At 45.9% G+C, this 57476-nt stretch carries 58 protein-coding genes, 2 pseudogenes and 2 riboswitches (1 of these 62 only partly in view); of the genes and pseudogenes, 45 read left to right on the top strand and 15 right to left on the bottom strand.

Going from position 1 to position 57476, the window contains the following annotated elements; genetic code table 11:
• On the top strand, positions 1 to 492 hold the 3' end of the coding sequence (locus tag KXD37_RS21775; protein WP_188323529.1) for a mannitol-1-phosphate 5-dehydrogenase. The gene continues 630 nt to the left of window position 1, outside the view; the window shows 492 of its 1122 coding nt (coding positions 631-1122); the start codon falls outside the window, past its left edge; it ends in the stop codon at positions 490 to 492.
• 88 nt (positions 493 to 580) lie between these two features.
• Positions 581 to 1645 (top strand): tartrate dehydrogenase, encoded by a 1065-nt coding sequence (locus KXD37_RS21770; protein ID WP_188323530.1) that lies wholly within the window; start codon positions 581 to 583, stop codon positions 1643 to 1645.
• Here the strand turns inward: KXD37_RS21770 and KXD37_RS21765 are convergent.
• A complete protein-coding gene (locus KXD37_RS21765) occupies positions 1631 to 2239 on the bottom strand; it encodes a dienelactone hydrolase family protein (protein ID WP_188323531.1) in 609 nt (202 codons plus the stop codon). The two genes, KXD37_RS21770 and KXD37_RS21765, sit on opposite strands and share 15 nt — an antisense overlap.
• Positions 2240 to 2324: 85 nt before the next feature.
• On the opposite strand from KXD37_RS21765, the gene KXD37_RS21760 reads away from it, so the two are divergent.
• Positions 2325 to 2717 (top strand): 3-hydroxyacyl-ACP dehydratase FabZ family protein, encoded by a 393-nt coding sequence (locus KXD37_RS21760; RefSeq protein WP_106020996.1) that lies wholly within the window; start codon positions 2325 to 2327, stop codon positions 2715 to 2717.
• 35 nt (positions 2718 to 2752) lie between these two features.
• Here the strand turns inward: KXD37_RS21760 and KXD37_RS21755 are convergent, their stop codons facing one another.
• Positions 2753 to 2917, bottom strand: coding sequence for a hypothetical protein (locus tag KXD37_RS21755; RefSeq protein WP_024120240.1), 165 nt, complete (start codon positions 2915 to 2917; stop codon positions 2753 to 2755).
• A gap of 131 nt (positions 2918 to 3048) precedes the next feature.
• On the opposite strand from KXD37_RS21755, the gene KXD37_RS21750 reads away from it, so the two are divergent.
• The 9 genes from KXD37_RS21750 (at position 3049) to KXD37_RS21710 (ending at position 10471) form a co-directional block, all read left to right on the top strand.
• On the top strand, positions 3049 to 3798 hold the full coding sequence (locus KXD37_RS21750) for a Cof-type HAD-IIB family hydrolase (RefSeq protein ID WP_024120241.1): 750 nt from the start codon (positions 3049 to 3051) through the stop codon (positions 3796 to 3798).
• Positions 3799 to 4005: 207 nt separating this feature from the next.
• The gene (gene pxpA, locus KXD37_RS21745) at positions 4006 to 4773 is read left to right on the top strand and encodes a 5-oxoprolinase subunit PpxA (RefSeq protein WP_127695960.1); all 768 of its coding nucleotides are present in this window, start codon (positions 4006 to 4008) and stop codon (positions 4771 to 4773) included.
• 18 nt (positions 4774 to 4791) lie between these two features.
• Complete coding sequence (locus KXD37_RS21740; protein WP_105991490.1) at positions 4792 to 6006, top strand: NRAMP family divalent metal transporter; 1215 nt, start codon at positions 4792 to 4794, stop codon at positions 6004 to 6006.
• A 5-nt stretch (positions 6007 to 6011) separates the two neighbouring features.
• Positions 6012 to 6803 (top strand): putative hydro-lyase, encoded by a 792-nt coding sequence (locus tag KXD37_RS21735; protein WP_255004771.1) that lies wholly within the window; start codon positions 6012 to 6014, stop codon positions 6801 to 6803.
• 44 nt (positions 6804 to 6847) lie between these two features.
• Positions 6848 to 7570, top strand: a complete 723-nt coding sequence (gene pxpB / locus KXD37_RS21730) for a 5-oxoprolinase subunit PxpB (RefSeq protein ID WP_024120245.1) — start codon at positions 6848 to 6850, stop codon at positions 7568 to 7570.
• A gap of 2 nt (positions 7571 to 7572) precedes the next feature.
• Positions 7573 to 8580 carry a biotin-dependent carboxyltransferase family protein gene (locus KXD37_RS21725; protein ID WP_106021118.1) on the top strand — a complete coding sequence of 336 codons (1008 nt, stop codon included), beginning with the start codon at positions 7573 to 7575 and terminating at the stop codon, positions 8578 to 8580.
• 16 nt (positions 8581 to 8596) lie between these two features.
• Entirely contained in the window at positions 8597 to 9349 is a 753-nt protein-coding gene (locus KXD37_RS21720) for an IclR family transcriptional regulator (protein WP_101864002.1), read from the top strand.
• Positions 9350 to 9412: 63 nt separating this feature from the next.
• Complete coding sequence (locus KXD37_RS21715) at positions 9413 to 10054, top strand: GDSL-type esterase/lipase family protein (RefSeq protein ID WP_106020990.1); 642 nt, start codon at positions 9413 to 9415, stop codon at positions 10052 to 10054.
• A 171-nt stretch (positions 10055 to 10225) separates the two neighbouring features.
• Positions 10226 to 10471: a YczI family protein gene (locus KXD37_RS21710; protein ID WP_010333057.1), complete on the top strand. Its 246-nt coding sequence runs from the start codon at positions 10226 to 10228 to the stop codon at positions 10469 to 10471.
• Positions 10472 to 10473: 2 nt separating this feature from the next.
• Here KXD37_RS21710 and KXD37_RS21705 read toward each other — a convergent pair whose 3' ends face one another.
• On the bottom strand, positions 10474 to 10764 hold the full coding sequence (locus tag KXD37_RS21705; RefSeq protein ID WP_024120249.1) for an antibiotic biosynthesis monooxygenase family protein: 291 nt from the start codon (positions 10762 to 10764) through the stop codon (positions 10474 to 10476).
• 150 nt (positions 10765 to 10914) lie between these two features.
• On the opposite strand from KXD37_RS21705, the gene KXD37_RS21700 reads away from it, so the two are divergent.
• The 4 genes from KXD37_RS21700 to KXD37_RS21685 all read left to right on the top strand — a co-directional run bounded on the left by KXD37_RS21700 (position 10915) and on the right by KXD37_RS21685 (position 17918).
• Positions 10915 to 12921 carry a penicillin-binding transpeptidase domain-containing protein gene (locus KXD37_RS21700; RefSeq protein WP_254518047.1) on the top strand — a complete coding sequence of 669 codons (2007 nt, stop codon included), beginning with the start codon at positions 10915 to 10917 and terminating at the stop codon, positions 12919 to 12921.
• A 97-nt stretch (positions 12922 to 13018) separates the two neighbouring features.
• On the top strand, positions 13019 to 13921 hold the full coding sequence (locus tag KXD37_RS21695) for an aldo/keto reductase family oxidoreductase (RefSeq protein WP_095714100.1): 903 nt from the start codon (positions 13019 to 13021) through the stop codon (positions 13919 to 13921).
• A gap of 190 nt (positions 13922 to 14111) precedes the next feature.
• A complete protein-coding gene (locus KXD37_RS21690; protein ID WP_106020988.1) occupies positions 14112 to 16196 on the top strand; it encodes a BglG family transcription antiterminator in 2085 nt (694 codons plus the stop codon).
• Between the two features lie 210 nt (positions 16197 to 16406).
• Entirely contained in the window at positions 16407 to 17918 is a 1512-nt protein-coding gene (locus KXD37_RS21685; protein ID WP_106020986.1) for a class I adenylate-forming enzyme family protein, read from the top strand.
• 17 nt (positions 17919 to 17935) lie between these two features.
• Here the strand turns inward: KXD37_RS21685 and KXD37_RS21680 are convergent, their stop codons facing one another.
• Positions 17936 to 18532 carry a class I SAM-dependent methyltransferase gene (locus KXD37_RS21680; protein ID WP_024120254.1) on the bottom strand — a complete coding sequence of 199 codons (597 nt, stop codon included), beginning with the start codon at positions 18530 to 18532 and terminating at the stop codon, positions 17936 to 17938.
• Between the two features lie 152 nt (positions 18533 to 18684).
• On the opposite strand from KXD37_RS21680, the gene KXD37_RS21675 reads away from it, so the two are divergent.
• From KXD37_RS21675 to amj, 5 genes are all read left to right on the top strand, one after another.
• Entirely contained in the window at positions 18685 to 19545 is an 861-nt protein-coding gene (locus KXD37_RS21675; protein ID WP_106022297.1) for an SDR family oxidoreductase, read from the top strand.
• Between the two features lie 14 nt (positions 19546 to 19559).
• A complete protein-coding gene (gene lyxE / locus KXD37_RS21670; RefSeq protein WP_024120256.1) occupies positions 19560 to 20063 on the top strand; it encodes a D-lyxose ketol-isomerase in 504 nt (167 codons plus the stop codon).
• Positions 20064 to 20153: 90 nt separating this feature from the next.
• The gene (locus tag KXD37_RS21665; RefSeq protein ID WP_263463734.1) at positions 20154 to 20705 is read left to right on the top strand and encodes a GNAT family N-acetyltransferase; all 552 of its coding nucleotides are present in this window, start codon (positions 20154 to 20156) and stop codon (positions 20703 to 20705) included.
• 77 nt (positions 20706 to 20782) lie between these two features.
• The gene (locus KXD37_RS21660) at positions 20783 to 21205 is read left to right on the top strand and encodes a pyridoxamine 5'-phosphate oxidase family protein (RefSeq protein ID WP_024120258.1); all 423 of its coding nucleotides are present in this window, start codon (positions 20783 to 20785) and stop codon (positions 21203 to 21205) included.
• A 511-nt stretch (positions 21206 to 21716) separates the two neighbouring features.
• On the top strand, positions 21717 to 22526 hold the full coding sequence (amj, locus tag KXD37_RS21655) for a lipid II flippase Amj (protein ID WP_127695956.1): 810 nt from the start codon (positions 21717 to 21719) through the stop codon (positions 22524 to 22526).
• 38 nt (positions 22527 to 22564) lie between these two features.
• On the opposite strand, the gene KXD37_RS21650 is transcribed toward amj, so the two are convergent.
• Complete coding sequence (locus KXD37_RS21650) at positions 22565 to 23002, bottom strand: carboxymuconolactone decarboxylase family protein (RefSeq protein WP_127695954.1); 438 nt, start codon at positions 23000 to 23002, stop codon at positions 22565 to 22567.
• Between the two features lie 123 nt (positions 23003 to 23125).
• Positions 23126 to 23416, bottom strand: a complete 291-nt coding sequence (locus KXD37_RS21645) for a DUF3817 domain-containing protein (RefSeq protein ID WP_010333070.1) — start codon at positions 23414 to 23416, stop codon at positions 23126 to 23128.
• Between the two features lie 182 nt (positions 23417 to 23598).
• Here KXD37_RS21645 and lrpC point away from each other — a divergent pair, with 182 nt between their 5' ends.
• The 10 genes from lrpC to KXD37_RS21595 all read left to right on the top strand — a co-directional run bounded on the left by lrpC (position 23599) and on the right by KXD37_RS21595 (position 38085).
• Positions 23599 to 24033, top strand: a complete 435-nt coding sequence (lrpC, locus tag KXD37_RS21640; RefSeq protein WP_010333071.1) for a transcriptional regulator LrpC — start codon at positions 23599 to 23601, stop codon at positions 24031 to 24033.
• Between the two features lie 64 nt (positions 24034 to 24097).
• The gene (locus tag KXD37_RS21635; protein ID WP_263463733.1) at positions 24098 to 26281 is read left to right on the top strand and encodes a DNA topoisomerase III; all 2184 of its coding nucleotides are present in this window, start codon (positions 24098 to 24100) and stop codon (positions 26279 to 26281) included.
• Positions 26282 to 26476: 195 nt separating this feature from the next.
• Entirely contained in the window at positions 26477 to 27571 is a 1095-nt protein-coding gene (locus KXD37_RS21630; protein WP_263463732.1) for a lipoprotein YdaJ, read from the top strand.
• Positions 27552 to 28403 (top strand): diguanylate cyclase domain-containing protein, encoded by an 852-nt coding sequence (locus KXD37_RS21625; RefSeq protein ID WP_103671944.1) that lies wholly within the window; start codon positions 27552 to 27554, stop codon positions 28401 to 28403. Before KXD37_RS21630 ends, KXD37_RS21625 begins: the two co-directional genes overlap by 20 nt.
• Positions 28393 to 30123, top strand: coding sequence for a DUF2334 domain-containing protein (locus KXD37_RS21620; protein WP_188323534.1), 1731 nt, complete (start codon positions 28393 to 28395; stop codon positions 30121 to 30123). Before KXD37_RS21625 ends, KXD37_RS21620 begins: the two co-directional genes overlap by 11 nt.
• The gene (locus tag KXD37_RS21615) at positions 30116 to 31378 is read left to right on the top strand and encodes a glycosyltransferase family 2 protein (RefSeq protein WP_106020972.1); all 1263 of its coding nucleotides are present in this window, start codon (positions 30116 to 30118) and stop codon (positions 31376 to 31378) included. The genes KXD37_RS21620 and KXD37_RS21615 overlap by 8 nt, the downstream gene beginning before the upstream one ends.
• Positions 31379 to 31383: 5 nt before the next feature.
• The gene (locus KXD37_RS21610) at positions 31384 to 33495 is read left to right on the top strand and encodes a cellulose biosynthesis cyclic di-GMP-binding regulatory protein BcsB (protein WP_254518048.1); all 2112 of its coding nucleotides are present in this window, start codon (positions 31384 to 31386) and stop codon (positions 33493 to 33495) included.
• A gap of 136 nt (positions 33496 to 33631) precedes the next feature.
• Positions 33632 to 33776, top strand: a riboswitch (cyclic di-AMP (ydaO/yuaA leader).
• A gap of 189 nt (positions 33777 to 33965) precedes the next feature.
• On the top strand, positions 33966 to 35789 hold the full coding sequence (gene kimA / locus KXD37_RS21605; protein ID WP_188323536.1) for a potassium transporter KimA: 1824 nt from the start codon (positions 33966 to 33968) through the stop codon (positions 35787 to 35789).
• Positions 35790 to 35845: 56 nt separating this feature from the next.
• Positions 35846 to 36298, top strand: a complete 453-nt coding sequence (locus KXD37_RS21600; RefSeq protein ID WP_254518049.1) for an NUDIX hydrolase — start codon at positions 35846 to 35848, stop codon at positions 36296 to 36298.
• 62 nt (positions 36299 to 36360) lie between these two features.
• A complete protein-coding gene (locus tag KXD37_RS21595; protein WP_254518050.1) occupies positions 36361 to 38085 on the top strand; it encodes a pyruvate oxidase in 1725 nt (574 codons plus the stop codon).
• A 266-nt stretch (positions 38086 to 38351) separates the two neighbouring features.
• Here KXD37_RS21595 and KXD37_RS21590 read toward each other — a convergent pair whose 3' ends face one another.
• The 4 genes from KXD37_RS21590 to KXD37_RS21575 form a co-directional block, all read right to left on the bottom strand.
• Entirely contained in the window at positions 38352 to 38621 is a 270-nt protein-coding gene (locus tag KXD37_RS21590; RefSeq protein WP_010333081.1) for a hypothetical protein, read from the bottom strand.
• Positions 38622 to 38728: 107 nt separating this feature from the next.
• A complete protein-coding gene (locus KXD37_RS21585; RefSeq protein ID WP_049809886.1) occupies positions 38729 to 40006 on the bottom strand; it encodes an Nramp family divalent metal transporter in 1278 nt (425 codons plus the stop codon).
• A 231-nt stretch (positions 40007 to 40237) separates the two neighbouring features.
• A complete protein-coding gene (locus KXD37_RS21580; RefSeq protein WP_010333083.1) occupies positions 40238 to 40495 on the bottom strand; it encodes a GlsB/YeaQ/YmgE family stress response membrane protein in 258 nt (85 codons plus the stop codon).
• 77 nt (positions 40496 to 40572) lie between these two features.
• Positions 40573 to 41025: a DUF2188 domain-containing protein gene (locus tag KXD37_RS21575; RefSeq protein ID WP_106020964.1), complete on the bottom strand. Its 453-nt coding sequence runs from the start codon at positions 41023 to 41025 to the stop codon at positions 40573 to 40575.
• A gap of 119 nt (positions 41026 to 41144) precedes the next feature.
• Here KXD37_RS21575 and KXD37_RS21570 point away from each other — a divergent pair, with 119 nt between their 5' ends.
• The 4 genes and pseudogenes from KXD37_RS21570 (at position 41145) to KXD37_RS21555 (ending at position 43304) form a co-directional block, all read left to right on the top strand.
• Positions 41145 to 41963: an EcsC family protein gene (locus tag KXD37_RS21570; RefSeq protein ID WP_106022304.1), complete on the top strand. Its 819-nt coding sequence runs from the start codon at positions 41145 to 41147 to the stop codon at positions 41961 to 41963.
• 128 nt (positions 41964 to 42091) lie between these two features.
• The gene (gsiB, locus tag KXD37_RS21565; protein WP_010333086.1) at positions 42092 to 42463 is read left to right on the top strand and encodes a glucose starvation-inducible protein GsiB; all 372 of its coding nucleotides are present in this window, start codon (positions 42092 to 42094) and stop codon (positions 42461 to 42463) included.
• Positions 42464 to 42609: 146 nt separating this feature from the next.
• Positions 42610 to 42951: a cupin domain-containing protein gene (locus KXD37_RS21560; protein WP_095714113.1), complete on the top strand. Its 342-nt coding sequence runs from the start codon at positions 42610 to 42612 to the stop codon at positions 42949 to 42951.
• Positions 42945 to 43304: pseudogene (locus tag KXD37_RS21555) on the top strand (YdbC family protein). Before KXD37_RS21560 ends, KXD37_RS21555 begins: the two are co-directional and overlap by 7 nt.
• A 448-nt stretch (positions 43305 to 43752) precedes the next feature.
• Here the strand turns inward: KXD37_RS21555 and KXD37_RS21550 are convergent.
• Together KXD37_RS21550 and KXD37_RS21545 are read right to left on the bottom strand one after the other, a co-directional pair.
• Complete coding sequence (locus KXD37_RS21550) at positions 43753 to 44574, bottom strand: manganese catalase family protein (protein ID WP_101864020.1); 822 nt, start codon at positions 44572 to 44574, stop codon at positions 43753 to 43755.
• Positions 44575 to 44659: 85 nt separating this feature from the next.
• Entirely contained in the window at positions 44660 to 45712 is a 1053-nt protein-coding gene (locus tag KXD37_RS21545) for a TRAP transporter substrate-binding protein (RefSeq protein WP_188323538.1), read from the bottom strand.
• Between the two features lie 71 nt (positions 45713 to 45783).
• On the opposite strand from KXD37_RS21545, the gene dctS reads away from it, so the two are divergent.
• The 9 genes from dctS (at position 45784) to KXD37_RS21500 (ending at position 55614) form a co-directional block, all read left to right on the top strand.
• Positions 45784 to 47391 carry a two-component system sensor histidine kinase DctS gene (dctS, locus tag KXD37_RS21540; RefSeq protein WP_044161761.1) on the top strand — a complete coding sequence of 536 codons (1608 nt, stop codon included), beginning with the start codon at positions 45784 to 45786 and terminating at the stop codon, positions 47389 to 47391.
• Positions 47381 to 48061, top strand: coding sequence for a response regulator (locus KXD37_RS21535; RefSeq protein ID WP_101860311.1), 681 nt, complete (start codon positions 47381 to 47383; stop codon positions 48059 to 48061). Before dctS ends, KXD37_RS21535 begins: the two co-directional genes overlap by 11 nt.
• Before the next feature lie 118 nt (positions 48062 to 48179).
• A complete protein-coding gene (dctP, locus tag KXD37_RS21530; protein ID WP_024120280.1) occupies positions 48180 to 49445 on the top strand; it encodes a C4-dicarboxylate transporter DctP in 1266 nt (421 codons plus the stop codon).
• Positions 49446 to 49590: 145 nt separating this feature from the next.
• On the top strand, positions 49591 to 50643 hold the full coding sequence (locus KXD37_RS21525; protein ID WP_024120281.1) for an AI-2E family transporter: 1053 nt from the start codon (positions 49591 to 49593) through the stop codon (positions 50641 to 50643).
• A 49-nt stretch (positions 50644 to 50692) separates the two neighbouring features.
• Positions 50693 to 50824, top strand: a riboswitch (cyclic di-AMP (ydaO/yuaA leader).
• Between the two features lie 72 nt (positions 50825 to 50896).
• Positions 50897 to 52135, top strand: a complete 1239-nt coding sequence (locus tag KXD37_RS21520; protein ID WP_024120282.1) for a dicarboxylate/amino acid:cation symporter — start codon at positions 50897 to 50899, stop codon at positions 52133 to 52135.
• A gap of 90 nt (positions 52136 to 52225) precedes the next feature.
• On the top strand, positions 52226 to 53152 hold the full coding sequence (locus tag KXD37_RS21515) for an ABC transporter ATP-binding protein (RefSeq protein WP_106020960.1): 927 nt from the start codon (positions 52226 to 52228) through the stop codon (positions 53150 to 53152).
• Complete coding sequence (locus KXD37_RS21510) at positions 53145 to 53912, top strand: ABC transporter permease (RefSeq protein ID WP_024120284.1); 768 nt, start codon at positions 53145 to 53147, stop codon at positions 53910 to 53912. The genes KXD37_RS21515 and KXD37_RS21510 overlap by 8 nt, the downstream gene beginning before the upstream one ends.
• Before the next feature lie 95 nt (positions 53913 to 54007).
• The gene (locus KXD37_RS21505; protein WP_003225151.1) at positions 54008 to 54343 is read left to right on the top strand and encodes a hypothetical protein; all 336 of its coding nucleotides are present in this window, start codon (positions 54008 to 54010) and stop codon (positions 54341 to 54343) included.
• A gap of 128 nt (positions 54344 to 54471) precedes the next feature.
• Positions 54472 to 55614, top strand: coding sequence for an acyl-CoA dehydrogenase family protein (locus tag KXD37_RS21500; RefSeq protein ID WP_105991472.1), 1143 nt, complete (start codon positions 54472 to 54474; stop codon positions 55612 to 55614).
• A gap of 28 nt (positions 55615 to 55642) precedes the next feature.
• Here the strand turns inward: KXD37_RS21500 and fbpB are convergent, their stop codons facing one another.
• Both fbpB and KXD37_RS21490 read right to left on the bottom strand, forming a co-directional pair.
• The gene (gene fbpB / locus KXD37_RS21495; RefSeq protein ID WP_010333101.1) at positions 55643 to 55789 is read right to left on the bottom strand and encodes a Fur-regulated basic protein FbpB; all 147 of its coding nucleotides are present in this window, start codon (positions 55787 to 55789) and stop codon (positions 55643 to 55645) included.
• Positions 55776 to 55941: pseudogene (locus tag KXD37_RS21490) on the bottom strand (Fur-regulated basic protein FbpA). Before KXD37_RS21490 ends, fbpB begins: the two are co-directional and overlap by 14 nt.
• Positions 55942 to 56190: 249 nt before the next feature.
• On the opposite strand from KXD37_RS21490, the gene KXD37_RS21485 reads away from it, so the two are divergent.
• Complete coding sequence (locus KXD37_RS21485; RefSeq protein WP_263463731.1) at positions 56191 to 57063, top strand: cation diffusion facilitator family transporter; 873 nt, start codon at positions 56191 to 56193, stop codon at positions 57061 to 57063.
• Between the two features lie 14 nt (positions 57064 to 57077).
• Here KXD37_RS21485 and KXD37_RS21480 read toward each other — a convergent pair whose 3' ends face one another.
• Entirely contained in the window at positions 57078 to 57398 is a 321-nt protein-coding gene (locus tag KXD37_RS21480) for a thioredoxin family protein (RefSeq protein WP_010333104.1), read from the bottom strand.
• Positions 57399 to 57476: the final 78 nt, after the last annotated feature.

The following is a 57476-nucleotide window of genomic DNA, read 5'->3' as shown; positions in this document are numbered from 1 at the left end:
TTTACCGTTAATACCGGCCATGCTGTAACGGCCTATGTCGGCTATCAGCGCGGATTAAAAACGATAAAAGAAGCGATCGATCATCCGGAAATCCGCCGTGTTGTTCACTCAGCGCTGCTTGAAACCGGTGATTATCTCATCAAAACGTATCATTTTAAGCAATCAGAACACGAGCAATATATTAAAAAAATCATCGGCCGCTTTGAAAATGAATTTATCACCGACGATGTAACCCGTGTAGCGAGATCGCCGCTCAGAAAGCTTGGAGAAAATGACAGGCTTGTAGGTCCGGCGAAGAAAATCAAAGAGCCGAATGCGCTGGCAGAAGGCATTGCTGCGGCGCTGCGATTCGACTTTGCCGGTGATCCGGAAGCGGTCGAGCTGCAAGCGCTGATCGCGGAAAAAGGATACAGCGGAGTGCTTCACGAGGTGTGCGGTATTCCGTCTCATGAACCGCTGCATGCCATCGTTTTAAAAAAACTGAATCAATAACCGGACCCGTGACTATACGTCACGGGCTTTTTTTACCATCTCGCAATCTAGTATAATAGAAAACGCTTACGATAACAGGGGGAGGAGAATGACGATGAAACAATTCGAGATTGCGGCAATACCGGGAGACGGAGTAGGAAAAGAGGTTGTGACTGCTGCTGAGAAAGTGCTTCATACAGCAGCTGAGGTTCACGGAGGTTTGTCATTCTCATTTACGTCATTTCCATGGAGCTGTGACTATTATATGGAGCACGGCGAAATGATGCCTGAGAACGGAATACATACGCTCACTCAATTTGAAGCGGTTTTCTTGGGAGCGGTCGGAAATCCGAAACTGGTTCCCGACCATATTTCCTTATGGGGGCTGCTGCTGAAGATCCGGAGAGAGCTTGAGCTTTCCATTAATATGAGACCAGCCAAACAAATGGCCGGCATCACGTCGCCGCTGCGGCATCCGAACGATTTTGATCTAGTGGTGATTCGCGAGAACAGTGAAGGTGAATACAGTGAAATCGGCGGACGCATTCACAGGGGTGACGATGAAATCGCCATCCAGAATGCCGTGTTTACGAGAAAAGCGACAGAACGTGTCATGCGTTTTGCCTTCGAATTGGCGAAAAAACGGCGCGGCCATGTGACAAGCGCAACAAAGTCCAACGGAATTTATCACGCAATGCCGTTTTGGGATGAAGTCTTTCAGCAGACTGCTGCTGATTACAGCGAGATTGAAACGTCATCCCAGCATATTGATGCGTTGGCCGCTTTTTTTGTGACGCGTCCGGAAACGTTTGATGTCATTGTGGCGAGCAACCTGTTCGGTGATATTTTAACCGACATCAGCTCGAGCCTGATGGGAAGCATTGGCATTGCGCCGTCTGCGAACATTAACCCGTCCGGCAAGTACCCATCCATGTTCGAACCGGTTCATGGCTCAGCTCCGGATATTGCCGGCAAAGGCCTTGCCAACCCAATCGGCCAGATTTGGACAGCGAAGCTGATGCTTGACCATTTCGGAGAGGAAGAACTGGGGGCAAAGATCCTCAATGTGATGGAACGAGTCACGGCGGACGGCATTAAAACACGCGACATTGGCGGACAAAGCACGACGGAAGAGGTCACTGACGAAATTTGTGTGCGTTTAAGAAAACTTTGATAGAACAGAGCGGGGCAGACTTTCTGCCTCGTTTTTTATGATGGAAAGCGTTTTGAAGAAGATTGCCCTGTCAAAATAAACCGAATCAGGATTGGCAAAGCCGTGAAAAGCATCAAATTGATAAATCTCCAAATCGTGATGCTGTTTTTCCCGCAGTTTTTTGACGAGAAGAGCAACATCAAACGACGGTTCATATGAAGGGAAAAACAATAGAACCGGGCAGGAAGGAATGTGATCAAGGCAATCGCGTATCCGGGAACCGTAATAACATACAGCTCCGCTCACCTCAGGCATACTGCTGCATTTCCATGCGATCGTTGCACCTGCGCTGAACCCGATCACAAAAATGCGTCGTCCCGCGTTTTGCCTAATCAAGTTTTGAATGATGATTTCTCCTGTTTTCAGCCGTTCAAGTTTTGTAAACTGTTCGTATGCGGTTTTTTCCTCTTGCGGTCTGTAAACTTCATCATCACAGAGCAGGTTAGGTGTCATCACATCATATCCAGCCATTTTGATCAGGCGGGCGATTTTTTTCATATGGCTGTTTACACCGTATATTTCGTGTGCGAGAATGACGAGCGGTTTTTGGGGCATAACGGTCTCCTTTTGTATTTTTTCCATTATATCCTATCGTTCAGCTTTAGGCTGATATATAATGGTCAAAAAAAGGAGAAATAGAATGAACTTATTATCTTTGCCTCACCGCTACCCATTTTTATTGATTGACGGCGTGACGGAAAGCGAGCCCGGCAAGCATGCAGCTGCTTATAAGCTGGTAAGTGAGAACGACTGGTTTATCACTGACACGCAAACAGAAATGCCGTTTTCACTTGTGATTGAAGCACTTGCGCAAACCGCGGCTTTTACAGGAATTACAGATGAAAACAGCTTGGGCTTATTGTCTTCCGTGAAGAAAGCGGAAAAGCTGGGCGCGGCCATACCCGGTGACCGGCTTGATCTTACGTTTGAAGTCACGCGCAACCGGCGCGGGTTTGTGTTTGGACATGCCAAGGCGTCAGTGGGCGGGCAGCCTGTTGCTGAAGCGGAAATCGGCATCTATATTGAAAAATGAAAAAAACCCTTCACTACGATTTGTGAGGGGTTCTATTATTTCGTATCGTAATCCCGTTCGCTTTGTGAGTCATCTCGTTGCTGCCGCTTTTGTTTTTCATCATTCATGTTTTCCTTCAGCTCTTCATTCGGTATCGGATCGGTCAAGTCATTATGTTCGGGGTTTTCATTAGGGCGGTTCTGCTGTTTTCTCTCTTTCATGTTTTATCACCTCACCATTTGTTTTCCTCTAATGCCTCCACTTGAAACATGTGAAATGGCTGTTTTGTTCCGCTGGGTATAATGTATTAGAATAGAACCAGAACAACTAAAAGATAAAGAGAGGTACATATATGTCTGTTCAAAGAGAAGATGTGAATATCAAGCTGATTGCTATTGATATGGACGGAACACTGCTGAATGACGAGCAGCTGATTTCAGACGAAAACCGCAACGCGATTCGTGAGGCGGAGGATAAAGGCGTTTACGTGGTCATCAGTACGGGCCGGACGCTGATGACGTGCCGGGAGCTGGCTGAGTCGCTGAAGCTGTCGTCTTTTTTAATCACGGCTAACGGCAGCGAAATCTGGGACTCGAATTTTAATTTAGTGGAACGCAAGCTGCTCCACACGGATCACATCAAAATGATGTGGGATTTGCGGAATAAGCACAACACTAATTTCTGGGCTTCAACTGTTAACAAAGTGTGGAGAGGCGAGTTCCCGGAAAACATCACTGATCATGAATGGCTTAAATTCGGATTTGACATAGAGGATGACGACATCCGAAACGAAGTGCTGGCGGAGCTCAGAAAAAATAAAGAGCTCGAAATCACAAACTCAAGCCCGACAAACATCGAGGTCAACGCGCTCGGCATCAACAAAGCCGCAGCCCTTGCGAAGGTTTCTGAAAAACTCGGCTTTACGATGGAAAATGTCATGGCGATGGGCGACAGCCTGAATGATATCGCGATGATCAAAGAAGCCGGACTGGGCGTAGCGATGGGCAATGCCCAAGACGTCGTGAAGGAAACGGCTGATTGGATCACTGATACAAATATAGAAGATGGCGTCGCTAAAGCGATACGTCATTGGGTACTATAAGAAAAGAGTCCTGAGATAAGGACTCTTTTCTTTTTTTTTATCAGGGAGATTTTCTTCTAGGACCATGGTAGGTTTTCTAACAAAGTTATTTCACAAACTGATATGATTGAATATAATGAAATAAAGTTCAAAAATTCGGAATAGTTGTTCCGAATTTCGGAACAATAAAATACATAAAGCAATCGTTTGCTTGGCAGGAGGGATTCTGTGTTTCAAGTTGATTTAAATTGTGATTTAGGGGAAAGCTTCGGAGCCTATACGATAGGTCTTGATCAAGATATTTTAGAGTTTGTTACTTCAGCGAATGTCGCATGCGGATTTCATGCAGGGGATCCAAGTGTCATGCGGAAAACAGTTGCCCTTGCTGCTGAAAAAGGCGTGAAAATCGGCGCTCACCCGGGACTCCCGGATTTGCTCGGCTTCGGCCGCCGAAATATGGCGATTTCTCCAGAGGAAGCATATGATCTTGTGGTTTATCAAATTGGCGCCTTGTCAGGGTTTTTAAAAGCGGAAGGACTTCACATGCAGCACGTCAAGCCGCACGGCGCTTTGTACAATATGGCCGCAGTCGATCAGAAGCTATCGGACGCCATTGCAAAAGCTGTCTGCAAGGTAGATCCAGGACTGATTCTTTTCGGCCTTGCTGAGAGCGAGCTTGTAAAAGCGGGAGAACGGATCGGGCTTCAAACAGCAAGTGAAGTGTTCGCCGACAGAACATACCAAGCGGACGGGACGCTCACGCCGCGCTCCCAGCCGGACGCACTCATTGAAAGCGATGATGCCGCCGTCACTCAGGTGATCAAAATGGTGAAAGAAGGGACGGTCAAATCTCAGCAAGGACATGATGTGTCATTAAAAGCAGATACAGTTTGCATTCATGGAGATGGAGCCCACGCGCTGACGTTTGCGCAAAAAATACGAAAAGAGCTTAAAGCGGCCGGAATCGAAGTGACTGCTATTTCAGCGCAGGAGTAATCAGAAGGAGGAAAATAGATGGAGCAGCAGAAAAAAACAGCAGGGAAAAAAACGGGCAGCTGGTCATTGCTGATGGGGGCCGCCTTCTTAATGGCGACATCAGCAATCGGCCCGGGATTCCTGACACAAACCGCAACATTCACAAACACACTCGCAGCAAGCTTCGGTTTTGTTATTTTCATTTCTATTATTTTGGATATCTTCGCTCAAACCAACGTATGGCGCATCATTGCGGTCTCAGGAAAAAGGGGCCAGGAGATTGCGAATATGGTGCTTCCCGGACTGGGATATTTTATCGCCATTCTCGTCGTGCTTGGCGGACTTGCCTTTAATATCGGGAATATCGGAGGGGCTGGGCTCGGACTTCAAGTCTTGTTCGGTATTACACCAGAAACAGGCGCCTTAATCAGCGCCGTCATCGCCATTCTGATTTTTGTCATCAAGGAAGCAGGAAAAGCGATGGACCGTTTTACGCAAATCGCGGGTTTTGTCATGATTATTTTAACTGTCTTTGTTGCGGTCACCACAGCGCCGCCGGTCGGACAGGCTGTGGCTAACACGTTTGTCCCTGAACATATCAGTATATTTGCAATTGTCACATTAGTCGGCGGAACCGTCGGGGGATATATCACATTTGCCGGCGGACATCGTTTGCTTGATGCAGGGATTAAAGGCAAGGAATCCATCCCCCAGGTGACAAAAAGCTCAGTTATTGGCATTTTAATTACATCCATCATGCGGATCGCCCTTTTCTTAGCTGTGCTCGGCGTTGTTTCAAAAGGCCTGCACATTGATGAAAGTAACCCGGCGGCCTCTGTGTTCCAGCTGGCAGCGGGAAATGTCGGTTATAAAATTTTCGGATTGATAATGTGGTCAGCGGCCATTACGTCTGTTATCGGAGCCGCTTATACATCTGTTTCGTTTTTTAAAACCTTTTCTCCAAAAATTGAAAAGAATTCACGCGGCATTATTATCGGATTTATTGTCGTTTCTACATTAGCCTTCGTCACCATCGGACAGCCGGCAAAAATTCTCGTGCTTGTCGGATCTCTGAACGGTTTGATTCTGCCGATTGCGCTTGGAACGCTGCTTATTGCCGCATATAAGAAAAACATTGTCGGTGATTATAAGCATCCGCTTTGGCTGACAGGCTCAGGTGCGCTGGTTGTCATCGTCATGGCGATTATGGGCGTCTACACGTTATTTACACAACTTCCTCAATTGTGGAGCTGATAAGAGTGGATCATTTGAACAAGATGGCGCCAAGAGATGTGCGCGCGCTTATACGAGAGGGGAAAATAAACGGGCCGACCGCCGGAATGTCCGGCGGCTATGCTCAAGCGAACCTTGTGATTTTGAAAAAAGATCTGGCATTTGACTTTCTGCTGTTTTGCCAGCGGAATCCAAAACCCTGTCCGGTGCTGGATGTGACGGAATCCGGTTCGCCTGTGCCGTCGCTTGCAGCGCCAGATGCGGATATCAGAACGGATTTTCCAAAATACCGTGTATACAGGCACGGTGTTTTGACAGATGAGGTATCTGATATTACGCCATACTGGGAGGACGATTTTGTCGGCTTTCTGATCGGATGCAGTTTCTCTTTTGAACAAGCGCTGATCAATCATGGAATACCCGTCAGACATATCGACGAGGGGACGAACGTTCCAATGTACAAAACGAATATAGATTGTGTTCCGGCGGGGCCGTTTCATGGACAGATGGTTGTCAGTATGAGACCGGTTCCTGAACGGCTCGCTGTACGCGCCGCACAGGTGACCTCGCGTTTTCCGGCTGTGCACGGAGGACCGATTCATATCGGCAATCCAAAAGCGATCGGCATACAGGATTTGAGCAATCCAGATTTCGGAGATGCCGTTTCTGTTCGTGAAGGCGAGGTTCCTCTATTTTGGGCATGCGGGGTAACTCCGCAAGCTGTGGCTATGAATGTAAAACCTGAAATGGTCATCACACATGCGCCGGGGCATATGCTCATCACAGATATTCGAGACGAGTCGCTTGCGGTGCTGTAACCTCTCGTCCTCCTGATGAACGAGAAATAAACGAGGTGAGAAAGATGACTGAACGATTACAAATCGAACAGCTCGGTGATTCTGCAATGATGATCCGATTTGGAGAAGAAATAAGCGAGCAAGTAAACGGTCTTGTCCATGCCGCTGCCGCTTATATAGAAGAACAGCCGTTTCCGGGATTCATTGAATGTATCCCGGCTTTTACGAGTCTTACCGTATTTTATGATATGTATGAAGTGTATAAGCATTTGCCTCAAGGCATCAGCTCGCCTTTTGAGAAGGTGAAACGCGATGTTCATGAGCGGCTCGGAGAATTAACGGCTGATTATGAAAGCAGCCGCCGCATCGTTGAAATTCCCGTCTGCTATGGCGGTGAATTCGGGCCTGATTTAGAAGAGGTGGCGAAGATCAATCATCTCACACCCGAAGAGGTCATTGAGATTCATACAGGCGGTGAATATGTGGTGTATATGCTGGGCTTTGCACCGGGGTTTCCTTTCTTAGGCGGGATGTCCAAACGCATTGCAGCTCCAAGGAAATCATCGCCAAGACCATCGATTCCCGCCGGTTCAGTCGGAATTGCGGGACTGCAAACAGGCGTTTATCCGATTTCGACACCGGGCGGCTGGCAGCTGATCGGCAAAACACCGCTGGCTCTATTCCGGCCGCAGGAAAACCCGCCAACGTTATTAAGAGCAGGAGATATTGTTACATTTGTCCGCATCTCAGAGGATGACTATCACGCCTATAAGGAGGAGTCCAATTGAGCATGAAAGTGTTAAAGCCCGGACTGCTCACAACGGTTCAGGATATAGGCAGAACGGGGTATCAAAAATACGGCGTGCTGGCTAGCGGCGCCATGGACACGGTGTCGCTTCGAATCGCCAATCTGCTGATCGGAAACAGCGAAAAAGAAGCAGGCCTTGAAATTACGCTGATGGGTCCCGGCCCGTCGCTTTATGTGTCAGAACCAATGCTGATTGCCGTAACAGGAGCGGACTTTACCCTGCGTGTGAATGATGAGGAAGCGCCTCTTTGGAAACCTGTGCTCGTTAAGGGAAACAGCACGGTCACCTTCGGCCCCTGCAAACTCGGCAGCCGTGCTTATGTAGCGACAGCCGGCGGCTTCAATGTACCTGCTGTCATGGAAAGCAAAAGCACGTATGTCAGAGCGGGAATCGGCGGATTTCGCGGAAGAGCGCTTCAGAAGGAAGATGAACTGCCGATTGGTGAAATGTCATTTCTTTCGAAAACCATCGTTTCCCGCTTGAGCCAACACCTTGGCCAGCGAGGATTTGCAGCGCCGAACTGGTCAGTCAGCCGATACAGATTTCTGCCGTTAAAAAAGAATCCGGTGATCCGAGTGCTGGAAGGAAAACAATTCTCTTTTTTCACAGAAGAATCGAAAACGCGGTTTTATGAAGAGACGTTTCGTGTCACTCCGCAGTCCGATCGGATGGGCTACAGGCTCAAAGGGGAACCGCTTGAATTGAAGGCGCCGCTTGAGATGGTGTCAGAGGCGGTTACATTTGGGACAGTTCAGGTGCCGCCTGACGGCAATCCGATTATCCTGCTTGCAGACCGGCAGACGACGGGAGGTTATCCGAGGATCGCTCACATCATTTCAGCTGATCTTCCGATTGCCTCGCAAATCATGCCGGGTGAGCACGTCCAATTTGAGCCTGTATCCCTTCAGGAAGCGGAAGCGCTTTTCATTGAACGGGAAGCGCATCTAAAAGAACTGAAAACAAGAATGAAAATGGAATGGCTGACATAACAAAGGGGATGGAATGATGCAGAATAAAAACAAAACCGTAGTGAAATCTATGGCGCTGCTCAATTTGTTTTTGCATGAACCAAGCCTTACTTTAAGCGAACTCGTTTCCCTGTCAGGAATGCCGAAAACCTCTGTTCACCGAATGGTCAGCTCACTGGAAGAAATGGGGTTCCTCAATCGAGACCCATCCGGCGTTTATACGCTGGGACTGGTGTTTTTGGAATTCGGACAGCTTGTCGCGGACAGACTCGATATCAGAAAAATAGCCAAGCCTGTGATGGAAGAGCTTTGCCGCGATGTAGATGAAGCCGTTCATTTGATCATGAGGGACGGAAATGAAGCGATCTACGTGGAGAAGATTGAAGGGACACAGACCGTTCGCCTCTACACTGCAATCGGCCGGCGTTCTCCTCTGTACGCCGGGGCATGTGCCCGGAGCATTTTGTCCTTTCTGCCCCGTGAAGAAATTGAAGCGTACATCAAACAGACAGAGCTCATTCCGATCGGTTCAGGGACCATTACAGATCCGTCAAAGCTTCTTGAGGCCATTGAGGCCTCGGTGCAAAACGGCTATACCGTCAGCTATTCAGAACTTGAAAACTATACGGCCGCTATTGGCGCGCCGATTTTTAACCATCATCACCAGGTGGCGGCCGGCATCAGTATTGCAGGGTTTGAAGCGAGATTTACAGAAGACAGGCTGCCATACTTAACGGAAAAGGTAAAACAAGCCGCTTTGCAGATTTCCAGAAAAATAGGGTATCCATAAGTAGCCGATCTTTTCTCTGCTGCGTACATTAACGTATCGACGTTCATGAGTGGAGGAAAGATCATGGTGCTTCAGTATACAGCGCTCGGAGATTCTTTAACGACGGGGAGAGGCTCTGGGCTGTTTTCTGCAGGATTTGTCCAGCGCTTCAGAGACATGATGGAAGCCGATCTGAAATCAAAAACAGCCGTATCGGTTTTCGCCAAATCCGGTCTTGATACAGAGGAAATCCTCGGGCTCCTGTCATATCCCTATGTGCAAAAACAAATTCAAGCCGCTGATATGATTACGATCACAGGGTGCGGAAATGATCTCATTGAATCTGTATTATCCTATCAATCTTCTCAGGATGAAACGATTTTCAGCCGTGCGTCCGCGCATTGTCATGAGAATTTTGAAAAGATGATTGCCCAAATCGCCAATATCAAAGGGTCAGATCCATCACCTTACGCCATCCGTGTTTTTAATTTATACAACCCGTTTCCCGGCATTGGCATTGCTGATCAATGGATTACTTCATTTAATTCGCATTTGAAAACGCTGGCAACAGCACCTCATGTTAAAATCGCTGATGTTTACAGTGTCTTTAAAGGGAAAGAGCAGGAATACCTGTCTTTCGACGGTGTCCATCCGAATAGCAGCGGCTATCAGGCAATGGCCGAAGTGCTCCGAGGAATAGGTTATCGAGAATTATCAGTTTCATAGAAAACGCGCCTGATCACTGGCGCGTTTTTTATATGAATTCAAATATTAAAAGAAACTTAAATTTCCCCGTCTCATGTTCTATATACAAAAAAAGTGCGCTAGAATAATGGAGGGCAAAGGCAAATATAGGCATAACGCTCAATATTTCGTATATAAGGAAGGATGGTCCTTTTGTTTCGCATTTTTAAAATGTCTTTTGCGGTTATCATTATCATACTGGCGCTTATCGCTTTTAACTATACGGAACACACCTCTGTTATCCAATCGGTCATGCTCGTTTTCCTGGGCGCTGTCATGTTTATTCAGGGGCTTGAAGAACGCAAAAAAGAAAACGACAGCTCAGGAGCATTTAACATCTATACTGCCGTTTTCGTTTGGTCTGTTTCTCTCATCGGTTTTACGCTTTATATGATATAAATCTATGATACATCCAGAAAATGTTCAACCGTTGGGAACGGCGTATAGAACCGGTGCAGCAAGGCTTTCCACTCTTTGTACTCGGAAGACCCGCGAAAGCCTTCAGTGTGGTCCTCAAGCGTTTCCCACTCTACGAGCAGCAGGTACTTATGTGTTTCTTCCATACATTTTGATAAAGAATGTGTGATATAGCCCTTCATTCCGGCAATGATCGGCGCCGCCAGCCGGAACGCGTCCTCAAATTCTTGTTCAAGCCCCTCTTTAATATGAAGCATAGCTGCTTCTCTGACCATGCGATCCCTTCTTTCCTCTTTTCAAATAGTTTACAGGAAACGAAAGGAGATTTCTGCAAAATCGATGAACCTTTTCCTTCATTTTCAAAAAAATCTTGCACGTACTAATTCATTTAAGAGAAAATAACAAGTGGAAGGCAGGGGAAAGTCATGTGTAAAAAGTGTATTCTACTATTATTTCTATGTATCGGGCTGATCGGATTAATCGGATGCTCCAAAACAGATTCACCAGAGGACCGAATGGAAGCATTCGTAAAACAGTGGAACGATCAGCAATTCGATGACATGTATCAAAGCCTGACCAAAGATGTAAAAAAAGAAATCTCCAAAAAGGATTTCGTCAGCAGATATAAAACCATCTATGAGCAGGCAGGCGTAAAAAATCTGAAAGTCACTGCGGGAAAAGTGGACGAGGATGATAAAGACAATAAAACGATGAAGCACATCCCATACAAAGTCAGCATGGACACAAATGCGGGCAAAGTCAGCTTTAAAAATACCGCTGTGCTGAAAAAAGAAAAAACAGATGATGAGGAGTCATGGAATATAGATTGGGACCCATCGTTTATTTTCAAGCAGCTGGCTGATGACAAAACCGTTCAAATCGCCAGCATTGAACCGAAACGCGGCCAAATCTACGATAAAAACGGGAAAGGCTTAGCCGTCAACACAGATGTTCCAGAAATCGGAATTATTCCCGGAGAACTTGGCGATAAAAAAGAGAAAGTCATAAAAGAGCTCGCGAAAAAACTGGATGTAACTGAAGATGACATCAACCAGAAGCTGAAACAAAGCTGGGTCAAAGATGATTCATTCGTGCCGGTCAAAAAAGTAAAACCGGACGAAGAAAAGTTAGTGTCTGAGGTGACGTCATTAAAAGGCGTCACAAGAACAAATGTCAGCTCGCGCTATTATCCGTATGGCGAAAAAATAGCCCATCTGACAGGCTACGTTCGCTCGATTACGGCGGAAGAACTGAAGAAAAAGAAAGACGGAACATACAGCGATACGTCAAACATCGGAATCGCAGGTCTTGAAAATGTGTATGAAGACAAGCTCAGAGGCACAACAGGATGGAAAATCTACGTTCCGCAAACCGGCGAAGTCATCGCTGAAACGAAAGCGAAAGACGGTGAGGATTTACATCTCACAATTGATATCAAAACGCAAACAAAGCTTTATGACGAGCTGAAGGATGACAGCGGGGCGGCAGTCGCACTGCAGCCGCAGACAGGTGAAACACTGGCTCTTGTCAGCGCGCCTTCTTACGATCCAAACGGATTTATCTTCGGATGGAGCGATAAAGAATGGAAAAAACTAAACGAAGACAAAAACAATCCGTTTTCGGCGAAATTCAACAAAACATATGCACCAGGATCCACGATTAAACCGATCGCTGCTGCTATCGGCCTGAAAAACGGCACGCTTAAAGCCGCAGAGAAGAAAACTATCAAAGGGAAACAGTGGCAGAAAGATTCAAGCTGGGGCGGCTATTCTGTTACACGAGTGTCTGACAGCTTAGAGCAAGTGGATTTGGAACATGCCCTGATCACGTCAGACAATATTTACTTTGCGCAAAACGCGCTTGATATGGGAGCGGACACCTTTACAAAAGGCATGAAAACATTTGGGTTTGCAGAGGATATTCCATTTGAATTCCCAGTCCAGCAATCGTCAATCGCAAACGACAAGCTTGACTCAGACATTTTGCTTGCGGATACAGGCTACGGACAGGGACAAATGCAGATGTCTCCGCTTCACCTAGCGGCAGCTTACACGCCATTTGTCGATAATGGAGACCTCGTGAAACCGACGCTTATCAAGAAAGACTCACAAACCGCTGATGTCTGGCACAAACAAGTGCTCACAAAAGAAGGAGCCGCCGATATTACAAAAGGGTTGAAAGGCGTAGTCGAAGATGAGCGCGGGTCAGCGTATCAGCCTGTCGTAAAAGGAATCACTGTGGCTGGAAAAACGGGAACAGCCGAGCTGAAAAAATCAAAGGATGATAAAGACGGCACCGAAAATGGCTGGTTCGTCGGCTATGACTATAAAAACAAAGACCTGCTTGTCGCGATGATGATTCAAAATGTTCAAGATCACGGCGGCAGCCACTACGTAGTCGAAAAAGCAAAAAAGCAATTTCAATCGAAATAAAACCTTTTTAACGGGAGTGAAAGGAATAAGGGCGTCTGAAGCCGAATGATCTAGTAAGGGGCAAAAACCCGGTTTATAAAGAAAAGAGGGATTTTGCATGCAGCGTATTCATTTGGCGGAGGATCTTCAATTTTCAAGGGTGATACACGGGCTTTGGCGTCTGAATGAATGGAACTATTCAGACGCTGAGCTGCTCAGTCTCATTGAGTGGTGTGTCGATCAAGGCATTACCACCTTTGATCATGCGGATATTTACGGGGGCTACACGTGCGAAAAAGGGTTTGGAAATGCTCTTGCTCTTTCACCCGGATTAAGGGAAAACATAGAGCTGGTCACAAAATGCGGCATCGTTCTTGAATCACCTGAACGCCCTGCTCACAGATCGCACCATTATAATACAAGCAAAACACACATTCTCGCGTCTGTTGAACAGTCGCTTTTGAATCTCAGAACGGATTATATCGATGTGCTGCTGATTCACAGACCGGACCCGCTCATGGACCCGGAAGGAGTGGCTGAGGCGTTTCATGCGCTGAAAAGCTCCGGGAAGGTCAGATATTTCGGTGTGTCGAACTTTAAAGGCCATCAATATCGGATGCTGGAATCGTATCTGCCTGAAAAGCTTGTCACCAATCAGATTGAGCTTTCCGCATATGAATTAGAAAATATTCAGGACGGCACATTGAACCTGTGTCAGGAAAAACGGATTTCTCCGATGGCCTGGTCGCCGCTTGCAGGCGGTAAAGTATTCGCCGGAAACACGGAAAAAGATCGGCGCATTCGCACGGCGCTTGAAACTGTTCAGGCTGAAATCGGTGCTGCCTCATTGGACGAGGTGATGTACGCATGGCTGTTCACGCATCCGGCCGGCATCATGCCGATTGTCGGAAGCGGAAAACGCGAGCGTATTTCCGCCGCGGTAAACGCCTTGGCGTATAAGCTTGATCAGGATCAGTGGTTCCGTATTTATACAGCCGTACAAGGCCACGATATACCATAAAGAAAAAGCATCAGCATAACGGCTGATGCTTTTTCAATATTGTCACACCGCTTAGTGCCAAATTCCCATTTATAAGTGATTGAATCCTGTTTGAAAGCGTTTTATATTAATATAGAAACCCTCTTTTTTTCCTCTTCCTATATCTCCATGCGACTTCATCCGCACATCACGAATGTCTGGAGGCCTTTTTATGTATATGACTGCAAGAGAACAAAAGCTTTTAAAGCATTTATTACTACTGAACCGATATGTAACCGTAACGGAGCTGGCTGAGCTGATGGAAGTGAGCACCAGAACCATTCACAGGGAGCTGAAATCAATCAAGCCGCTGATGGAGACTGTGGGGCTCAAGCTCGATAAACAGCCCGGCAAAGGCTTGAAGGCGGTAGGAAGTCCCGAAGATAAACAAAAGCTGCTCACCGAGCTGTCACATGAACAGCATGAATACAGCGCCGACGAACGAAAACTGCTGATTCTCTGTTCGCTATTAGAGTCCCAAGAACCGGTGAAGCTGTACACGCTCGCTCATGATCTGCAGGTCACCAATGCTACGGTCAGCTACGATTTAGATGAGCTGGAGAAATGGATTTCTCCGTTCGGGTTAACACTGATCCGAAAAAGAGGCTTTGGCATCCAGCTCATGGGGCCAGAGAACGCGAAACGAAAAATTGTCGGCAATCTGATTGTGAACCGCCTCGATATCCAAATGTTTTTGGAAGCGGTTGAATTAAACATTAAAGGAAAAGCCGATTCCTCCGAGAAGATGTTCGGGGTTGTCAGCAAAGGCGAGCTGTTAAAAATGGAGCGGATTTTATTCCAGCTGAAAGAAAAAATCGCATTTTCTCTATCTGACAGCTCCTATATAGCGCTTGTCGTTCATCTGACGTTTGCGATCGAACGCATTAAACTTGGCGAGACGATCAGCATGGAAGAGAGCGAGCTTGATGAACTCAAGAGTGCAAAAGAATACAGCTCCGCTCTGGAAATCGCGGGCGAGCTTGAACGTGCTTTCGGCGTAACGATCCCGGAAGCGGAGGTCGGCTATATTACGATCCATCTGCGAAGCGCCAACCGCAAATACAAAACAGAATACAGAGCGCAGGAAATAGAGCTTGAAACAGCCTTGCAAACAAAACGGCTGATCGCTTTTATTTCAGAAAAAATCAGAATGGATCTGACGAAAAACTACTCTTTATATGAAGGTTTGATTGCCCATTTGGAGCCGGCCATCAGCCGCATGAAAGAAAACATCGACATCTATAATCCAATGAAGGAACAGATCAAGCGCGATTATTTTCTGCTGTATATGGCGATAGAAGAGGGCGTGGAAAAATTTTTCCCGGACATGTCCTTTTCTGATGATGAAATCGCCTTTATCGTTCTTCACTTCGGTTCAGCGCTTGAAATCAAAAAAGAAGAAGCAAAAGTGAAAGCGCTTGTTGTCTGCTCAAGCGGAATCGGTTCTTCGAAAATGCTTGCTTCGAGATTGAAGAAAGAGCTGCCTGAAATTGAATCGTTTGATATGTCATCACTGATCGAGCTGAAGGACCGCGACACTCATGCCTATGATATGATTGTGTCCACTGTGCCGATCCCTTATCAAAACATCGACTATATTATGGTCAGCCCGCTTTTAAATGAGGAAGACGCAAACCAGGTGAAGCAGTATATCAAGCGGAAAATCCCGCTCATTCTTGAGAAAAAAAGAAGCCCGAAGGAAGAAACGCGGCAAGCCGACATCCCTGACATGCTGGCAGCGGCGGAAAGCGTGGGACGATACATGGCGGTGATTCAAGACGTCTTGCGCCATTTTTCACTCACTGAAATGAAAACAAAGCCGGATCACGGCATGCTGCTGTTTGAGCTTTTTCAACAGCTGAAAGAGGATGGCCTCATCCGAGATCCGAAAAAAGCGGCGGATTGCCTTGCAGAACGCGAAAAACAAGGGGGATTGGGCATACCGGGTACAAACATGGCGCTTTATCATCTCAAAAATGATCATATCGTCCTGCCTTTTTTCAAAATGTATGACCTCAGCACATCTTTTGAAGTTAATGGCATGGACGGAAATACCCTCGATATGACAAGAATTCTCGTCATGATGGCACCGGCCACATTATCAGCTGAAGGCTCAGAGATTTTGAGTGCGATCAGCTCTGCCATTATTGAAAGCGGAGAAAGCATGGCGGGCTTTCAGGAGGAAGGGGAACGAGAACTGTATCAGCGTTTAAACCGCATCTTTTTCACATGGATGAAAGAAAAAAACATCCCGTAATCACCTATTTCACACGCCAAAAAAAGGCGTGTGTTTTTGTATGGATGCAGCACAAAATAAAAAAATGCGGGACTATTTTATCATTCTGTAATGGAATAATTCCAAAATGAAATAGTTTTACAAGTTATCTTTTTTGGGTTAAAATGGGTGAGGTAAGGAAGATAATCTAACAAATTATTGAAGATTCAAGAGAATATAGGAGATGACAATATGGAAACATTACAGCATCTGATTCTGCATGACATGCCGGATAGCGAAGAAATAGAAGCTGTAAAAAGCGGAGCCCACACACTGACATATGCAGCATATCACAAACGGATCAATCAGCTGGCGAATGCTCTGCTTCAAAAAGGAATTCAAAAAGGCGACCGTGTGGCTTTACTTTGCAAAAATGGCCACCCCGCATCAACCATTATGTTTGCCGCACTTGAAATCGGGGCCGTTGTAGTGCCCGTCAGCTGGCAGCTGAAACCATACGAGATGACAGGCATTTTAAAAGCAAGTGAACCGAAAGCATTGTTTTACGGAACGGAATTTAAAGAGATAATGGATGAAGTGCTGCCTGAGCTGTCTTCTGTGCGTTTGATCATGGAAACAGGAACAGCGTATGAGACGTCTCCAGTGTTTGAAGCGCTTTTTGCAGGACCTGATCATTTACCAAAAGCAGAAACGGTTTCTCCGGATGATACAGCGCTTCTGATGTTTACGTCAGGGACAACAGGAAACCCGAAAAGATGCATGATCACCCATGGCGGTATATATAATTACGTATCAAAGTCAAATAGCTCAAGCGCACGAATGAAAAATCTGCGTTTTCTTGCGTGCCACCCGATTTATCATACAAGCGCGCTTATTTGTATCATGCTTGGAACGTTTGCGGGAACCACGTTTATTTTTACAAAGGATCAAGATCCCGTTCGTATGCTGAAGGTCATTGAAGAAGAAAAAATTCAAACGATTATGGCCCTTCCTGTGTTTTACACATATTTGCTTGAGGCGTGGGAAGAACATCAAACCGATCTGTCCTCGCTCATCATTTTGATGACAGGCGGAACAAAAGTGCCTAGCAGCCTGATTCAGCGGTATCTTGATATCGGCATCCAGCTCGCTCACGGTTATGGAAGCACAGAAGCTTGGGGAATCAGCACATGGGTTCCTGAAATGGGAATGGATAAAGCGGCCTCTGCCGGTAAACCCGTTGCTGATGTTCAAGTCAAGGTAGAAGATCCTGAGACGAGAGAAGAGCTGCCGCAAGGTGAAATCGGAGAAATCGTGGTGCACAGCCCATTCTTATTTAAAGGCTATGAGGAAAACCCTGAAGCGACAGCAAAAGTGCTGCAAAACGGCTGGTTCAGAACCGGAGATTCAGGCTACGTGGATGAGGACGGCTTTATCTTCATCACCGGACGCTACAAGGATGTCATTATTTACGGAGGCGACAATGTCTATCCTGATCAGGTTGAAGAAGTCATCCAGCAGATCCCGGGCATCCTTGAAACAGCAGTGGTCGGGATACCGGATCAGCTGTACGGAGAAAAACCAAAAGCCTTTATCGTCACTAACAGCACTCAGGAAATAACAGAAGCGGATGTCATTGCATTTTGTAAAGAACGCTTGTCCGCATACAAAATTCCTGAAATCGAATTCGTAAAGGAACTTCCGAAAAATAATCTCGGCAAAGTGAAAAAAGACGTCTTGCGCAAGCAAGCCGTACATTCATAAAAGAAAAAGCCCGTCATTTATGTGACGGGCTTTTTTGCGGTTGCACAGACTGAAAGCTCAGGTTTAATGTCTTTATATTGGATATCAATGTCTTTGAAGCCTGCCGCTTTCAGGTCAGCGAGCATCTGTTTACCGAACGATTCAGTTTTCTCGGGACCGGCATCTGCTTCCCGGGGCTGCATCGTAATGGCTGCTTTGCCGCCAGGTTTTAATGCTTGAAAAATCTGTTTGATGCCTTCTTGCTGGTCTTTCCAAATCGTGTAGTTGTTAACGGAAATGACTTTATCGTAATACGCGGCAGGGAGGGGGAACGTTTCAATGCTGCCCTGTATCAGGCGAACACGGTCTGTTTTTAATCTGTGTGCAGCCAGCTTCAGCATAGCCTCTGATACATCAATCCCATGGATATGCACACTCTTTTCGCGTTTCAGCATCTGCTTCATGCAGTATCCCGGTCCAAAACCGACTTCTAGAATGCGGTCTCCGCGTGTTAAGCCAAGCTGATCTATTGTCCACTGATTCAGTGTTTTATTTTCAGCAGCCATGATGTATCCGGCAAGTATGCCGAACATCCCCTTCGGTCTGCTGAATTTTTTAGAAAGCATGTTAATCATTCAGCAACCTCCTTTTCACATCATTTTCCTCCTTGCGTTTCATGTGAAACATTTTTCTGATAAAGCATTCCGAAGGTGCTCATCCATGTTTACCCAGAGTATGCACGAGGTACACAACAAATAGACATGAAAAACAAAGGAGGAGAATCATCATGGCAAACTATCCGAAAGAACTGCCGGCACAAACCCAAAATCGCCAGCCGGGAATCGAAAGCGAAATGAATCCAAGTCCGGTATATGAATACGAGCATTATAAAGGTGCGGATAAATTAAAAGGAAAAGTCGCACTCATTACAGGCGGTGACAGCGGAATCGGACGTGCGGTATCTGTCGCTTACGCAAAGGAAGGCGCTGACATCGCCATTGTATATAAGGATGAGCACGGAGATGCTGAAGATACCAAAAAACGCGTGGAACAAGAGGGCGTGAAATGTCTCTTAATCTCCGGAGATGTGGGCGAAGAGGAGTTCTGTAATGAAGCGGTTGAAAAAACAGTCAATGAACTCGGCCGTCTGGATATCCTTGTGAACAATGCCGGTGAGCAGCATCCGAAGGAAAGCATCAAAGATATTTCAAGCGAACAGCTTCACCGCACATTCAAAACAAACTTTTATTCACAATTTTATTTGACTAAAAAAGCAATTGATTATATGAAACCAGGCAGCGCGATCATCAATACGACTTCCATTAACCCTTATCGCGGTAATCCGACGCTGATTGATTATACGGCAACGAAAGGCGCGATCAATGCCTTTACAAGAACAATGGCGCAGGCACTTGTCAAAGACGGCATCCGTGTAAATGCGGTAGCGCCGGGACCAATCTGGACACCGTTAATTCCGTCTACATTCTCAGAAGATACAGTCGCTCAATTTGGGCAAAATACGCCGATGGGCCGTCCGGGTCAGCCTGTTGAGCATGTCGGCTGCTATGTGCTGCTGGCATCAGATGAATCATCCTATATGACAGGACAAACGCTGCATGTAAATGGCGGAGACTTTGTGACGACGTAAGAGGGAGTGAGGAAATGAGCATCACGAAAGAAGAAGTAAACAGCTACTATCAAAAAGCCGGTATTGTCTTAACGGATGATGAAGTAGAACAAATTCAGCTCATGGACTACGGCTTGGGAAAAGAACGAAAATCCGGGCTCCAGCTCTTTGTCTATGTGAATACAGACCGTTATTGTTCAAAGGAACTGGTGCTGTTTCCGGGACAGACTTGCCCGGAGCATCGCCATCCGCCGGTTGACGGGCAGGAAGGCAAGCAGGAGACCTTCCGCTGCCGCTACGGAAAAGTGTATCTTTATGTTGAAGGAGAAAAAACGCAGCTTCCAAAGGTTCTTCCTCCTCAAGAGGATAGAGAATACTATACAGTCTGGCATGAGATCGAGCTTGAACCCGGCGGGCAATATACAATTCCGCCGAACACGAAGCATTGGTTCCAGGCCGGGGAGGAAGGCGCAGTCGTAACGGAAATGTCTTCAACTAGCACAGACAAACACGATATCTTTACCGATCCTAGAATTTAAGGATGAGGCTTAAAAAGCCCATCCTTTTTTTATATTGAAAAAAACGGAAACACCGTTATAATGGGTAAAAAAGGAAAGAGGGCGAAGGAGATGTTCACCTGCAGTGTAAACGAGCACATTACCATCCGGTTATTGGAGCCAAAGGATGCGGATCGGCTGGCAGCGATCATTCATGAGAACCAACAGCGAATCAGCCAATGGCTATTCTGGGCTGAAAATCCAAGTGATGCCGAAACGTACAGGGAAACCCTCATTCCGGATTGGCGGCGTCAGTATGCTGACCTGAACGGAATCGAAGCGGGGATTCTGTATGACGGCAGCTTGTGCGGCATGATTGGCCTGCATAACCTTGACCAAGTGAATAAAAAAGCGGAAATTGGCTATTGGATTGACGGGGAATACGAAGGAAAAGGCATTATCACTGCCGCCTGCCGGGCACTCATCACATATGCTTTTCAGGACCTGGAATTGAATCGGGTTGCCATCTGCGCGGCTGTCGGAAATCACAAAAGCAGAGCGACCCCGGAGCGCCTCGGCTTTCAAGAGGAAAGAACAGCAAGGGAAGGCATATTCATTAAAGGCAAGTTCCACGACCTCGTCTATTACAGTCTGTTAAAGCGTGAATGGGAAGCAGAAAAATAAAGAGCGCATTTTCTTGTTTAAATCGTTCCCGGATGTGGAAAAGTAACAGCGGAGACGTTAAAAAGGAGTGATTCGAGATGAATCAGCAAGATATTAAACAAAAAGTGCTTGATGTTCTAGATCACCATAAAGTAGGTTCGCTCGCAACGGTTCAAAAGGGCAAACCCCATTCCCGCTACATGACTTTCTTCCATGACGGGCTGACGATTTATACACCGACAAGCAAAGAAACTCATAAAGCTGAAGAAATTGAGAATAACCCTAATGTGCACATTTTATTAGGTTATGATTGTGAAGGCTTTGGCGATGCGTATGTCGAAGTCACAGGAAAAGCAAAAATAAACAATTCATCAGAATTGAAAGACAAAATCTGGAGCTCTAAATTGGAGCGCTGGTTCGACGGCAAGGATGACCCGAACCTAGTGATTCTTGAAATCGAACCGGAAGATATCAGGCTAATGAATGCGGGAGAGAAAACACCAGTCTCACTCGAATTATAATAAAAGTTTGTATTTGCAGGGGCGATATGTTATCATGAATAGCTAAGCAAGAAAAATAAGCAAATAAAAAAGAAAGTAAACTTCTTTTTTCTGTTTTGAGAGAGAAGCTTTTACCGCTTCACAAGCAGCAAACCAGCTGCCCTTATTCTTTTCCTTCATAACAAATCGCCCCTAACGATGAGATGGAAAAAAGACTTTTTTGTTTTACAATTCACACCGGCGCGGCTTCGGAGCCGCAGTGACGATTGAGAGGTAGGGCTTTCGTTGTCTTGTGTTCAAGAAATTTCCATGGTGTTTACTTTCCAGAATGATTCTTCGGAACAATGCTACATGAATCGAACCCGCCCGAATCGGCGGATAATATAATCTTTATTTGCGTATAGAAAAGAATAAGACAAACCGCTCGGCGTAAGCCGGCGGTTTTTTATTGTGAAAAAAACAAATCACACATGAAACTTCTCGTTGTTTCCTTCAGTCTTATCACTAGGATGAAACTGGAGGAAAGAATACCGTGCATGTCATTACAACACAAGTCGTTTTTATTTTCTGTTTTTTGTTATTGATTCACTCAATAGAGACCCTTGCCTATGCCACAAGGCTTTCAGGGGCCCGGGTAGGGTTTATCGCATCCGCGCTTTCCTTGTTTAATGTCATGGTAATCGTGTCAAGGATGTCGAACATGGTGCAGCAGCCCTTCACGGGGCGCTTAATTGACGATGCCGGAAAAAACGCGCTGACACTCGTAGGCGAGCAGTTCCGGTTCCTGATCTTTGGCTCGACGGTTGGGACTATTGTGGGCATTATCCTGCTCCCGTCGTTTGTCGCCCTGTTTTCACGTGCGATCATCCACTTGGCGGGCGGGGGCGGCTCCGTTTTACAAGTTTTTCGGAAAGGATTTTCTAAGAATGGATTTAAAAATGCCTGCTCCTATTTGCGTCTGCCGTCTGCTTCGTATTTGAAGGGATTTCACATGCGCTTGATTCCAAAACGGCTGTTTGTCATCAACATGCTGATTACGTCCATTTATACAATTGGCGTGCTCTCCGCATTGTACGCAGGGCTGCTTGCACCCGAGCGGAGCACGACGGCGGTTATGGCATCAGGCTTAATCAACGGGATTGCGACGATGCTGCTGGCCATTTTTGTTGACCCGAAAGTGTCTGTTCTTGCCGATGATGTGGCAAAAGGAAAACGAAGCTATATTTATTTGAAATGGACCTCTGTGACAATGGTGACGTCAAGGGTGGCGGGCACACTTCTTGCCCAGCTTATGTTTATCCCTGGCGCATATTATATCGCGTGGCTGACAAAATGGTTTTGATAGCGAAAAGCTGACCTGGTAAAAGGTCAGCTTTTTATTTATTCGGCGATGTTGCCCATAGAGATGGCGAGTCGGTTCCAGCTGTTAATCTGATTAATGATGAGGATGAGATCAACATATTCTTTTTCATTATAAAATTTACGCACCTCTTGATAAACATCATCAGGCATACGCTTGTTAGAAATAAAAGTGACATGCTCCGTCAGCAATAATGCTGCTTTTTCTTCAGGTGTATAAAAACTGCACTCTTCCCAAGCGTTTAATCCGTAAATGCGCTGTTCGGTTTCTCCCATTTTTCGGGCATCTTTCGTATGAATGTTAATGCAGTAGGCGCAGCCGTTCAATTGTGATGCTCTTATTTTCATTAGCTCTCTTGTTGTCCGGTTAATGCCGGATGTTTTCGTGTATGCCTCCATATTCATCATGATATGTAACCCATCAGGTGCTATTTGGTCGTAGGGAATCCTCTTCGTCATCATTCCATCTCCTTTAACTGCTGTATCATTATCACATGAAGATTGGGTTAAAAAAGAAAACAGCCTGAAGCAGATCCAAGCAGTTTTCTTAACAGTGCGGCGCACATCATGCCGCTTTATCGTTTATTTAAAGTTTCTTAATCCGCGGTCGTACAAAAAGTTTCCGAATGGGACGAATGCGGCGACGAAACCGGCGGCTGACCATTTCAGCGACCATTTCACAGAGAACGTCACATAGGCCAACACAAGCAAATACAAAATAAACAATCCGCCGTGAACAGAACCGACAATTGTTACCGCAAGCGAAAGGCCTGCCCAATATTTGAGCGGCATGGCGACGAAAAGCAGGATTAAGAGTGACATTCCTTCAATAAAACCCATCGTGCGAAGTCTTCCGATCGGCGTTTGCAGCATAAATCGCCCTCCTTGTGGACACGTTTTCATCTATACTATAAACAATCCGGCGGGCATATATGACAAGTTTCAGAAAATGTTCGGAAAACATTCATATTTAAAAAATCTATCTTGGGCCTCAGTCTTGTCATTTACACAAATTCCCGAGATAATGTGAACAAAAATAAAAGAAGGATTTTGATATGAAACTTGACCAAATTGATTTGAATATCATTGCGGAACTGAAAAAAGACAGCCGTTTGTCCATGAGGGAGTTAGGAAGGAAAATTAAGCTGTCCCCGCCATCGGTCACCGAACGGGTGAGACAGCTGGAATCGTTTGGCATCATTAAGCAATATACGCTGGAGGTTGATCAGAAAAAACTTGGCCTTCCGGTTTCCTGTATTGTCGAGGCAACCGTCAAAAACGGGGATTACGATCGATTCAAAAGCTACATTCAAACGCTGCCGAATATTGAATTTTGCTACCGGATTGCGGGAGCGGCCTGCTATATACTGAAAATCAACGCGGAGAGCCTTGAAGCAGTAGAAGCTTTCATCAACAAAACAACGCCTTACGCCCAAACCGTCACTCACGTCATTTTCTCAGAAATTGACACGAAAAACGGGCGCGGTTAGAGAGTGCTTGTTCAAGTCTGTTATAATAAAAGGATGAGCGTGAAAGAAAGAGAAGTGATCAAGCATGTCAAAAACAGTTGTATTAGCTGAAAAACCTTCAGTCGGCCGCGATTTGGCCCGAGTGCTGAAGTGCCATAAAAAAGGGAACGGTTATCTCGAAGGAGATCAATATATTGTCACATGGGCTTTAGGCCATTTGGTGACACTTGCTGATCCGGAAGGCTACGGAAAAGAATTTCAATCATGGCGGCTTGAGGATCTGCCGATTATCCCCGAACCGCTAAAGCTTGTTGTTATCAAAAAAACCGGAAAGCAGTTCAATGCGGTGAAAGCGCAGCTTACCCGCAAAGATGTCAATCAGATCGTCATCGCCACTGATGCCGGCCGGGAAGGTGAGCTCGTCGCACGCTGGATCATTGAAAAAGCGAACGTCCGCAAACCGATCAAACGGCTGTGGATTTCATCTGTAACGGACAAAGCGATCAAGGAAGGTTTTCAAAAGCTGCGCAGCGGCAAAGAGTATGAAAATCTGTACCACTCAGCCGTTGCCAGAGCAGAAGCGGATTGGATTGTCGGCATTAACGCGACCCGTGCGCTCACCACAAAATTCAATGCCCAGCTTTCATGCGGACGTGTGCAGACGCCGACGCTAGCCATGATTGCCAAGCGCGAAGCGGACATCCAAGCCTTTAAGCCTGTACCGTATTACGGCATTCGCGCAGCAGTCGATGGAATGACGCTGACGTGGCAGGACAAAAAATCGAAGCAGACGAGAACATTCGATCAAGGCGTGACAAGCCGTTTGCTAAAAGAACTTGATGGAAAACAGGCGGTGGTCGCTGAACTGAAAAAAACAGCGAAAAAAAGCTTTGCTCCTGCGCTTTACGACTTGACGGAACTCCAGCGGGACGCCCACAAACGCTTCGGATTTTCCGCCAAAGAAACGCTCTCAGTTCTGCAGAAGCTGTATGAGCAGCACAAGCTTGTCACATATCCGCGGACAGACTCACGGTTTTTATCCAGTGACATTGTCCCAACCTTAAAAGACCGGCTGGAGGGCATGGAAGTGAAACCGTATGCCCAATATGTCACTCAAATTAAAAAGCGCGGCATCAAATCGCACAAAGGCTACGTCAATGATGCTAAGGTGTCAGACCACCATGCGATTATCCCGACTGAAGAGCCGCTTGTTCTCAGCAGTCTCAGCGATAAAGAACGCAAGCTGTATGATCTGATTGCCAAACGTTTCTTAGCTGTGCTGATGCCGGCTTTCGAATATGAAGAAACAAAGGTCATGGCAGAAATCGGCGGAGAAACCTTTACGGCGAAGGGAAAAACCGTACAGTTACAAGGCTGGAAAGCTGTTTATGATATGGCTGACGAGGATGACGAGCAGGAGGACGACAGAGATCAGACGCTGCCGGCTCTGCAGAAAGGCGCCTCGCTCACTGTCCGCACATTAACTGAAACAAGCGGCCAAACCAAACCGCCGGCCCGTTTTAATGAAGGGACGCTGCTGTCAGCTATGGAGAACCCAAGCGCCTTTATGCAGGGAGAAGAAAAAGGCCTTGTCAAAACGCTTGGCGAAACAGGCGGTCTCGGCACGGTTGCAACGCGTGCCGATATTATCGAAAAACTGTTCAACAGCTTTTTAATTGAGAAAAAAGACAAAGACATTTTTATCACCTCAAAAGGAAAACAGCTCCTGCAGCTCGTTCCTGAGGATTTGAAATCACCTGCCTTAACGGCAGAGTGGGAACAAAAGCTGTCCGCCATTGCGGCCGGAAATTTAAAATCCGCTGTCTTTATTAAAGACATGAAGGCTTATGCTAAGCAAACGGTAACAGAAATCAAAAACAGCAGCCAAACCTTCAGACATGATAACATCACGGGAACGGCATGTCCGGAGTGCGGCAAAATGATGCTGAAGGTCAACGGCAAGCGCGGCACCATGCTCGTGTGCCAAGACCGGGAATGCGGAAGCAGAAAAACGATCGCCAGAAAAACAAACGCGCGCTGCCCGAACTGCCATAAAAGAATGGAGCTTCGCGGCCAAGGAGAAGGCCAGACCTTCGCGTGTGTTTGCGGGCACCGTGAGAAGCTTTCTGTATTTGAAAAACGGAAAAACAAAGACAAAGGGCGCGCTACAAAGCGGGACGTCTCTTCTTATATGAAAAAACAAAATAAAGACGAACCGATTAACAATGCGCTGGCGGAACAGCTGAAGAAACTCGGTTTGGATCAATAAAAAGAAACCTGTGCGATTCGCACAGGTTTTTTATTGGACTTAGGTCCTGTTTTTTGAAAGTTCAAAAAGGGAAAAAAAAGCTAGTAATCTTCGTTTTTTTCTTTTATAGTTAATATAATTTGTAACATGGCAGTAATAATTTCATCATATATTGGTGCGTCTGATTCGCTTCGGACGACAAAGGGGGACTTGCCTGTGCGGCATGTGTTGGTCGCTGCTATCTTATTTTGCTTATCTATCGGACTTTCCGCAGGGTGTGCTGAAGCTGGGAATAAAACCCTATATCAGTCTGAGGCAGATATGAATACCCGCCCGCTTCAGCCGGCGGAGTATTTCATCTATCACAATCTTATGAATGACCAAGGGCTTATCAAAACGGATTTCTCAGATCAGCCCTCCTATTTATCAGAAATGATTGGCCTGTGGATGGAGTTTTTGGTCAGCAGACAAGACGCCTCGCATTTTCAGGAGCAATATCAGCATCTGAGGGATTCTTTTCTTCTGAATCATCAGTTGGTGACATGGAAGATACAAAACGGTCAAGCGAGCGGGACAAATGCGCTGATTGATGATATGAGAATCATGGTGTCTCTCGATCAGGCAGCTGCTCTTTGGGGGAGCAGCCAATATGAAAAAACTGCCCGTGATATTGGCACGGCTTTAAAGACATACAACATGTACAACGGGATGTTTACAGACTTTTACGATTCAGCCTCTCATGCCGCTTCAAAGGACGTGACGCTTTCGTATGTCATGCCCGATGCACTAGCTGTTTTGAAAAAATATGGAATCATAGACGAAGAAACAGAACAGCGAAATGCCGATGTTCTCTATCTAGCCCCTTTAAAGAATGGTTTCCTGCCAAAGACGTACAGCGCAGAGTCGAAGCAGTACAAATATGACAGTGAAGTAAACGTCATTGACCAGCTGTACGCCGCGTGGCATTTGCCGGAAGGGGATGAAAAAGCCGCTGTGATAGCAGAGTGGGTCAAAAAGGAATTTCAGGCAAACGGAAAGCTGTACGGACGATATGTGGCAGATACGAAGGAGCCTGCCGTCCAATATGAGTCGCCGTCCGTATACGCGTTAGCTGTTTTATTTTTAACAAAACAGCATGAAGACAGCTCGGTCATCAAAGCGATTTATGATAGAATGAATGACTTTGAAATTCTTGATCCGGCGAAACCGTATTATGGGGGTTACATGAGCGGCTCCGACACGCACTCGTTCGACAATCTGCTGCCGCTGTTAGCCGAAAGGAAGCTTTTTAATGAAACGATCATTCAATGAATCACAAAAATTATATGCTTATCTTTCAGGGCTCATCGCAGCCCTGTCTCTGTTTATTTTTTATGTGTCCGCCGAGCAGTCGGAGGGCTTTCTGATCATTTGCATTACATTTGTCGTGATCGGGGCCGGCATTTGGTTCGGTCCGATTTACGCGCTGGCGGTCACCTTAATCGTTCTCTTTGTTCTCGGCACGCTCATGATGTTTTTTCAGACTGGACAGGCTGTGATGTTTTCGGCTGAAGACGGGCTGCGCATGCTTATCGTGTGGGGAATTGCGCTTTTGCTGTTTTCCTTTATATCAGGAAGAATTCATGATATCGCAGCAGAGCTGCGCCATTCAGTCAAACGTCTTCAATCTGAAATCAAAAGCTTCGTGGCTGTCGATAGAGTGACGGGCTTTGATAATAAGCAAAGAATGAAACTGGAACTGTCAGAGGAAATCAAACGGGCGGAGCGCTACGGCAATTCCTTTGTCTTTTTGCTGCTTCATATGCATTATTTCAAGGAATTTAAGTCTTTGTACGGGGAGAAAGAGACCGACCTTCTCTTTCAATTCGTCAGCCGGCAAATCAGGTCAAGCGTCCGGGAAACGGATAAAAAATTCCGCCCCTCTGATGAGCGCTTCGGCATTGTGCTGACACACACGCCGGCTGAACATATGCCGGCCGTCCTGACAAAGCTGAAAAAACAGCTGGACACGTATCAGCTGACAAACGGAAAGTATGTGTCGCTTACGTTCCATGTCTGTTATTTACCTTATCGAAGAGATATAAGGACAGCTGATCAATTTTTAGAAGAACTGGAAAACGAGATGATGATGAATGAACTTTAAAAGAATAACGCTACTCTGCGTGTCCGTTCTGATGCTGACAGCTATTGCTTCTTTTCCTATTTCTGCCCAAGCGAAGGAGAAGGATGACGGCATTCTCATCATCTATTCAACCTTGGACGGCAAAGAGTCGCCTCAAGTCAAAATGCTCGATTTATTGGCCGGCCATTTTGCAACTCATGTCACGGTCAGAAAAGATTCGGATGTTACAGCATCTGATGTGAAAGGCAAAGAACATGTCATCTATTACGGGCAAACGAAAAGAAAGCTCAGCAAAAAACTGGTGTCTCTTATCAGCGGCGTAAAAAAACCCGTCGTCGCCATCGGCTATAACGCCGGACAAATCAGCCAATTTTCCGGTCTTTCCTTAACCCGAAAAGAACATGTCTATCAGATTCACAGCAGCACGGAAAAAAACGATGTCTCCTTAGAGAGCGGGCTTAACGTGCTGAGCGTATCAGGCCTGAAAGGAAAGGGGCTGTATACCTTTACATCTGATGACGGCAAAACGAGTCCGTTTATATGGAAAACGGATAAATCAAATGTGTACATCGGCTTAACCAATCTGTTAAATGACAATCTGATTGTGGCGAAAGAGCTTCGAGCAGCATTTGGAGAGAAGGCCGGAACCGCGCTTTTATATTTGCGGCTGGAGGATATCAGCCCGATGTCTGATGAAACATTGCTGCTTCAAGCCGGTACATATCTGTACAAGAGACATGTGCCTTTTATCCTGTCAGTCATTCCGGTGTATCTGAATCCGGAAACAGGCGATAAAGTGTATTTGTCTGATAAACCGAAGATGGTCAAGGTATTGAAAAAACTGCAAAGCATGGGCGGCAGTATCATTGTTCACGGCTACACACACGCCTATCGCCACAGTGAAACAGGAGAGGGCTTCGAATTTTGGGATGCCAAGGCGGACCAGCCGATCACTTCGGAAAATGCCGATGACCCCCCGTCCATTTTGGAAAAGGAACAGGCTTTTCCGAACGAACAGGCCTATAAGAGCTATTTGAAGCCGTTTCAGGAAAAGGAAGAAACATATACAAGGCAAAAGCTGACGCACGCCATTGAGGATTTAACCTCGGCAGGGCTTTATCCGCTGGCATTTGAAGCCCCGCACTATACGATGTCTGAGTACGGCTATCAAATGGCTTCACAGTATTTCTCAAGCATTTTCGGGCAGGTGCAGCTCAGCGATACAACATGGAAAACTTCCGGCGCATCCCCGTTTGTGACCAAACCAGCTATGCTGCATGGGATGACGCTGTATCCGGAAACAATCGGTTTTGTCGATACATCAAAGCAAAACCCGCTCGGCGATATGGAGGAACACATTTCCCAGATGATTGATTTTGAAGGCGGAGTGGCCGGAGGGTTTTATCATCCGTATCTCGGGATGAAATATTTGCCGGAGCTCGTTGACCGGATGGAACGCATTCCGGACAGTGAATGGCTTGATTTGAAGAAAACGCAACAAACCGTCAAAACGGACAAAGTGGAAATCCATACAAGCGGTGACGGAACGGTTCACGTAAAAAACAATGTAAGTGCCATTGGCGAGTTTTTCGACCACCATCGGCAAACCCCGCTGGAAAAGGCGTTATGGGTTCTCTCCGCCGTTGTGCTCTTGTTTGTCGTGATGTTTGTCAGCTATACGTTTTACTTGAGAGCCACATTGAAAAAACGAATGTTTAAGGAGAGAAGAAGCCTTGGGTAATACGCTGTTCTTTATCTCGCTAAGTTTAATATGGGTGATGCTTCTCTATCACATGTTTCTCATGCAAGGCGGATTCCGCCACTACATGACCTTCGAGCGGAACATTCCGAAGTGGAGAGAAAATATGAAGGAATTGCCGAAGGTCAGTGTGCTCATCCCGGCCCATAATGAAGAAGTTGTCATTCGGCAGACGCTGAAGGCAATGGTGAATCTTTATTATCCGAAGGACCGGCTGGAGATTATTGTGGTAAACGATAATTCTTCAGACGGGACGGGTGATATCGTCAATGAATTTTCCGAGAAATACGATTTTATCAAAATGGTGATCACAAAACCGCCTAACGCCGGAAAAGGCAAATCCTCGGCGCTCAACTCCGGTTTTGCTGAATCGAACGGCGATGTCATTTGTGTATATGACGCCGACAACACGCCTGAAAAAATGGCCGTGTATTATCTTGTTCTCGGTCTGATGAATGACGAGAAGGCAGGCGCAGTGGTGGGGAAATTCCGCGTCATCAATGCGGCAAAAACGCTGCTGACGAAGTTTATCAATATTGAAACGATCTGTTTTCAGTGGATGGCGCAGGGAGGCAGATGGAAGTGGTTCAAAATCGCCACCATTCCCGGAACCAATTTCGCGATCCGCAGAAGCATTATTGAAAAGCTCGGGGGCTGGGATGATAAAGCGCTGGCTGAAGATACCGAGCTGACCATCCGGGTGTATAACCTCGGCTATCACATCCGCTTTTTCCCGGCAGCTATTACTTGGGAGCAGGAGCCGGAAACGTGGAAGGTGTGGTGGCGCCAGCGGACGAGATGGGCGCGCGGCAACCAATATGTCGTCCTGAAGTTTTTGGCGCAGTTTTTCAAACTGAAACGAAAACGGATTATCTTTGACTTGTTTTACTTTTTCTTTACGTATTTCCTGTTTTTCTTTGGCGTGATCATGTCAAACACGATATTTGTGGTCAATCTGTTTTATGATTTGCATTTGTCGGTCGGGTTTTTGGCAATGATCCTTTGGATTTTGGCGTTTTTCTTATTTATGACGGAGGTCATGATTACGTTAAGCATCGAAAAAACAGAAATGAACAGGCAAAACTTCTTTATCGTATTTCTTATGTACTTTACGTACTCGCAGGCATGGATTGTGCTCGTGATCTATTCTTTATTCGTAGAAATCAAGCACCGTTTATTCAAGCAAGAGGTCAAATGGTACAAAACAGAACGATACAATCAACATAAAAGCGGGTGACCTTTTTGAAACAACTACTTATTTTTCTTACAAGCTTTCTGCTGCTGGCAATGACCGGACAATCGGCCTTTGCCCAAGAGATGCAGGTTGATGGCTCGCTTCTGGGCAAAAGCAGCCGTGAACAAGCCAAACAGCAGGTGCTGACAAACGATCTTATGACATTGTACGGATCAAAAGACAGCGCGGAACTGACGTATCAGATTCCGGCAGGCGCCTCTTCCGGCAGCCAGCAATTGGTGATTGAATATGAGGCATCAGATCTTTTAATTTCTCCTTCATCGTTAACGGCTGTAATTGACAATGAACCGGTAAAAACGTTAAAGCTAAACGGCGATCCAAAACGGAAAACACTGAAGCTGAACTTGAACAAAAGCCAGTCCGCCCCAGGCTATCACAGCGTATCACTGAAATTTTACGGCGTCTTGAAAGAGGGCGTCTGCGTCAGACAGGATACGTCCGGCAACTGGATCAAAATTTATCCGGACAGCCGCCTGACACTGGCGGACAGCAGCGAAGCGAAGGGAACATCACTTGAACATTACCCATACCCATTTGCCCAATCGGGAAATACAGCGGAAGAGACTGCTATTGTCATTCCGGATAACCCGAGCTCGGCAGAAATTGAAGCGGCTGTCAAGACAGAAGGATACCTGAAAACTGCGGACAGCAGTGTCAGCATTTCGTTTGTGAAGGAATCTGAAGTGAAGCAAATCGACAAGCCGACCATTTTCATCGGAGTGGATAAGCATTGGAACGGCAAGGTGAAGAAGCTGATCAAACAAGCCGGCTTACAGGCAAAAGGAGAAAAACTTCTGCTTGCGGAGCGCGTGCTGAAAGCACAGGGCAAGCAGCAGCCGGTTCTGTTTGCACAAACGGCATCTGATGATGTGCTCTCAGAAAAAATCAGCGCCATCGCCGATCAGACTTACACCGGCCAGCTAAGCGGGGAAACACTTTCAATTGGCAAGCTTCAGAAGGCTGAAAAGCAGGTAAGCAATAAGCTGACCCTTGAGAAATTCGGGGCAGAAGATATGACAATCGGAGCTGACAAAACATCTTCAGCACATTATTTTTATCCGGCTTCTGCGATGATAGACCAAAATCAATCAGCCAAGCTGTCGCTTAAACTAAAGAAATCGGAAACGATTCAAGCAGCCGCGGCAGAAAGCGGTTCAGCCTCTCAAGCAGCAGAGCTGAAGGTCCTTATCAACGGTCAGCCGCATTCAGTTCGCCTTGATGAATTAGGGAAAGAAGATAAAAACGGATACTATCATGTCACGCTGAAAGTAGACCCTGAGCTGCTGCAGAAAAACCGCTACATTGATATACAGTTTATCACCACGGGCTTAAAGGAAAACAACCCTTGCAACACAACGGACGAAGAGAAATGGGTCTTCATTGATAAAAGCAGCACATTGTCTTACACGATCAAAGGCACATCTCCGTCAGCCGATTTTCAAGAATGGCCGCTTCCATACGCCGGAAATCAGGAACAGGCAACACTGATTGTGCTACCTGACAGCGTGAGCAAATCCAAGCTTAAGGAGCTTTCTCTCGTTACTGATTCCTTTGGAAGCGAAGCCCAGCAATCTTTCACAGTAAGGAAAGCATCTGAAGTTAAAGCGGAGGACGCGAAAGGCCGGAACTTAATTTTCATCGGCGGCATTAGCCAGTTCTCTCTTTTGAAAGAGAAATCTTCTGATCTGCTCGTGCCTCAAGCGAAAAACGGCTCGTTTGACGTGTCGGGCTTTGAAATGCTGAACGAGACGACGAAACAAGTGGCATTTACCCAAGCGTCTTTATGGGATTCAAATTATACGATGGCTGTTTTTGCGCCGCTGAAAGGAAATGGCGCGGCCGTCACAAAAGAAATCATCAGCTTTTTGAACAGCAATGATGACACGGCGACCGTCATCAATGAAACAAACAGCCAGCAGGTGTTTACAAACCACCAGCAGCTCAAATCGGAAACAAACAGTTCTGAAACAGAAAAAACAGCACAAGATCATGGGCAACAACTGCTGTATATCGGCGTGCTGGCTCTCATGATGGTAATTGCGGCAGCCTTCATTTGGGTAACCGTTAGACGAAGAAAGAGAAAGACAGACAGAGAATAAGGCAGAGGCTGATATCAGCCTCTGTTTTTTTGTTTTTGGTTTAAATTTTCCATTTGTGGAACCTGTCATTTTATTTTTTTCTCCCGGCCGATAAGCCTCTTTACAACATACGTAAACGGGAGTATGATCTCTTTTAGAAAACAAATCGCTTAATCTGTAAACAGAGCGGGGGACCCATTTTGGCGGCATTTTGCCGCTCGGGGTGAATCCTTTTTAGGTAGGGCAAACTCTCATATGCCCGAATCCGTCAGCTAACCTCGTAAGCGTTCATGAGAGGAGATGAATGAAACCTGTGTTCGATGTTAAGGCACAGGGGCATCCGTTTGCCTCTGTGTTTTTTGCTGTTCAATTTTCAGGATGTAAATCGCATACAGAGACATCATAGCAGAAAGGACTATTACAAAATGTGAGAGCAGATGCGGATGTTTTATTGTTTTAATGAAAAATGAAATTAAAAGGGGAAGACATCGATGTATCATTCAATCAAACGTTTTTTGATTGGGAAACCGTTAAAATCACAAGCAGCGGGAGAACAAAAACTGACGAAATTAAAGGCGCTTGCCATGCTCTCCTCAGATGCTTTATCATCTGTCGCTTACGGAACGGAACAAATTCTTATCATATTGGCGGCGGTAAGCGCTGCTGCATTTTGGTATTCCATTCCGATAGCGGTCGGCGTACTCATTTTGCTGCTCGCGCTGATTCTCTCATACAGGCAAATTATTTACGCTTATCCGCAGGGCGGCGGGGCGTATGTTGTATCAAAAGAAAACCTCGGCGAAAAGCCCGGGCTGATTGCAGGCGGTTCATTGCTTGTCGATTATATATTAACTGTAGCGGTAAGTATTTCCGCAGGGACGGACGCCATCACGTCGGCGTTCCCGGCACTGCATGATTATCATATACCGATTGCTGTTTTACTTGTTTTAGTGATTATGATTTTAAATCTGCGGGGGCTGTCAGAATCAGCATCGATTCTTGCCTACCCGGTCTATCTGTTTGTGGCGGCGCTTTTCATCCTGATTGCCGTCGGTCTTTTTAAGCTTATGACAGGACAAATTGATCAGCCAGTCCATCATACACCGATCGGCACACCGGTAGCCGGCATTACGCTGTTTTTGCTGCTTAAGGCTTTTTCATCCGGCTGCTCCGCGCTCACCGGAGTTGAAGCGATCTCCAACGCGATTCCAGCCTTCAAAAACCCGCCTGCGCGAAACGCGGCGAGAACGTTGGCTATGATGGGGATCTTGCTTGCGGTTCTGTTTGCCGGCATTACGGTACTTGCATACGGTTACGGGACGGCTCCGAAACCGAATGAAACGGTCATTTCACAAATCGCATCGGATACCTTCGGCAGAAATGTGTTCTACTATGTCATTCAGGGTGTGACATCGTTAATTTTGGTCCTTGCGGCGAATACGGGCTTTTCAGCCTTCCCGCAGCTTGCCTTCAACTTGGCGAGAGACCAATACATGCCGCGCATGTTTACAGTAAGAGGCGACCGCTTAGGCTTCTCAAACGGGATTATCTTTTTAGGTGTTGCCTCAATTGTGCTGATTCTGTTATTTGGAGGGCAGACGGAGCACTTAATCCCGCTATACGCGGTCGGTGTGTTTATTCCATTTACCCTTTCACAAACAGGGATGTGCATCAAATGGATCAAACAAAAACCAAAAGGCTGGATTGGAAAAATGCTGATCAACACCTGCGGCGCATTGATATCGTTTATGGTTCTGTCCATCCTGTTTGTCACGAAGTTTAATGTCGTATGGCCTGTTTTAATCTTTATGCCGATCGTCGTTTTTTTGTTTTTTGCGATTAAAAATCACTATACGGCTGTCGGTGAACAGCTTCGTATCGTAAACAAACAGCCGGAAGAAATCAAAGGTACGGTCGTGATTGTGCCTGTAGCCGGCGTCACAACCGTCGTGCAAAAATCCATTCAATATGCGAAATCACTGTCAGATCAGGTCATTGCCGTTCACGTGTCGTTTGACAGAGAACAGGAAAAGAAAGTGGAAAAACGCTGGGAAGAGCTGAATAATGGAGTGCGTCTCGTCACGCTTCACTCTTCGTACAGAAGCCTGGTCCATCCGTTTGATAAGTTTTTGGAAACTGTTGAAGCAAAAGCGAAGAAGAAACAGTTTTCTGTCATGGTGCTGTTCCCGCAATTTATCACAAAAAAACGCTGGCACACCATTCTGCACAACCAGTCAGCCTTCCTGCTCAGAGTCCGGCTGTTCTGGAAGAAGGACATAATCGTTGCCACATTGCCGTATCATTTTAAAAAGTAAGCAGCTCAGACCAAGGGACATCTCCTTGGTCTTTTTTAAATAAAGGGGAGATGGCGATGTATACGGAAGGGGCATTTGTCATAGTGACAAACACAAAACGGCAGATTCTGCTGGTCAAACGAAAAGACGTTCCTTTATGGGATTTGCCGGGCGGACGGGTTGAATCAGGAGAAACCCCGGAGGCAGCGGCGGTCCGGGAGGTAATGGAAGAAACGGGATATCTGATAGAGCCTTCCGGGAAATTGGGTGTCTATCAAAGACCTAAGTTTCAGGACGAACAGCATGTGTTTGCAGGGAACATAACAGGCGGACAAGCGATAGAAAACGGCATGGAAACGGCCGGGCTGAAGTGGTTTTCGCCGGAGCGTCTGCCGCTTTTGATGGTGCCAAACCGGAAAATGCAAATCAGAGATTTTCTAAACGGTGCCGCGGGCATCAAGAGTGCCGTCAAGGACAACAGCTTTTTGGCGGCCCTAGAGCTGTTTAGAAGGAAATACAGCAAGCGATAGTTGCCTCCGGGTTTTAAACGGCTCCCCCTGTGGTATTGAAAAAGGAAAAAGGAGGATACGGCATGGCACACAAAACAGCAGGACAAACAATGACAGAACTGCTTGAACAATGGGGAGTTGATCATGTTTACGGCATCCCCGGAGACAGCATTAACGAATTTATTGAGGAACTGAGACACGAAAGAAATCAATTGGAATTCATCCAAACCCGCCATGAAGAGGTGGCAGCGCTGGCAGCCGCGGCTGAGGCAAAACTCACCGGCAAGATCGGTGTCTGCCTGTCAATTGCAGGGCCGGGTGCGGTGCACTTATTGAACGGTTTATACGATGCAAAAGCGGACGGCGCCCCTGTGCTTGCGATTGCAGGTCAGGTTTCCTCAGGCGAAGTCGGGCGGGACTACTTTCAGGAGATTAAGCTTGAGCAAATGTTTGAAGACGTGGCAGTGTTTAACAGGGAGGTACATAGCGCGGAGTCACTGCCGGATCTGTTGAATCAGGCGATCCGCACTGCCTACAGCAAAAAAGGCGTTGCGGTATTAAGTGTGTCAGATGATTTGTTTGCGGAGAAAATCAAACGGGAACCCGTTTATACATCACCGTTGTATATTGAAGGGAATCTTGAACCGAAAAAAGAACAGCTTGTGACATGCGCGCAATATATTAACAATGCGAAAAAGCCGATCATTTTGGCGGGACAGGGAATGAAGAAGGCGAAGCGGGAGCTGCTGGAATTTGCGGATAAAGCAGCGGCGCCGATCGTCGTCACGCTCCCCGCAAAAGGCGTTGTTCCCGATAAGCACCCGCATTTTCTCGGCAACCTTGGACAGATTGGGACAAAGCCGGCCTATGAGGCAATGGAAGAATGCGATTTGTTAATTATGCTTGGCACCTCGTTCCCGTATCGTGATTACTTGCCGGAAGACACACCGGCCATCCAGCTTGATTCAGACCCGGCGAAAATCGGCAAACGCTATCCGGTAACAGCGGGGCTTGTCTGTGACTCGGCTCTCGGTCTGCGCGAATTAACGGAGTATATTGAACGGAAGGAAGACAGAAGATTCCTAAATGCCTGCACTGAACATATGCAGCATTGGTGGAATGAAATCGAAAAAGATGAAGCTGAGGCGACAACACCGCTTAAACCTCAGCAGGTCATCGCACGTCTTCAGGAGGCAGCAGCGGAAGACGCGGTGCTGTCTGTAGATGTCGGCACTGTCACCGTCTGGATGGCACGGCATTTCAAAATGAACGTCAACCAGGATTTCATCGTTTCCAGCTGGCTTGCGACAATGGGATGCGGCCTGCCGGGAGCTATAGCGGCGAGCTTGTCTGAACCGGAGCGCCAAGCCATCGCAGTCTGCGGTGACGGGGGCTTTTCCATGGTCATGCAGGATCTCCCGACCGCAGTCAAATATAAGCTCCCGATTACTGTTGTCATTTTAAACAATGAAAATCTCGGCATGATTGAATATGAACAGCAGGTCAAAGGGAACATCGACTATGTCACAAAACTTCAGAATGTCGACTATGCCGCATTTGCAGAAAGCTGCGGAGCAAAAGGCATCAAGGTGACGAGAGCGGAAGAACTTGCACCGGCTTTCCATGAGGCGCTTCACTCCGATCAGCCGGTCGTTGTCGACGTCATGATCGGAAACGAACCGCCGCTGCCCGGCAAAATCACCTACGGACAGGCAAAAGGCTTCAGCAAATATATGCTGAAAAACTTCTTCGAAAACCAAAAAATTGAAATGCCGTCATTGAAACAAAGCTTAAAACGGTTATTCTAAAAAAACAGGGGCCCGTGAAGGCTCCTGTTTTTTGATTTTACGGAGGGTGAGTCATAAAATCGGTTGTTTGAACCTTTAAAATGACTCGTATATTTATTGGGATCAGCAGGAATGATCTATGCAGCCTGTCATGATTTTCGCCGTGCCCAAAACAGACACAAGGACAAATGCATCTTCTTTCAAAGCAGAAAGATCAGCGCATTTGTCCTTGTCTGTTTCATCTGTTTATTCTTATCAAATCTTACAAAATGAATGTCTTTATAAGTTTATTTCCCTTTTTTCGAAAGTCCGAAAAAGAAAGGAAAAGCAGAACCAACTAATAAAGTGCCGAATAAAAACATTCCGCCGATAAACACGTGAAAATTAGCGCCTCCGGCCGTAAAAGCGGTAATCAAGGAAATGATACTGAGCACCACCATGGCGATGCCGGGCGCGATTCGCATTTTTTTACCTGTTGATTTATAAGCGATAACAGAACATAAAATTCCGATAACAATAGGGACAATCCATAAATAAAACAGAATAAATACTGACATTATCAAAACTCCGATTTTTTCTTCTATCATAACAAATTTCTGTAAAAAATGATATCAATGAGCTTTTACCCTAAAACAAAAAACCGGCTCTTTCAGCCGGTTTTTTTCTAACGGAACGTATCGACGATCAAAAACACATTCAAAGCAACAATCAGCACAGCGATCAGCCAAGAAACCACTGTTACCCATTTGGCATTGATCAGCGAACCCATAATCCGCTTATTGCTTGTGAACATAATAAGCGGGATTAAAGCAAAGGCAATGCCGAAGGAAAGAACCACCTGGCTCAGCACAAGAGCCGACGTCGGATTGACGCCTGATGCGATGATCAAGATCGGCGGAATGATGGTGATGAACCGCCGTACATACAGCGGGATGCGGTAGTTGATAAATCCCTGCATAATCACATCGCCTGAAAGTGTTCCGACAGACGAGCTGGACAGGCCCGCAACCAGCAGGCCGATTCCGAATAACGCGGCTGAAACAGGACTGACAAGATGACCGAACTGCTGAAACGCGACATCAAGGTCCTCGACAAACAGCCCGTTTTTGAAGAATAATGCGGCAGCCACAATCAGCATACTCGCATTAATAGCCCCTGCAATCAGCATCGCTATTAAAATATCAATAAATTCGAATCTGAAGATTTTCTTCCGTTCAGCATCTGTTTTGCCGACCACCCGCCGCTGTGTGAGGGCAGAGTGTAAATAAATGGCGTGCGGCATAACGGTTGCGCCGAGAATACCTGCTGCAAGAAGCACGCTATCGGTGCCATGAAATGTCGGCACGAAAAGTCCTTTCATCACTGAGACGGCATCCGGTTTTGCAAAAAAGGTCTGCAGCGCAAAGGCGATGACCACTACAAACAGCATGCCGGCAATACCGGCTTCAAGTGAGCGATAACCGCGGCGCTGAAGCTCCAAAATCGCGAAAGAGCCGATCGCCGCAATAATAGACGCTTCGAGCATCGGGATGCCGAACAGCAAATACAGTCCCAATGCCGCTCCGATAAATTCCGCCAGATCAGTCGCGATAATGACGAGCTCGCCTTGAATCCATAAGCCGATAGAGACAGGCTTAGGAAATTCCTCACGAGCGACCTCAGGCAGGTTTTTGCCTGTCGCGATACCGAGTTTGGCGGAGAGTGATTGGATCAAGAGCGCCATGATATTAGAAAATAAAATCACCCATAGCAGCATATATCCATATTTAGAACCTGCTGATATATTTGTTGCGAAGTTACCGGGATCGATATAGGCAATGGCTGCAATAAACGCCGGGCCTAAAAAAGGCAGCAGTCCTCTGAATCCTCTGCTTTTCCCGTCAAGCGCATCTTGGACTGCTTTGGAACGGGGAGATTGTGCTGTGATGTCCTTATTCATCATGTACTCACCTGAATTCTAATTGTTTTTGCCATACAACAAAGAGTTTCCTTAAACCAAATTATTTTATCTACATCATATGACCATCACGATTTCTTGTCAACCAATGATGTTCAAAAATGACACTCAAATTTTTCCCTGTTATGTAACATGATATGTAGGGCATCTGATAAGGTCCATACATAAAAAGACATCGTTTCAGTATGAAACGATGCCTCCTGAATCATCTAATATCTAGGCTTCCTTGCGCAGTCCGCGGAATACGAGGCTCAGTAAGAATACGAAGATCGCTGCCCCGATAATTGCCGGAATAATGGCAAATCCTGCAAGGCTTGGTCCCCAAGTTCCGAGTAAGCCATGCCCGATCCATGCGCCGATCAGCCCTGCAATCATCGAACCGAAGATTCCTCCAGGCATGCGATTGCCGACGATGGCGCTTCCGATTAGTCCAATTAAGATAGCAATAACTAATGAAACCAAAAAGCTAAGCATCATATTCACCTCTCCTTAATGATTTATATATCAATTACCGTTCTAGACAGATCCGAAACGTACAAAAGCATATTTGGTTATGATCCTGTTTTTATCTTTCTCTGCACACTGCCGTCAGCCAAATGAACAATTACTTCTGTGCCTTTATGTTCCGCAATTTCCTTCGCCCGTTCAATCGCTTCCTTTTTCGTATTCTTGATTTCAGATACACGTTTGGCATCCTCAGCTTTGACGGCCCAGCCACTTTTATGTTTGATGACATGCTCCGCTTTATTCATTAGCTCAGGTCTGGCGTCATCGTTTGCCTCCTCATCGCGTTCTGTTTCATCATCATGTTTGAGGAAGTCGTCAATTTCCTTTTTTGAGGCGTTTTCCGCCCATTCCTTTGCTTTGCTCGTCGCAATCGGAATGGCGCGTCCGTCCTCATAGCCTTCATCAATCATGGCATTCGCAATTTCAATCGCCTTTTTCTTCACAGGCTTCTCGAGATTTTTCAGTGAAGCGGGGTAATCCTTCATAGACCAAGGCATATCCATCACTCCTTCTGCTTTTATAAAAATGGTACCCGCAGGTGAAAAATAAAAACGTTTTAGAGAAAAATGAAGGTATACTATATAGTAGAAAAAAACGGAAGGGAAGTGCGAGTTGGGTGACAACAGAACGAAAAGAAGACTTACATCAGCAATTAAAAGAAATAGAGAAATGGGAAAAGGAGCAGCAAAAAGTCTGGTTTTGGGAAAAACTCAGCCGTCTCCCGTTTCAGCTGCTGGACAAGCTGACGCCGGAATTCATCCAGAAAAAGATCGGCAAGCTTTTGGATGAGGTGGGCAGCTTTGTTCAAACTGGAGGACAGTACCTGACATCGGAAAAACAGATTATCAAAACGTTTCAAAAGAAACTGCCCGAGCAAACCTTTGAATCACTGGAGGACGTACAGAAAGCGCCTCTGGCTGTTATGGATGATGTTGCTGAAGCGATGGGCAAAAACCGAATCAACGCTGCAACCGTTCAGGGAGCGACCACGGGTGTGGGCGGCGTATTTACTCTGGCGGCAGACATTCCGGCTGTGCTCGGTTTATCATTAAAAACACTGCAGGATATCGCAGTGACCTATGGCTATGATCCAAAGGAGAAAAAAGAGCGGGTCTTCATCGTAAAATGTTTGCAGCTTACTTCAGCAGATGTTGTCGGTAAAAAATCCATTCTGAAAGAATTAAAAGATTATGATCAGGACCGTACATATAAGAATGTCGCTTCCCAAATTCAAGGCTGGAGGGAAGTGGTTTTAGGCTACCGTGACACCTTTGGCTGGAAAAAGCTTTTTCAAATGGTGCCGGTCGCGGGAATGGTCTTTGGCGCGGCGGCCAATCGCTCGACCTTAAATGACATTACCGAAACAGGCATGATGCTTTATAAAAAGCGGCGCATCCTTGAGCGGCTCATAGAAACAGAACAGAATCATGAATAGAAGAAAAGCAGACGGGCACCGCATTCCGTCTGCTTTTTCAGTCAAAACACACTCAATGTGTTTTGTTTGTTTAAAAGAAATGACAGCGGGAATACAACAACCAACACCAATTAAAGGAGGAATTCAAAATGGCACAAGATAACAAAATGAGCAGAGAAGAAGCAGGTAGAAAAGGCGGAGAAACGACTAGCAAAAACCATGATAAAGAATTCTATCAAGAGATTGGTCAAAAAGGCGGAGAAGCCACTAGCAAAAACCATGACAAAGAATTCTATCAGGAAATCGGCGAAAAAGGCGGAGAAGCCACTAGCAAGAACCATGACAAAGAGTTCTATCAAGAAATCGGTGAAAAAGGCGGAGAAGCCACTAGCGAAAATCATGATAAAGAATTCTATCAAGAAATCGGCCGTAAAGGCGGAGAAGCGACAAGCAAAAATCATGATAAAGAATTCTATCAAGAAATTGGCTCAAAAGGCGGAAACGCCCGCGACAACGACTAACTAAGTAAAGCATAAAAGGCAGACAACCTGTAGATAAAAAGCGATCCGGCGCAGCAGCTGGATCGCTTTTTATGATGAAATGGAAAAAAATATACCTTCCCAATGACGCTTCTGCGGTAAAATAGGTGAAAAAGGAGTTTTCACTTATGCCTGAGATGCAAAACCTGCTGGCCATTGCAAATGAAGTCAAAGAAAAACACGCTAATTTCTCCATTTCAGAGGTCAATGACCATTGTGTACGGCTCGCTGTGTTTACAGGAGAATACGACTGGCACCATCACCCTGACTCAGATGAATTATTTATCGTTCTTGAAGGAGAGCTGCTTATTGATTTTAAGGATCAAGAAACCGCGGTGTTAAAAGCGAATGACAGCCTGCTTGTCCCAAAAGGCACCATACACCGCACACGCTCTTACGTCAGGACCGTGAATCTCTGCGTCGAGCACATTCATGCAGAAACGGTCATAACAGAGGAATCAAAATGCTGATCAAAAAGATTGTATGTGGGGTGGACGCGGCAAACGCTGAAGCATTTTCGAAGGCGCAGTCACAGTGAGGAGCACTATCATATGTAAGTGGCTTCATCAAACAGGCCGGCGGATGGCGGAAAACAGCGGATGGGCTGTTCACCGCAGAAATCACCAGCGTTTGGGAGAACAGAGAAGCTTATGATGCTTTTATGGAGAACGAACACGACATCATCTATAAAGAAATCGAGCAAAAGGGCACGATTCTCTCTATCGAAGTGACGCTGTCTCAGGTGGATGCAGAGGAGGCCGCTTGTTTATTTGACAGCAGGGACATTGAATACGAGCCTGGATGGAATGTGGCAAAAGCTTAGTATAGACAGGTACTGATTTTATCGATCATCATAACAATGGTTTTTCCTGTTCTTTTGACTGAATGCAATCAAGGAATGGCATTCAATTGAGAATCAGGTAGAATGATTCCTAAAGTTTGTGAAAATGCTGTGGACGAATTTACGGCGATCTTCAAAAACATGATGCGTTAAAAGCCAGAGGCGGAGTCTGGTTCACATTTGGGAACGGGCAAGATAGATGAACCTTTAGTACCCGCAAAAAAGCACATCCTGCATGTGAGATTGTGAAGATTGAAGGGTTAAAAGAACATTTGCAGTTAAATGGAATGGAAATCATTGACTTCCGGAAGCGGACAGATTCTATATTTCAGATCCATTTGGCAATCGTCTGGAGATGCTTGAGCGGCAGAAAACGCACAAAAAAAGATAGATCACCGCTGGAGTGATCTATCCTTTTTATGATAGCCTCTTACTCACGCCCAGGAAGCGTATTATGAACAAAAGGAGGAGCAGGCTTCAATTCCGGCTTTTCTCCAAAAGCTTTTGCTTCGTTCACATATTCAAACGCTTCTCCGTCCGGGGCTTTCTCCTTCAGCCAGTTTTGCTCGGCGCTTTCTTCACCTTCAGAGAAATTGATAAGCTGATGAGAGAATTCCTGTTTCTCGAGCGCTTTCGGGAATGTACCCGGGACAACCGGACCTTCCTGTGCTTCTAATTCTTTAATAGCGGCCAGCCATTGGTTTTGGTGCATTGTGTCACGCGCCAGCAGGAAGCTGAGCATGTCCTTGACGCCTTTGTCATCCGTCATTTCAAACAGGCGTGCAACCTGTAGACGGCCTTGTGATTCCGCATTCAGATTGGCGCGGAAGTCTGCCAGCAGGTTTCCGCTCGCTACGATGTAGCCTCCGCTCCATGGTACGCCTGTACTGCTTTCCGGCATGGCGCCTAGTCCTGATACAATGGCATGGTGAGGGTTCATGCCTCCCATGATGGAACCGATGACTGGATCATCAGCCGCTTTTTCCTGTTCATCAAGCGGGGCATCCTCAAGAAGTCTGGCGATCATGGTAGCGATCATTTCAACGTGCCCGATTTCTTCAGTTGCCGTATCCATCAGCAAATCCTTGTATTTTTCATTTCCTCTTGTATTCCAGCCTTGAAATAAGTACTGCATGGCAACAGAAATTTCTCCGAATTGCCCGCCTAAAATTTCTTGCATTTTTTTAGCGAATAATGGATCTGGACGGTCTGGCTTAGCAGGATGCTGCAGCATTTTCGTATGTTTAAACATGTACCCATCTCCTTTTTTCGTGTCTCTCTTTCTATATTTCCGATGGGAACAAAGATAAACGAAAAGCAGCGTATTGAGATGGGTTCTACGAATCCTTGCGCAGCTCCAGAAGCTCCTGAATCAGCTTCCGGCCGAAGATGGGCTCGTACTTCCGGTAAACAGGATCAAGGCGCTTCATCCAATCTTTTTTCTCTTTATCTGACAGCTCGTAGATTTTAATAGAAGAATGTTTTTTGATTTCTTCCAGCTGCTCCTTGTTCATTTCTTCGGCATACGTTTCATTCCACTCTGTCGTTTCCTGCATCGCTTCCGTCAGAATGCGTCTTGTTTCCGGTGTTTGCGCGTTCCAGAAATGCTCATCAGTCATCACAGCGTAGCCGAGGTAACCGTGGCTGCTTATTGTCAAATAGTCTTGAACATTATAAAATTTTTTAGAATAGATGTTTGAGATTGTATTTTCCTCGCCATCTACTATATTGCTTTCTAACAGCTGAAAAGTAGCATTGAAAGATTCCTGGTGGGGTGCTGCACCAAGCAGCTTGAACTGGTCCTCTATTACATTACTTTGCATAATGCGCAGGTCTTGTCCCTTTAAATCATCCGGGGTTTTGACCGGGCCTTGATTCGTGGTGATTTGCTTAAAGCCGTTTGTCCAGTACGCCAGGCCCTTTAATTGATTTTTCTTTAAGGAATCAAACAGCTGTGTTCCAATTATTCCGTGCAGCCCTTTTTTAACCGCATCATAGTCTGTAAATGCATACGGAAGATCAAGAACTCCCCATTCAGGAGAGAGCATACCGAGCTTCGATGTGGAGGGGGCGATAAATTGTACGTCGCCATTTTGCAATGCTTCGATTTCTTCAATGTCCGAATACAGGCTTCCATTCGGGAACACTTCAATTTTCATTTTCCCGCCTGATTTCTCGTTTACCAGCTCGGCGAATTTGTTGGCGGCCAGCCCTTTTGGCGTGTTTTCAGCAACAACGTGGCTGAATTTGAATACGATTTGATCCTGTAAGCCTTCCTGGTCGTCATCATATACAATCTCTTCGCCGCTGGACCGGTCATGGAATCCGATAAATAAAGCGGTTGCAATTCCGGCGATCATCAGACCGAGACATGCAAGCAAACTCTTCATGAAAAGCCCCCTCCCTTATGTTAAGAATAATGGGGCAGATGTGATTCGTAAAGACCTGAAAGGAGAAGCTGATGAACAAAAAAAAGCTCTCAATCCGCTGGAAAATCACGATCCTTTCTTACATACTCGTCATTTTCTCCTTTTTGATCGGCGGCATTGTGCTCATAGGCAATATTCAGCATACAGAGGAAAGGGAGCTGAAAAAACGGCTGATGAATACGGCTCGGACGGTGTCGGAGATGACCGAAGTGAAAGAGGCGTTATCACGAAAAGAACAAACAGAAGCCGTCCGGCATGCGGTTGAAGAGATCCGGATGATCAATGAAGCAGACTACATTGTCGTCATGGACATGGATCACATTCGCTATACTCATCCTGTCACCACAAACATCGGGAAAAAGTCAAAGGGTGCAGATGAAGAAGCTGCGTTTGCGGAGCACATTTATTTCTCAGAAGCAACGGGCGAGATCGGGACGGCTGTCCGGGCCTTTTATCCGGTAAAGGATCAGGATTTGAATCAGGTCGGCGTAGTACTCGTCGGAAAAACACTGCCGGGGATGGCTGATATTTTGTTTCATTTAAGAAGGGATATCGCCTTCATCGTAGTGCTGACACTCGGGTTCGGCCTGGCGGGTTCGTTCCTGCTGGCCCGTCATATCAAAAAACAAATGTTTCAGCTCGAGCCCCATGAGATTGTCAGAATGTATGAAGAGCGAACCGCTACCTTTCACTCTATGAACGAAGGCGTGATCGCCATTGACAACCGGCATATCATCACAATATTTAATGAAAAAGCCAAACAGATTTTTGAGGTGCAGGGCGATCTGGTCGGAAAGGTGATTTGGGATGTACTCAAGGATTCGCGCCTGCCTGAAATCGTGGAACGGAACAAGGCGGTTTATAATGAAGAAATTCGTGTGAGCGGAAAGGTCATCATGAGCAGCAGGATTCCGATCGTCATGAAGAAAAAAGTCATCGGCGCCGTCGCGATTTTTCAGGACAGAACGGAAGCGGCCAAGATGGCTGAGGAATTGACGGGTGTCAAAAACTTTGTCGAAGCGCTCCGCGTCCAAAATCATGAGCATATGAACAAGCTCCATACCATCGCAGGCCTGATCCAGCTCGGGAAATCTGAAAAAGCGCTGCAGCTGGCGTTTCAGACTTCAACCGAGCAGGAAAACGTCACAGAATTTCTGCATCGCTCCATTCAAAATGACGCCGCGGCGGGGCTTTTGTTAAGTAAAATCAGAAGGGGAAAAGAGCTCGGCATTGCTGTGCATATTGATGAAAACAGCAGCCTGCAGCAATTTCCCGAGCATGTTGACCAGCATGATATCGTCGTGCTTCTCGGCAACCTGATTGAAAATGCCTTCGGCTCGTTTGAAACCGTTCAGTCTGATGACAAACGAATTGACATCAGCATTGAACAAACGGAGGATATCCTTGCGATTTTAATAGAAGACAACGGATGCGGGATTCAACACACACATATGCCGTACCTTTATGAAAAAGGATTTACAGTGAATAAAACAGGCGGCACAGGCTATGGCCTCTATTTAGTCAAGCAAATAACAGACAAAGGATCGGGTGCGATAGAGGTCGATTCACACCCGGGACAGGGAACGTCTTTTTCAATCGTTTTTCCGATGAAGGGGGAGGAAGCGCAGCATGGCTCGTAAGGAAATCAAGGTTCTGCTCATTGAAGACGATCCGATGGTTCAGGAAGTCAATAAGGATTTCATAACAACCGTTAAAGGCTTTACCGTCTGTGCGCAAGCGGGAAACGGGGACGAAGGCATCAAGCTGATCAAAGAACAGCAGCCCGAACTCGTGGTTCTGGATGTATACATGCCAAAAAAAGACGGGATCAAAACCTTGCAGGAGATCAGAAAGCAAAAGCTTGAGGTAGATGTCATCGTCGTATCCGCTGCAAAAGACAAGGAAACAATTGCTCTTATGCTGCAAAATGGAGCAGTTGACTATATCTTAAAACCGTTTAAGCTCGAACGGATGAGACAGGCGCTTGAAAAATATAAGCGGTATAAACAAAAAATAGAGGAAAACGACACGCTGTCCCAGGATCAGCTTGATGCCATCCTCAATATCCCGCAGCAGGCCGTACAGGATCTGCCGAAGGGGTTGAATCATTTTACGATGAATGAGCTCATTGCTTTTTTGAAGCAGCAAACGTCGCCTCTTTCTGCTGAAGAGGTTGCCAAGGCTCTCGGCATCGCCAGAGTGACAGCGAGGCGATATCTTGATTATCTCGAAAAGAACGGAACGATTCAGCTTGATGTTCAGTACGGAGGAGTCGGACGCCCCGTCAACCGCTACATATTTAAAGTGTAAACCCGAGACCAAAAAGACCAAAATGTCCGTTATGAACATAAACTTCCCCGCCTCTAATGAAAACGCTATCATTCTAGTAAGAAAGACACAAAGGCGACTAGGACAGGGGAGGGAGAATATGAAACTGTTTAAAAATTTAACAGTTCAAGTCATAACCGCGGTCATCATCGGGGTCATTGTCGGATTGGTTTGGCCGGATGTCGGGAAAGAAATGAAACCGCTTGGCGATACCTTTATCAACGCTGTGAAAATGGTGATCGCTCCAATCATTTTCTTCACAATCGTTCTCGGGATTGCAAAAATGGGCGATATGAAGAAGGTTGGAAAAGTAGGGGGAAAAGCATTTATCTATTTCGAGGTTGTTACGACCCTTGCACTCATTATCGGTTTATTTGTCGTCAATATTATGAAGCCGGGTGCGGGCCTCGATTACAGCAAGCTTGAAAAGGGAGATGTCTCACAATACACCCAAAATGGCGGTCAGGGGATCGACTGGGTTGAATTTGTCACACACATCGTACCGTCCAACATGGTTGATGCCTTCGCAAAAGGGGATATTTTGCAGGTCTTATTCTTTTCCATTCTTTTCGGAGTCGGTCTAGCGGCATTAGGTGAAAAAGGGAAAAGCGTCATTGATTTTTTTGATAAAGTTTCACATGTCTTTTTCAAAATTATCGGCTATGTTATGCGTGCCGCTCCAATCGGTGCATTCGGAGCGATGGCGTATACGATCGGGCACTTCGGACTCGATTCCATCAAGCCGCTTGCCAGCTTAATGCTGTCCGTGTATATCACAATGTTCCTGTTCGTGTTTGTTGTTTTAAATATCATCTGCAAGCTATACGGATTCAGCCTGTGGAACTACCTGCGCTTCATCAAAGATGAGCTTCTCATCGTGCTCGGCACAAGCTCTTCAGAATCGGTTCTTCCGAGAATGATGGATAAAATGGAACGCTACGGCTGTTCAAAATCAGTCGTCGGGCTCGTTATTCCGACCGGGTATTCGTTTAACCTTGACGGAACATCCATTTATTTATCAATGGCGACTGTCTTTCTGGCTCAAGTGTTTGGAGTGGATCTCAGCATCGGACAGCAAATTACGATTATCCTCGTTCTGATGCTGACTTCGAAGGGGGCAGCCGGTGTGACAGGAAGCGGATTTATCGTTCTTGCGTCAACGCTGTCAGCACTTCAGGTCATTCCGCTTGAGGGTCTTGCGCTTCTGCTTGGTGTCGACCGTTTCATGAGTGAAGGAAGAGCGATTGTGAACCTGATCGGAAACGGAATCGCCACAATCATCGTTGCAAAAAGCGAAAAAGAATTCGATGAAGCAAAAAGCGTGGAGGCTGTGGAAGGCATGAAAAAAATGAAAGCAGCAGTCTGAAAAAAACGGCCCATTATGGGGCCGTTTTTTTAATTGTTTAAGAATAATTAAGGTGAGGACAGAGACCTCAGCATTTTTTTGTTATATAATTTACAAATGGATACTATATTGAATGAAGGACGTTTGTCCTAACAGGAGTGTATAAATGGCCGCTTTAGTAAAATTTTTTCAGCACCCGGGAGTAAGGCGTTTTTCCATCTTTGTCGTGTTAACTGGTGTGTTATATCTATTTAAGAGCATGATCAACTTAATATTGCTGACCTTCATTTTCACATTTCTTATGGATCGTTTGGAGCTTGTCGTCCGGCAATTTTTAAGCCGGTTCTTCCGCGTGAGCCAGCGGGTTGTCATTACGTTTCTCTACATTTTGCTGGCCGTGCTGCTTACAGTCGGAGGGTTTGTGTTTTATCCGGTCGTTGCCGCACAGATTCAGCAGCTGATCAAGCAGATTAAACATATTGCGTATCATCCAAGCAGCATTCCTTTCTTTGATGAGATCACAAGTGTTTTCGGAGATATTAATATTAGTTCGTATGTCAAAGAGGGTTTCAATGTACTATATACGTATCTGGCCGATATCAGCACATTCGGCTTGCAGATCGTGATGGCGCTCATTCTCAGCATGTTCTTCTTATTTGAGAAAAAACGGCTGTCTGAATTTATGGAGCAGTTTAAAACGAGCAAGCTTGCTGTTTTTTATAATGAGATTGCTTTTTTCGGAGGTAAATTCGCGAGAACATTCGGCAAGGTGCTTGAGGCACAATTTATCATTGCGCTCGTGAACTGCATACTGACTTTTATTGCACTCTGGATTATGCACTTCCCTCAGCTGTTGGGGCTGTCCATCATGGTTTTCTTTCTCGGATTGATCCCGGTAGCAGGCGTTGTCATCTCCCTGATTCCGCTTAGTATTATTGCATACAGCACAGGCGGCGGAATGTATGTGCTTTACATTGTGCTTGTCATTTTCGCCATTCATGCGATTGAGACATATTTCCTCAATCCGAAGCTGATGTCAGCGAAAACAGAGCTGCCGATCTTTTTCACATTTACAGTCCTGATTTTTTCTGAACACTTTCTCGGCATTTGGGGCTTAATTATCGGGATTCCGATCTTTGTATTTCTCCTTGATATTCTTGATGTAACCAACAAGGAAAATAGGCCTAAAAGACCTCGAGAGAAAAGTAACAAAAAATAGTTTACAAAATTGGATATTTTCTGTATAAATAAAACTACATCATACAAAAGTAAGCCACACGCTTAATCCTTTTTAAAAGGAGTGGGGGACCCAATCGTTTGGGGTTCATTTTTCATCTGAAAAACGGACATCTCTTCGTCCGAACCCGGCAGCTAACCTCATCAGCGTGAAGAGAGAATCCTGTGGTTTTATGATACAGCCAAAGCCCGCGGGAGTCTCTCGCGGGCTTTTTTTCAAAAAAGGAGGAATGCGGATGAAACTGGCAAGAAAGATCATCATTGCATTGGTTCTGGGTGCCGTCACGGGGATTATTCTTAATGTAACATCACCTGAATTATTTGAAAATTTGAATAAGTTTGTATTCGGGCCTCTTGGCACCATCTTTTTAAATCTCATTAAAATGCTTGTCGTACCGATTGTTTTTTTCTCTCTTACATTAGGAGTTGCCGGGCTTGGCGATCCTAAAAAGCTTGGCAGAATCGGTGTGAAGGCCATTTCTTATTTTCTCATCACGACAGCGGTGGCGATTACGATCGGGCTTATACTGGCGCTTGTCATTAAGCCGGGTGAGTTCGGCACTTATGATGTCTCATCCGCTAAATTCGAGGCAGAAGAAGCGCCGAGTGTTGCTGACACACTTCTGAACATGATTCCGGCCAATCCCGTTCAAGCGATGACCGAAGGAAATATGCTCCAGATTATCGTGTTTTCCATTTTTGTCGGACTCGGGATTACGATGCTAGGCAAAAAAGCGGATATGCTTTTGAAAGTCGTGGAGCAGGGCAATGAACTGATGATGTATCTGGTCAACCTGGTCATGAAGTTTGCGCCATACGGCACGTTTGGTCTCATTGCGACAGCTATCGGCAGCCAGGGATTCAGTGCAATAAAAGCGATGGGGCTGTACATGATTGTTGTTACACTGTCTCTTGTCATACATGCAATCGTCACATACGGTTCAACAGTGGCTCTTTTAGCAAAAAGAAATCCGATTACATTCTTTAAAGATTTCTCAGAAGTTATGGTCGTTGCGTTCAGTACCTCAAGCAGCAATGCAACGCTTCCGGTATCAATGGATGTAGCCCAGAAAAAACTAAAAGTGCCTGAGCCGATCAGCAGCTTCGTTCAGCCGCTCGGGGCGACGATTAACATGGACGGGACAGCCATTATGCAAGGGGTGGCCACCATCTTCATTGCACAGGTATTCGGACATGATCTTACATTTACGCAATTGCTGATGGTGATATTGACGGCTGTATTAGCAAGTGTGGGAACTGCGGGTGTTCCGGGAGTCGGTTTGATTATGCTCGCCATGGTGCTTCAATCAGTCGGCTTGCCTGTTGAGGGTATCGGATTGATCCTCGGAATAGACCGCTTGCTCGATATGCTTCGCACAGTGGTCAACACAACAGGAGACGCGGCCTGTGCCGTCATCATTACAGAAACAGAAAAGAACAAACAGCCGGAGCAAGCACCGACTCTATCGGTTTAACCAAACATTTGGAAGCAACAAATGCTATAATACAAACAGTGCCTATTTTTAGGCACTGTTTATTTTTGTCGAAAAAAGGAGGAAGGCTTTATGGCTGAGCCGATTTTACATATTGAAGGCCTTGATAAAAAAATAGGGTCTAAACAGATTTTAAAACAGATCAGCATGGACGTCAGGCAGGGAGAGATTATCGGTCTTCTCGGTCCGAACGGTTCCGGAAAAACGACACTCATCCGCATCATCGTCGGACTGTTAAAACAAAACAGCGGAAGCGTGGCCATCAACGGATTCAAGCATGATACTGAGTTCGAACAAGCGATGGAAGCTGTCGGCGCGATTGTGGAAAACCCTGAGTTTTACCCGTACCTGTCAGGCTGGGAAAACCTCAAACACTTTGCAAATATGCACAAAAAGATAACTGATGAAAGACTGGACGAAGTGGTGGAAAGAGTCGGGCTGACATCAGCGATTGATGATAAAGTGAAAACCTACTCCCTCGGCATGCGCCAGCGTCTCGGCATTGCTCAGGCGATTCTTCACCGGCCGAAGCTTCTCATTTTAGATGAGCCGACAAACGGTCTTGATCCTGCCGGTATGAAGGATTTTCGCGATCATATTAAGGAGCTCGCTGAAGAGGAAGGAACAGCGGTTTTATTCGCTACTCATTTATTGCGTGAAGTTGAAGACCTGTGTGACCGTGTGATCATCATACAAAAAGGCGAGATCAAAGCAGAAGTAAGCCTGAATGGAGCCGGTCAGAAAACGGAGAAAGCCGTTATAGAAGTGCAGCCGGCGGAAAAAGCGCTCGATTGGCTGATGGGCAATGGGTACTCAGCTGAACGTAAAGACGGCTCCATCGTGGTGGATATAGCGAAAGAAAATATACCAGAGCTGAACCGCTCGCTAGTCGGACAAGGACTGAACGTATTTTCAATTATGCCTTATACGCAGTCACTGGAAGACGAATTTATTAAAGCGACAACCGCTCATCAAGAGGAGGGAGAAGAGCTTGTCTAAATTAATATGGAATGAACATATGAAACTCTTTAATCGGAAAGTTACATTTGTTTCGCTTATATTGATGGCCGTTTTTCAATTTTTCATGGCGCTGATCATTAAACGGATCGTTATCAGTGCCGGAACTGACGAAAATTTCATCGGCTACTTTTCCTATACACCGAGCCTGAATATCTTGCTGCAGGCGTTAACCATTGTCATTGCAGCGACGATTATTTCTAATGAATTTGATAAAAAGACAATCAAATTTCTGCTCATACGCCCGGTCAAGCGGCAAAAGGTCTTTTGGTCGAAACTAATGACAGTTGTAATGGTCAGCTTCTATCTTTATCTGGCATACTACATTCTGGCTTTATTATTCGGTCTTGTCTTTTTTGGCACGTCCGTGACATCTGAATCAAAAACATTGTTCATCAACACATTGGAGCTAATCGGCACAAACTGGCTTGAAGCGGTGCTGATGGGATTATTCGGTTTGCTTTGTTCATCACTGTTCCGCAACAGTGCCATTTCAGTTGTTGTTTCTTTTGTTGTTTTATATGGAGCAAGTTCACTTGTGCAAATCATGAAGCTGTTTGAAAACAAATGGGGAAGCTTTTTGCTTTTTGCAAACACGGACTTCACTCAATACAAAAGCGGACAAACGGCTCTGTTTTCAGGCATGACGCCATTGTTCTCTGTAGGGATTATTGTGATTCATGCTGTTTTCTTCATTGCCGTTGCCTGGTGGAGTTTCTGCAAACGGGATGTTCGAATCTAAAGGCAAGGAATGACATTTTTGTGAAAAAGCTCACGTAAATCAATATCATTCAATGTTTTGGTTTATAATAAAGGTACTGACGGAGGTGTCTCGAATTGAGGAACTTTATTACCGCTTTACCGATTGTATTGCTGCTTGGATTCTCATTTGTGTCATTCATGTTTCAGTTTGAACATCTTGTATATTTCAGGCTCGCGCTGGGGTTGTTTTCTCTCGTGGGGCTGTACATGATATATAAAATGAAGACGGGTATCCGTTATTTTATCATATATCTGTATGCAAGCTGGATTGTGCTTGCGGCAGTTACTGCCTTTGAAGAGCCGATTTTCTCAAGCTTTTTCTTCGGCGGATTGGTCATGACAATGGGTTACCTGACTTATATGCTCATTTATCTCGGTATGAAACAAGACCGGGATGCAAATCCGGTTTAAACACGCTGTTCCCTCGGGAACGGCGTGTTTTTCTATCGTGGACAAATTGTTAACAGTTGCGGAATCATGGCTGGAAATCTATAATACATATTAAATTTATCGGAATTGAAAAAATGGGGGGCTGCCGGATGTCATTATTTGTACGGAACGAAAAACAGCGGCAATGGATAGAGAAAATAGGACAGCTAGCGGATGAATTTCAGCAAACAGCCGCTGAGGATGATGAACAGGGACGATTTCCTGCCGAAAAAATACAAAAACTGCGTGATTCGGGATATACGGCGATAACCGTGCCAAAATCCCATGGAGGAGCAGGAATGTCTGTTTACGACATGCTGCTTTTTCAAGAGCGGCTTGCACGGGGAGATGCTCCTGCAGCTCTGAGCATCGGCTGGCATTTAAGCGTGATGGGAGAGCTCGGAGAAGGAAACAGCTGGGATGAAGATGTGTTTGCGTTTATCGCAAAGGAAGTCCAAAACGGCGCCGTGATCAATAGAGCAGCGACAGAAGCGAAAACTGGGAGCCCGACCAGGGGAGGACGCCCCGGGACTGCCGCCGTCAAAAAGGACGGCAAATGGGTGGTGAATGGAAGAAAAACGTTTACGACAATGTCGCAAGCGCTTGATTATTTTTTAGTGACGGCATGGATTGAAGAAAAACAAACAACAGGTGTCGTGTTGGTTCATAAAAATGATCCTGGTGTATCAATTGAAGAAACATGGGATATGATGGCGATGCGGGCTACCGGCAGCCATGATCTTGTATTAAACGAGGTAACGCTGGAGGACAATAAACTGGTGGAGCTGCTTCAAGGGCCGCGGGGAGCAAAGCCAAATGGCTGGCTGCTCCATATTCCGGCGGTTTATCTTGGCGTGGCTCAAGCTGCTAGAGACTATGCGGTGCGCTTTGCCTCCGAGTATTCTCCAAATAGTTTGAAGGGGCCGATCAAGGATGTTCCGGCCGTTCAGCAAAGAACAGGCGAAATGGAGCTTGAATTGCTGAATGCCAGACACTTTCTTTTTCATGCGGCTGAATTGTATGACGATCCGGAGCGCCGCCCTTACTTGAAGAGTGAGCTCGGTGCGGCAAAACATATCGTCACAAACGCCGCGCTTTCTGTTGTAGACAAAGCGATGAGAATTGCAGGGGCCAAAAGCCTCGAACGCACCAATCCGCTTCAGCGCTATTACCGGGATGTGCGCGCCGGTCTCCATAACCCGCCGATGGACGACGCGGTCATTCAAAAGCTGGCCGCAGAAGCCTTTCATTAAATAAAAAAGAGCCTTTGCCGGCTCTTTTTTATGTATTGTTTTGTTCCTGAAGATTCTTCTGATGCTTGCGGTCAATTCTGTCGTAAATGACGTTCATCAGCTTTGGATTGCCCATGATCGCCTCTTTGTTTTCCTGGATCAGCTGTTGGTAGGTTTTTATTTTACGCTTTGGCATGCCCTGGCGCCTCCTGACAATGTTTTGTATTCACTTTCCAGCTCCATCAGCGACAATTCATACAAATGACGCTTGGACTTTTTGTATATACCATTCTGTATTAACAGATGAATGAGATGCTTTTTTCTGATTTCTGCAGACTGAGGTGTCATTGTGTCACCAACCTCCAATCAAACGATATTGATAATCATTATCAATTAATCTCAGTATACAATGCCCTCCACAGCCTGTAAAGGTGAAAACAGTCCTATTCTTTCGTAAGTAAGCAAACCTTCAACATATCGACAAAAAGTTTCCCGGGCAATAATTTGCTGTCGAAATTTCCCTCCCCGTTGAGAATCGCTGCTGCTATTTTTCATGTTTTTAACCATACTATGTAATAGAATGGAGGCTGGTATTCAATGGGGAGGAGAGATAATCTTAAAAAGGGAGAAAAAGGAGCACTCCTCAATATTTTGGCATATATCATTCTTGCTGCTGTGAAGCTGACAATCGGAATACTGTATCATTCTGAAGCGCTGAGAGCAGACGGGTTAAACAATGGGACAGATATTGTGGCGTCAATAGCGGTGCTGATCGGACTGCGTATTTCGCAAAGGCCGGCTGACAGTGACCACCCATATGGCCATTATCGGGCTGAAACAATTTCGTCCCTTATTGCGTCTTTTATTATGATGGCTGTTGGAATTGAAGTGTTAATCGGCGGAGGAAAAGCGATTGCGGGCGGCACATCAGAAACGCCAAGTCTTATCGCGGCGTGGACGGCTTTAGGCAGTGCAGTGTTTATGTACGGCATCTATTTATATAACAAAAGACTCGCATCATCCATTAAAAGCTCTGCACTTATGGCGGCGGCGAAGGACAGCAGGTCAGACGCATTTGTAAGTGCCGGAGCGTTTATCGGTGTTTTTTCGTCCCAGCTGCAGCTGGCCTGGATAGATCCGGTTACGGCTTTTATTATCGGAATCATCATTTGCAAGACAGCCTGGGATATCTTCAAAGACGCTTCGCATTCATTAACGGACGGGTTCCATTTGAAAGATCTTGAACCTTATAAACAGACTGTCGGCCGGATAGAAAATGTGCATCGTCTTAAGGACGTGAAAGCGCGATACTTGGGCAGCACAGTACATATAGAGATGGTCATTACAGTGGATCCGAAGCTGACAGTAGAGGAAGGCCACGGGGTCGCAGATGAGGTAGAAAACAAAATAAAACATGAACACGATGTCACTCATGTTCATGTTCACGTAGAGCCCGACGACATAAAATAGGGCTGCTGATCGAATTAGCTTATATGTTCTGATAAGAATTCAGTCACTTCTTCAGGCGTTTTGGCATTGGCGCTGTGAAGATGGCCTGTTTTTTCTCCATTTTTGAAAATGAGCAGGCTTGGAATACCCATTACCTGATATGTTTCAGCCAGTTCAGGAAGCTCGTCCTTATTCAGCTCGTACCAATCGTTTTGATTGTACGTTTCCAAAATATCGCCGATGAACATATTCATGCGTGTGCAGTCAGGGCACCAATCAGCATAAAACTTTACAATGATTTCTTTATCAGATTGAATCAATTCATTAAATTGTTCTTTTGTTGTGATTTTTTTCATATGTCACATCTCCTTTTCAATGCCATTTTAATATAAAATAAAAAGGAATTACATACAAATGCATTCAGCTTCAGCATG

Origin of the sequence: Bacillus sp. XT-2 (genome assembly GCF_025696525.1) — a bacterium.
Taxonomy (GTDB): Bacteria; Bacillota; Bacilli; order Bacillales; family Bacillaceae; genus Bacillus; species Bacillus halotolerans.
This window is presented reverse-complemented; position numbering and strand designations above follow the sequence as displayed.

Bases quoted from the DNA above. Each gene is read 5' to 3' on its own strand.
- KXD37_RS21635 (WP_263463733.1), top strand. From the start codon at position 24,098: ATGTCAAAAACAGTTGTATTAGCTGAAAAACCTTCAGTCGGCCGCGAT.
- KXD37_RS21515 (WP_106020960.1), top strand. From the start codon at position 52,226: ATGGCTGAGCCGATTTTACATATTGAAGGCCTTGATAAAAAAATAGGG.
- KXD37_RS21720 (WP_101864002.1), top strand. From the start codon at position 8,597: ATGCAGAATAAAAACAAAACCGTAGTGAAATCTATGGCGCTGCTCAAT.
- KXD37_RS21625 (WP_103671944.1), top strand. From the start codon at position 27,552: ATGAAACGATCATTCAATGAATCACAAAAATTATATGCTTATCTTTCA.
- KXD37_RS21650 (WP_127695954.1), bottom strand. From the start codon at position 23,002: ATGACGAAGAGGATTCCCTACGACCAAATAGCACCTGATGGGTTACAT.
- KXD37_RS21560 (WP_095714113.1), top strand. From the start codon at position 42,610: ATGCCTGAGATGCAAAACCTGCTGGCCATTGCAAATGAAGTCAAAGAA.
- KXD37_RS21595 (WP_254518050.1), top strand. From the start codon at position 36,361: ATGGCACACAAAACAGCAGGACAAACAATGACAGAACTGCTTGAACAA.
- KXD37_RS21740 (WP_105991490.1), top strand. From the start codon at position 4,792: ATGGAGCAGCAGAAAAAAACAGCAGGGAAAAAAACGGGCAGCTGGTCA.
- KXD37_RS21545 (WP_188323538.1), bottom strand. From the start codon at position 45,712: ATGAAGAGTTTGCTTGCATGTCTCGGTCTGATGATCGCCGGAATTGCA.
- KXD37_RS21715 (WP_106020990.1), top strand. From the start codon at position 9,413: ATGGTGCTTCAGTATACAGCGCTCGGAGATTCTTTAACGACGGGGAGA.
- KXD37_RS21760 (WP_106020996.1), top strand. From the start codon at position 2,325: ATGAACTTATTATCTTTGCCTCACCGCTACCCATTTTTATTGATTGAC.
- pxpB (WP_024120245.1), top strand. From the start codon at position 6,848: ATGACTGAACGATTACAAATCGAACAGCTCGGTGATTCTGCAATGATG.
- KXD37_RS21575 (WP_106020964.1), bottom strand. From the start codon at position 41,025: ATGCCTTGGTCTATGAAGGATTACCCCGCTTCACTGAAAAATCTCGAG.
- KXD37_RS21600 (WP_254518049.1), top strand. From the start codon at position 35,846: ATGTATACGGAAGGGGCATTTGTCATAGTGACAAACACAAAACGGCAG.
- dctS (WP_044161761.1), top strand. From the start codon at position 45,784: ATGAACAAAAAAAAGCTCTCAATCCGCTGGAAAATCACGATCCTTTCT.
- KXD37_RS21620 (WP_188323534.1), top strand. From the start codon at position 28,393: ATGAACTTTAAAAGAATAACGCTACTCTGCGTGTCCGTTCTGATGCTG.
- kimA (WP_188323536.1), top strand. From the start codon at position 33,966: ATGTATCATTCAATCAAACGTTTTTTGATTGGGAAACCGTTAAAATCA.
- KXD37_RS21585 (WP_049809886.1), bottom strand. From the start codon at position 40,006: ATGATGAATAAGGACATCACAGCACAATCTCCCCGTTCCAAAGCAGTC.
- KXD37_RS21765 (WP_188323531.1), bottom strand. From the start codon at position 2,239: ATGCCCCAAAAACCGCTCGTCATTCTCGCACACGAAATATACGGTGTA.
- KXD37_RS21550 (WP_101864020.1), bottom strand. From the start codon at position 44,574: ATGTTTAAACATACGAAAATGCTGCAGCATCCTGCTAAGCCAGACCGT.
- KXD37_RS21480 (WP_010333104.1), bottom strand. From the start codon at position 57,398: ATGAAAAAAATCACAACAAAAGAACAATTTAATGAATTGATTCAATCT.
- KXD37_RS21695 (WP_095714100.1), top strand. From the start codon at position 13,019: ATGCAGCGTATTCATTTGGCGGAGGATCTTCAATTTTCAAGGGTGATA.
- KXD37_RS21485 (WP_263463731.1), top strand. From the start codon at position 56,191: ATGGGGAGGAGAGATAATCTTAAAAAGGGAGAAAAAGGAGCACTCCTC.
- KXD37_RS21690 (WP_106020988.1), top strand. From the start codon at position 14,112: ATGTATATGACTGCAAGAGAACAAAAGCTTTTAAAGCATTTATTACTA.
- KXD37_RS21520 (WP_024120282.1), top strand. From the start codon at position 50,897: ATGAAACTGGCAAGAAAGATCATCATTGCATTGGTTCTGGGTGCCGTC.
- KXD37_RS21580 (WP_010333083.1), bottom strand. From the start codon at position 40,495: ATGCTTAGCTTTTTGGTTTCATTAGTTATTGCTATCTTAATTGGACTA.
- lrpC (WP_010333071.1), top strand. From the start codon at position 23,599: ATGAAACTTGACCAAATTGATTTGAATATCATTGCGGAACTGAAAAAA.
- KXD37_RS21590 (WP_010333081.1), bottom strand. From the start codon at position 38,621: ATGTCAGTATTTATTCTGTTTTATTTATGGATTGTCCCTATTGTTATC.
- gsiB (WP_010333086.1), top strand. From the start codon at position 42,092: ATGGCACAAGATAACAAAATGAGCAGAGAAGAAGCAGGTAGAAAAGGC.
- KXD37_RS21750 (WP_024120241.1), top strand. From the start codon at position 3,049: ATGTCTGTTCAAAGAGAAGATGTGAATATCAAGCTGATTGCTATTGAT.
- KXD37_RS21660 (WP_024120258.1), top strand. From the start codon at position 20,783: ATGAATCAGCAAGATATTAAACAAAAAGTGCTTGATGTTCTAGATCAC.
- fbpB (WP_010333101.1), bottom strand. From the start codon at position 55,789: ATGCCAAAGCGTAAAATAAAAACCTACCAACAGCTGATCCAGGAAAAC.
- KXD37_RS21725 (WP_106021118.1), top strand. From the start codon at position 7,573: ATGAAAGTGTTAAAGCCCGGACTGCTCACAACGGTTCAGGATATAGGC.
- KXD37_RS21535 (WP_101860311.1), top strand. From the start codon at position 47,381: ATGGCTCGTAAGGAAATCAAGGTTCTGCTCATTGAAGACGATCCGATG.
- KXD37_RS21645 (WP_010333070.1), bottom strand. From the start codon at position 23,416: ATGCTGCAAACGCCGATCGGAAGACTTCGCACGATGGGTTTTATTGAA.
- KXD37_RS21705 (WP_024120249.1), bottom strand. From the start codon at position 10,764: ATGGTCAGAGAAGCAGCTATGCTTCATATTAAAGAGGGGCTTGAACAA.
- KXD37_RS21680 (WP_024120254.1), bottom strand. From the start codon at position 18,532: ATGATTAACATGCTTTCTAAAAAATTCAGCAGACCGAAGGGGATGTTC.
- dctP (WP_024120280.1), top strand. From the start codon at position 48,180: ATGAAACTGTTTAAAAATTTAACAGTTCAAGTCATAACCGCGGTCATC.
- KXD37_RS21525 (WP_024120281.1), top strand. From the start codon at position 49,591: ATGGCCGCTTTAGTAAAATTTTTTCAGCACCCGGGAGTAAGGCGTTTT.
- lyxE (WP_024120256.1), top strand. From the start codon at position 19,560: ATGAGCATCACGAAAGAAGAAGTAAACAGCTACTATCAAAAAGCCGGT.
- KXD37_RS21770 (WP_188323530.1), top strand. From the start codon at position 581: ATGACGATGAAACAATTCGAGATTGCGGCAATACCGGGAGACGGAGTA.
- KXD37_RS21700 (WP_254518047.1), top strand. From the start codon at position 10,915: ATGTGTAAAAAGTGTATTCTACTATTATTTCTATGTATCGGGCTGATC.
- KXD37_RS21675 (WP_106022297.1), top strand. From the start codon at position 18,685: ATGGCAAACTATCCGAAAGAACTGCCGGCACAAACCCAAAATCGCCAG.
- KXD37_RS21685 (WP_106020986.1), top strand. From the start codon at position 16,407: ATGGAAACATTACAGCATCTGATTCTGCATGACATGCCGGATAGCGAA.
- KXD37_RS21665 (WP_263463734.1), top strand. From the start codon at position 20,154: ATGTTCACCTGCAGTGTAAACGAGCACATTACCATCCGGTTATTGGAG.
- KXD37_RS21755 (WP_024120240.1), bottom strand. From the start codon at position 2,917: ATGAAAGAGAGAAAACAGCAGAACCGCCCTAATGAAAACCCCGAACAT.
- KXD37_RS21500 (WP_105991472.1), top strand. From the start codon at position 54,472: ATGTCATTATTTGTACGGAACGAAAAACAGCGGCAATGGATAGAGAAA.